At 62.7% G+C, this 54,322-nt stretch carries 41 protein-coding genes, 1 tRNA gene and 9 pseudogenes; 32 read left to right on the top strand and 19 right to left on the bottom strand.

All coding sequences use genetic code 11. The features are described from left to right. Positions 1-186, top strand: a 186-nt coding sequence (locus EOW66_RS20560) for a hypothetical protein (RefSeq protein WP_206363754.1), incomplete at its 5' end; no start/stop codon positions are given. 21 nt (positions 187-207) lie between these two features. On the opposite strand, the gene EOW66_RS19315 is transcribed toward EOW66_RS20560, so the two are convergent. Then, the gene (locus EOW66_RS19315; protein ID WP_128157935.1) at positions 208-522 is read right to left on the bottom strand and encodes a type II toxin-antitoxin system RelE/ParE family toxin; all 315 of its coding nucleotides are present in this window, start codon (positions 520-522) and stop codon (positions 208-210) included. Continuing rightward, positions 519-785, bottom strand: coding sequence for a hypothetical protein (locus EOW66_RS19310; protein ID WP_239017647.1), 267 nt, complete (start codon positions 783-785; stop codon positions 519-521). Before EOW66_RS19310 ends, EOW66_RS19315 begins: the two co-directional genes overlap by 4 nt. Before the next feature lie 449 nt (positions 786-1,234). Here EOW66_RS19310 and EOW66_RS19300 point away from each other — a divergent pair. The 4 genes and pseudogenes from EOW66_RS19300 to EOW66_RS19285 form a co-directional block, all read left to right on the top strand. Then, positions 1,235-1,459 (top strand): annotated as a pseudogene (locus tag EOW66_RS19300) (transposase); the annotation flags it as partial. Positions 1,460-1,517: 58 nt separating this feature from the next. Then, positions 1,518-2,386: pseudogene (locus EOW66_RS19295) on the top strand (IS3 family transposase); the annotation flags it as partial. A gap of 65 nt (positions 2,387-2,451) precedes the next feature. After that, positions 2,452-3,209 (top strand): IS5 family transposase gene (locus tag EOW66_RS19290; protein WP_128157933.1). Its coding sequence is split into 2 segments (ribosomal slippage): positions 2,452-2,773 and positions 2,773-3,209, totalling 759 coding nucleotides; the frame shifts between segments, so codons are not numbered across the junction. 272 nt (positions 3,210-3,481) lie between these two features. Next, on the top strand, positions 3,482-4,120 hold the full coding sequence (locus tag EOW66_RS19285; RefSeq protein ID WP_164881202.1) for a hypothetical protein: 639 nt from the start codon (positions 3,482-3,484) through the stop codon (positions 4,118-4,120). A gap of 44 nt (positions 4,121-4,164) precedes the next feature. On the opposite strand, the gene EOW66_RS20755 is transcribed toward EOW66_RS19285, so the two are convergent. Next, entirely contained in the window at positions 4,165-4,341 is a 177-nt protein-coding gene (locus EOW66_RS20755; protein ID WP_239017646.1) for an integrase core domain-containing protein, read from the bottom strand. Continuing rightward, complete coding sequence (locus tag EOW66_RS20750; protein WP_239017645.1) at positions 4,326-5,324, bottom strand: DDE-type integrase/transposase/recombinase; 999 nt, start codon at positions 5,322-5,324, stop codon at positions 4,326-4,328. Before EOW66_RS20750 ends, EOW66_RS20755 begins: the two co-directional genes overlap by 16 nt. Positions 5,325-5,411: 87 nt before the next feature. On the opposite strand from EOW66_RS20750, the pseudogene EOW66_RS19270 reads away from it, so the two are divergent. Together EOW66_RS19270 and EOW66_RS19265 are read left to right on the top strand one after the other, a co-directional pair. Next, positions 5,412-5,836 (top strand): annotated as a pseudogene (locus EOW66_RS19270) (transposase); the annotation flags it as partial. Between the two features lie 760 nt (positions 5,837-6,596). Continuing rightward, positions 6,597-7,625, top strand: coding sequence for an IS110 family transposase (locus EOW66_RS19265; RefSeq protein ID WP_128157919.1), 1,029 nt, complete (start codon positions 6,597-6,599; stop codon positions 7,623-7,625). 261 nt (positions 7,626-7,886) lie between these two features. On the opposite strand, the pseudogene EOW66_RS19260 reads toward EOW66_RS19265, so the two are convergent. From EOW66_RS19260 to EOW66_RS19240, 5 genes and pseudogenes are all read right to left on the bottom strand, one after another. Beyond that, a pseudogene (locus EOW66_RS19260) lies at positions 7,887-8,924 on the bottom strand (IS5 family transposase); the annotation flags it as partial. 120 nt (positions 8,925-9,044) lie between these two features. Continuing rightward, the gene (locus EOW66_RS19255) at positions 9,045-10,430 is read right to left on the bottom strand and encodes an NAD(P)/FAD-dependent oxidoreductase (RefSeq protein WP_128157931.1); all 1,386 of its coding nucleotides are present in this window, start codon (positions 10,428-10,430) and stop codon (positions 9,045-9,047) included. 449 nt (positions 10,431-10,879) lie between these two features. Further along, a pseudogene (locus EOW66_RS19250) lies at positions 10,880-12,084 on the bottom strand (IS5 family transposase). A 99-nt stretch (positions 12,085-12,183) separates the two neighbouring features. Next, the gene (locus EOW66_RS19245) at positions 12,184-14,247 is read right to left on the bottom strand and encodes a GumC family protein (RefSeq protein WP_239017644.1); all 2,064 of its coding nucleotides are present in this window, start codon (positions 14,245-14,247) and stop codon (positions 12,184-12,186) included. Between the two features lie 127 nt (positions 14,248-14,374). Beyond that, positions 14,375-15,166, bottom strand: a complete 792-nt coding sequence (locus EOW66_RS19240) for a metallophosphoesterase (protein WP_239017643.1) — start codon at positions 15,164-15,166, stop codon at positions 14,375-14,377. 379 nt (positions 15,167-15,545) lie between these two features. On the opposite strand from EOW66_RS19240, the gene EOW66_RS19235 reads away from it, so the two are divergent. The 4 genes from EOW66_RS19235 to EOW66_RS19220 all read left to right on the top strand — a co-directional run bounded on the left by EOW66_RS19235 (position 15,546) and on the right by EOW66_RS19220 (position 20,529). Next, positions 15,546-16,253 carry a sugar transferase gene (locus tag EOW66_RS19235; RefSeq protein ID WP_128157929.1) on the top strand — a complete coding sequence of 236 codons (708 nt, stop codon included), beginning with the start codon at positions 15,546-15,548 and terminating at the stop codon, positions 16,251-16,253. Between the two features lie 127 nt (positions 16,254-16,380). Next, positions 16,381-18,492, top strand: a complete 2,112-nt coding sequence (locus EOW66_RS19230; protein ID WP_128157928.1) for a YjbH domain-containing protein — start codon at positions 16,381-16,383, stop codon at positions 18,490-18,492. Continuing rightward, entirely contained in the window at positions 18,489-19,136 is a 648-nt protein-coding gene (locus tag EOW66_RS19225) for a YjbF family lipoprotein (protein WP_128157927.1), read from the top strand. Before EOW66_RS19230 ends, EOW66_RS19225 begins: the two co-directional genes overlap by 4 nt. Positions 19,137-19,155: 19 nt before the next feature. Continuing rightward, positions 19,156-20,529 (top strand): polysaccharide biosynthesis/export family protein, encoded by a 1,374-nt coding sequence (locus EOW66_RS19220; protein WP_206363752.1) that lies wholly within the window; start codon positions 19,156-19,158, stop codon positions 20,527-20,529. Positions 20,530-20,597: 68 nt separating this feature from the next. On the opposite strand, the gene EOW66_RS19215 is transcribed toward EOW66_RS19220, so the two are convergent. Both EOW66_RS19215 and EOW66_RS19210 read right to left on the bottom strand, forming a co-directional pair. Then, the gene (locus EOW66_RS19215; RefSeq protein ID WP_113902154.1) at positions 20,598-20,828 is read right to left on the bottom strand and encodes a hypothetical protein; all 231 of its coding nucleotides are present in this window, start codon (positions 20,826-20,828) and stop codon (positions 20,598-20,600) included. Positions 20,829-21,024: 196 nt separating this feature from the next. Next, a pseudogene (locus tag EOW66_RS19210) lies at positions 21,025-22,001 on the bottom strand (IS5 family transposase). Between EOW66_RS19210 and EOW66_RS20865 the strand changes: the two are divergent. From EOW66_RS20865 to EOW66_RS19165, 8 genes and pseudogenes are all read left to right on the top strand, one after another. Further along, a complete protein-coding gene (locus EOW66_RS20865) occupies positions 21,982-22,233 on the top strand; it encodes a sugar transferase (protein ID WP_128157926.1) in 252 nt (83 codons plus the stop codon). The pseudogene EOW66_RS19210 and the gene EOW66_RS20865 overlap by 20 nt on opposite strands. Positions 22,234-22,614: 381 nt before the next feature. Next, positions 22,615-23,106 (top strand): annotated as a pseudogene (locus EOW66_RS19195) (IS5 family transposase); the annotation flags it as partial. A gap of 160 nt (positions 23,107-23,266) precedes the next feature. Continuing rightward, entirely contained in the window at positions 23,267-24,871 is a 1,605-nt protein-coding gene (locus tag EOW66_RS19190) for an aldolase catalytic domain-containing protein (RefSeq protein ID WP_128157924.1), read from the top strand. A 1-nt stretch (position 24,872) separates the two neighbouring features. Further along, complete coding sequence (locus EOW66_RS19185) at positions 24,873-25,565, top strand: acylneuraminate cytidylyltransferase family protein (protein ID WP_128157923.1); 693 nt, start codon at positions 24,873-24,875, stop codon at positions 25,563-25,565. Continuing rightward, entirely contained in the window at positions 25,562-26,245 is a 684-nt protein-coding gene (locus EOW66_RS19180) for an HAD family hydrolase (RefSeq protein ID WP_128157922.1), read from the top strand. The genes EOW66_RS19185 and EOW66_RS19180 overlap by 4 nt, the downstream gene beginning before the upstream one ends. Beyond that, entirely contained in the window at positions 26,245-27,255 is a 1,011-nt protein-coding gene (locus EOW66_RS19175; protein ID WP_128157921.1) for a hypothetical protein, read from the top strand. The genes EOW66_RS19180 and EOW66_RS19175 overlap by 1 nt, the downstream gene beginning before the upstream one ends. Beyond that, the gene (locus tag EOW66_RS19170; RefSeq protein WP_164881201.1) at positions 27,252-28,700 is read left to right on the top strand and encodes an oligosaccharide flippase family protein; all 1,449 of its coding nucleotides are present in this window, start codon (positions 27,252-27,254) and stop codon (positions 28,698-28,700) included. The genes EOW66_RS19175 and EOW66_RS19170 overlap by 4 nt, the downstream gene beginning before the upstream one ends. A 272-nt stretch (positions 28,701-28,972) precedes the next feature. Then, a complete protein-coding gene (locus EOW66_RS19165; protein WP_128157919.1) occupies positions 28,973-30,001 on the top strand; it encodes an IS110 family transposase in 1,029 nt (342 codons plus the stop codon). Between the two features lie 261 nt (positions 30,002-30,262). Here EOW66_RS19165 and EOW66_RS19160 read toward each other — a convergent pair. Beyond that, positions 30,263-31,300: pseudogene (locus EOW66_RS19160) on the bottom strand (IS5 family transposase); the annotation flags it as partial. Between the two features lie 390 nt (positions 31,301-31,690). On the opposite strand from EOW66_RS19160, the gene EOW66_RS19155 reads away from it, so the two are divergent. Both EOW66_RS19155 and EOW66_RS19150 read left to right on the top strand, forming a co-directional pair. Next, positions 31,691-32,893, top strand: coding sequence for a hypothetical protein (locus EOW66_RS19155; protein WP_128157918.1), 1,203 nt, complete (start codon positions 31,691-31,693; stop codon positions 32,891-32,893). A gap of 38 nt (positions 32,894-32,931) precedes the next feature. Next, positions 32,932-34,023 (top strand): glycosyltransferase, encoded by a 1,092-nt coding sequence (locus EOW66_RS19150; protein ID WP_128157917.1) that lies wholly within the window; start codon positions 32,932-32,934, stop codon positions 34,021-34,023. 46 nt (positions 34,024-34,069) lie between these two features. Here the strand turns inward: EOW66_RS19150 and EOW66_RS19145 are convergent, their stop codons facing one another. After that, positions 34,070-34,675: an integrase core domain-containing protein gene (locus EOW66_RS19145; RefSeq protein WP_206363751.1), complete on the bottom strand. Its 606-nt coding sequence runs from the start codon at positions 34,673-34,675 to the stop codon at positions 34,070-34,072. 44 nt (positions 34,676-34,719) lie between these two features. On the opposite strand from EOW66_RS19145, the pseudogene EOW66_RS19140 reads away from it, so the two are divergent. The 3 genes and pseudogenes from EOW66_RS19140 to EOW66_RS19130 form a co-directional block, all read left to right on the top strand. Next, positions 34,720-35,016, top strand: a pseudogene (locus EOW66_RS19140) (helix-turn-helix domain-containing protein); the annotation flags it as partial. A 96-nt stretch (positions 35,017-35,112) separates the two neighbouring features. Beyond that, positions 35,113-36,312: an IS256 family transposase gene (locus EOW66_RS19135; RefSeq protein WP_128157916.1), complete on the top strand. Its 1,200-nt coding sequence runs from the start codon at positions 35,113-35,115 to the stop codon at positions 36,310-36,312. After that, a complete protein-coding gene (locus EOW66_RS19130; RefSeq protein ID WP_275402056.1) occupies positions 36,219-36,650 on the top strand; it encodes an ATP-binding protein in 432 nt (143 codons plus the stop codon). Before EOW66_RS19135 ends, EOW66_RS19130 begins: the two co-directional genes overlap by 94 nt. Before the next feature lie 373 nt (positions 36,651-37,023). Here the strand turns inward: EOW66_RS19130 and EOW66_RS19125 are convergent, their stop codons facing one another. Together EOW66_RS19125 and EOW66_RS19120 are read right to left on the bottom strand one after the other, a co-directional pair. Beyond that, entirely contained in the window at positions 37,024-37,248 is a 225-nt protein-coding gene (locus EOW66_RS19125; protein ID WP_128157915.1) for a hypothetical protein, read from the bottom strand. A gap of 123 nt (positions 37,249-37,371) precedes the next feature. Beyond that, positions 37,372-37,791, bottom strand: coding sequence for a hypothetical protein (locus EOW66_RS19120; RefSeq protein WP_128157914.1), 420 nt, complete (start codon positions 37,789-37,791; stop codon positions 37,372-37,374). A 196-nt stretch (positions 37,792-37,987) separates the two neighbouring features. On the opposite strand from EOW66_RS19120, the gene EOW66_RS19115 reads away from it, so the two are divergent. The 3 genes from EOW66_RS19115 to EOW66_RS19105 all read left to right on the top strand — a co-directional run bounded on the left by EOW66_RS19115 (position 37,988) and on the right by EOW66_RS19105 (position 40,562). After that, the gene (locus tag EOW66_RS19115) at positions 37,988-38,320 is read left to right on the top strand and encodes a hypothetical protein (protein ID WP_113900819.1); all 333 of its coding nucleotides are present in this window, start codon (positions 37,988-37,990) and stop codon (positions 38,318-38,320) included. Positions 38,321-38,385: 65 nt separating this feature from the next. Continuing rightward, positions 38,386-40,239, top strand: coding sequence for a hypothetical protein (locus EOW66_RS19110; protein WP_128157913.1), 1,854 nt, complete (start codon positions 38,386-38,388; stop codon positions 40,237-40,239). 80 nt (positions 40,240-40,319) lie between these two features. Then, positions 40,320-40,562 (top strand): hypothetical protein, encoded by a 243-nt coding sequence (locus EOW66_RS19105; RefSeq protein ID WP_128157912.1) that lies wholly within the window; start codon positions 40,320-40,322, stop codon positions 40,560-40,562. A gap of 15 nt (positions 40,563-40,577) precedes the next feature. On the opposite strand, the gene EOW66_RS19100 is transcribed toward EOW66_RS19105, so the two are convergent. The 3 genes from EOW66_RS19100 to EOW66_RS19090 are packed head-to-tail and all read right to left on the bottom strand — an operon-like array spanning position 40,578 to position 47,020. Then, entirely contained in the window at positions 40,578-42,752 is a 2,175-nt protein-coding gene (locus tag EOW66_RS19100; RefSeq protein WP_128157911.1) for a DEAD/DEAH box helicase, read from the bottom strand. 10 nt (positions 42,753-42,762) lie between these two features. Then, positions 42,763-44,082 carry an ATP-binding protein gene (locus EOW66_RS19095; RefSeq protein ID WP_113900822.1) on the bottom strand — a complete coding sequence of 440 codons (1,320 nt, stop codon included), beginning with the start codon at positions 44,080-44,082 and terminating at the stop codon, positions 42,763-42,765. Beyond that, a complete protein-coding gene (locus tag EOW66_RS19090) occupies positions 44,069-47,020 on the bottom strand; it encodes a TerB N-terminal domain-containing protein (RefSeq protein WP_239017640.1) in 2,952 nt (983 codons plus the stop codon). The genes EOW66_RS19095 and EOW66_RS19090 overlap by 14 nt, the downstream gene beginning before the upstream one ends. An 849-nt stretch (positions 47,021-47,869) precedes the next feature. Here EOW66_RS19090 and EOW66_RS19080 point away from each other — a divergent pair. The 5 genes from EOW66_RS19080 (at position 47,870) to EOW66_RS19060 (ending at position 54,242) form a co-directional block, all read left to right on the top strand. After that, positions 47,870-48,409, top strand: a complete 540-nt coding sequence (locus EOW66_RS19080) for a hypothetical protein (RefSeq protein WP_128157909.1) — start codon at positions 47,870-47,872, stop codon at positions 48,407-48,409. Between the two features lie 138 nt (positions 48,410-48,547). Beyond that, positions 48,548-49,486, top strand: a complete 939-nt coding sequence (locus tag EOW66_RS19075) for a GIY-YIG nuclease family protein (protein WP_239017639.1) — start codon at positions 48,548-48,550, stop codon at positions 49,484-49,486. Between the two features lie 77 nt (positions 49,487-49,563). Next, positions 49,564-51,723 (top strand): AAA family ATPase, encoded by a 2,160-nt coding sequence (locus EOW66_RS19070; RefSeq protein WP_164881200.1) that lies wholly within the window; start codon positions 49,564-49,566, stop codon positions 51,721-51,723. A gap of 517 nt (positions 51,724-52,240) precedes the next feature. Continuing rightward, positions 52,241-52,435, top strand: a complete 195-nt coding sequence (locus EOW66_RS19065) for a hypothetical protein (RefSeq protein WP_128157907.1) — start codon at positions 52,241-52,243, stop codon at positions 52,433-52,435. Positions 52,436-52,472: 37 nt separating this feature from the next. Then, positions 52,473-54,242 carry a recombinase family protein gene (locus EOW66_RS19060; RefSeq protein ID WP_128157936.1) on the top strand — a complete coding sequence of 590 codons (1,770 nt, stop codon included), beginning with the start codon at positions 52,473-52,475 and terminating at the stop codon, positions 54,240-54,242. On the opposite strand, the gene EOW66_RS19055 is transcribed toward EOW66_RS19060, so the two are convergent. Next, positions 54,199-54,275: transfer RNA gene (locus EOW66_RS19055), tRNA-Met, on the bottom strand. The two genes, EOW66_RS19060 and EOW66_RS19055, sit on opposite strands and share 44 nt — an antisense overlap. Positions 54,276-54,322 lie beyond the last annotated feature (47 nt).

The following is a 54,322-nucleotide window of genomic DNA, read 5'->3' as shown; positions in this document are numbered from 1 at the left end:
CTTGACCTCATTGGGGACTTGGCTGGAATTCTCGATCTCGGCGCGCTTGACATGACAAAGCCCCCGCATTTGGCGAGGGCTGTTGGCTCTATCGAGTCTGATTTGTTGGTTGCGGGGGCAGGATTTGCGAACTGTTTCGCAATGTCCAGGGCCATCATTCCGCCCTGCCCTGCAATAGCAGCCTGAGGCGTAGCACACAACGCTCGCTCAGATGCGCGGCTTGCTCCGCCGAACCCAATCCGCTCCGCCGTAGCTCACAGCATATATAAGGACCTCACACAGATCATCATCGACTGCAAACACAACAACACCCTTCCGCCCCGCCGGGATTGCACGAAGTCCTGGCGCAATCTCGTCGCGCCGGCTCCCCTTATGCGGGGTCAGCGAGAGGCCGCGGATGGTTTGCTCGATTTCATCAAGTTTCGCTGCGGCACTGGCCGCTCCGGCATAGTCAGAGATCCATTCGGCAATCCAATCGAGGTCGTCAGCCACCGATGGGTGAAAACGGATGTAGTGGCTCACCGCCGCCCCGAGGCCAGCCGCGCGCGTGCTCGGGCGAAGGCCTCATCGCCATCAACGAAGGCATCGCGTGGCGTCTGCAGCCTGCTTCGGACCTCGTCGGCGAAAGCGCCCAGCGCGACCTCGCGCTCCTGCTCGTCCTGGATCATCTGCTCTAGCGCTGCCGCGACCAGAGCGGATTGCGAGGCGAAGACACCAGCGCCCACCTTTTCGGTGAGGAAACGGTGGTGGCGGTTCGTGAAGCTCAGCGTGGTTTTGACGGTCATAGGAACCTCCAAGGTATGACCTTATCATACTCCAATGTTTATAGAATTCAATGCCTCCGCTTAAAGCAGTGGTGCGCCCACCGGGTTCTCGAGCGCGGATCGCTCGACAGAAGTCTTCTTCTTCCTGTTAACGAGTTCGATTTTAAAGTCGTCGAGCTCTTTGAAATCGACTGCCATATCGTCCGGCGATGGCTGCGGTATGCCTCTGCCTGCGGCCATATCATGGCCAGACCGTTCCGACGCCCATTTCATCGCAAAGAAAATAGTCCGATAGTCGTCGTTTGTGCCCAACCCGTCACATGCGGCAACAACTGCTGACTGGATCAAATCCCGTCGTCCTCTGTGCCGGCCCCTGAGCGCCGGGTAGGTTCGCATGGCACTGGACCTAGGTCGTGTTGACAAAAGGGATTCCCCTCGGGCGTAAGGCATGATTCAAGCTGGCATCTGCGATGGAGACCAGCTTGGCACGAGACCTTATGTCGGACGAGGAATGGGCGTTCTTTGAGCGCTTCATCCTCGCCGTCCGCGCCCCGAACGGACGCAAAGCCACCAACCACCGCCTCGTCCTTGATGGGATTTTCTGGATTGCCCGAACCGGGGCTCCTTGGCGGGACCTACCTGGCGAGTTCGGAAAATGGTCAAGCGTTTACCGACAGTTCAGGCGCTGTGACCTGCCCCCCGGAAGTTCCCTCAATCTGATGTAGAGTCTGCCCAACCTGAAGGAGCAGACGAATGCGAAAGAGCCGTTTCACCGAGGCGCAGATTATCGGGATGATCAAAGAGCAGGAGGCCGGTTTGCCGACCTCGGAGCTTTGCCGGAAGCACGGTTTGAGCCCTGCGACGTTCTACAAGCTGAAGGCCAAGTATGGCGGGATGGACCTTTCGGACGCCAATCGGCTCAAGCAGCTCGAGGCCGAGAACGCAAAGCTGAAGCGCCTCGTGGCCGATGTCATGCTGGACAATGTCGTGCTGAAGGATCTGCTGGGAAAGCCTTGACGACGCCGATGCAACGGCGGGACGCAGTGCTGCGGGCGATGAAGGATCATCCGATCTCTCAGCGCCGGGCCTGCGTTCTGATCGGTGTCGATCCGAAGACGGTGCGGCGAAAGAGGCCGCCCGACAACCCGGAAATCCGTGAGGCGATGCACGAGATCGTCGAGAAGCGCCGTCGCTTCGGCTATCGGCGCGTTGGCATCCTGCTCGAGCGCAAGGGTATGGTCATGAACGAAAAGAAGCTCTACCGGATTTACCGGGAAGAAGGCCTGTCGGTGCGACGCCGTCGTGGTCGCAAACGGGCACGTGGCAGCCGCACACCAATGCCGGTGCCGCTGCGGCCAAACCAGCGGTGGTCGCTGGACTTTCTGTCGGACACGTTCGGGGCTTGCCGAAAGTTCCGCATCCTGGCCGTGAACGACGACTGCTGCCGCGAAAACCTCGCCCTGATTGCCGACACCAGCATCTCCGGCGCACGGGTCGTACGCGAATTGGACGCCTTGGTCCGGATCTATGGAAAACCCGCCTGCATAGTTTCTGACAATGGCACCGAGTTCACCAGCAAGGCCATCCTGAAATGGGCCAACGTCAACAAGGTGGAGTGGCACTAGGGTCAGGACCCATTGATTCTGACCTTGTTCGATGATTCAGGAGGGCCCAGGAGGCCCTTCTGATGAGCAATCTTTTCTGGCTGACTGACGCGCAGATGGCGCGGCTTGAGCCGTTCTTTCCCAAAAGCCATGGCCGTCCCCGCGTCGATGATCGCCGCGTCTTGAGCGGCATAATCTTCATCAATCGCAATGGCTTGCGCTGGTGCGATGCTCCCCGCGAATACGGCCCGCCAAAGACGCTCTACAACCGCTGGAAGCGCTGGAGCCGGATGGGTGTGTTCACCCGTATCATGGCTGGCCTGGCGACCGAGGCCGCCGATGAGAAGACGATCATGATTGATGCAACCTACCTGAAAGCCCATCGCACGGCCTCCAGCCTGCGGGTAAAAAAGGGGGGCGTGGCAGGCTGATTGGGCGCACGAAGGGCGGCATGAACACAAAGCTTCATGCTGTAGCCGATGCGCAGGGCCGCCCGATCCGCATGTTCGTCACCGCTGGCCCCGTCAGCGATTACACTGGTGCAGCTGCCATGCTGAGCAGCCTGCCGCAGGCAGAGTGGATGCTGGCCGACCGGGGCTATGATGCCGACTGGTTCAGAGATGCGTTGAAAGACAAGGGGATAAAGGCATGCATCCCCGGCCGGAAGGGCAGGAAGAAAGCCATCAGGCACGATAAACGTCGCTACAAGCGCCGCAACCGTATCGAGATCATGTTCGGCAGGCTCAAAGACTGGCGGCGGGTTGCGACAAGATACGACAGGTGCCCCATCGTCTTCCTATCGGCCATAGCCCTCGCCGCAACCGTCCTCTTCTGGCTCTAAAGTTAATGAGTCTGGAGCCTAGGAGCGCCGCTGCGGACGCTAGCAGGGGGTGGATATCCAAATGGGCTACGGCCCCGTGCGGGCCTATGGAAGGCGAAACGCGGTAAGGAGCCAACGCCATACTCGCGCAAACACCGAGACCCATTTCTCACAGGATTACCATAGCGAGGCCGAAATTTTGACGAACACTCACATCAGTGGATGTGGAGAGCCAAACGAATCCAACGCAAGCGCGCGGCGGCTATGCGACGCATTAAAATGAGGAAATTTCTATGAGAATAAAAAATCTCGTCCTTCTCACATCTTCTTTACTAATTTCAAACCAAGCTGTCGCTCAAGAAATTAAGCTGAACATGAAGGAGTTGGCCTGTTCAGAGACACTTATCGACAATGCAGCTATCATGTTCCGCGTGGAACCCGATATGAGTATTAAGAAAGCAATCGAGATTGGCGGCCCGGCTTACAAAGACAATAAGGTAGAATTTGAGAAGGCGTTGAAGACCGCTTACTCCGAGGGCCTAAGTTCAGATGATCGAAATACGCGCAAGATCATAGAAAGCCTCTACAGCGAAAGATCAAGATTGCAATGTCTGACGGAAGGACATGAAGTCTTGCCGAGGGATGAGGTTGAGTTCTGTGATCTGACAGGAATAGTTGCCAATAATATCGCGATTCAACGTCAGGTCCCGACAATGGGGTTTTCCGATGTAATCGAGCAGAGACGGAAAATAGTCTCAATAGGATTTAACAAAGAGGTCGACGACATGTATATTAGAATTGCTAAAGATGCCTTTAGCATCCTAAAGCCAAACCTAGAAGTCGATGCGTGGTCATACATCGGCAGACTCTATGGAGACGTTAAGAGACTTGAATGCCTTGATGAGGCTATGAACGCCAAAGATGATCACTAGGTCGTGTTGACAAAAGTGTAATGACCCGGCTGAATCTGCTCAGGTTAAGCCGCTAATCTGAATGCCTCGGCCGGCGTGCGCATGGCAAGGGCCTGATGCGGGCGTCGGGTGTTGTAGAAGCTGATCCAGTCTTCAATGACGCGGGTCGCGTGCTGGGTGCTTTCGAAGCGGTGGCGGTGAACGCACTGCTCCTTGAGCGTGCGGATCAGGCGCTCGACCATGCCGTTCTGCTGCGGGCAGTGCGGGGTGATGAACTCTTGGCGAAGGCCGTAGCTGCGTACGAGGGCGATGAAGTGCCGGCTAGTGAAGAATGAGCCATCGAGGCGCCATCGGTTCGAGCCCGATGGCGAATGCCGTTGTCCGACCTCAGGAGGAACTCCCGGTCGACGCGGCCGAGCGTGCCGAACCTGGCGATCAGGGCATGTTCCAGAGCGGCGCTGGCCGCAGTGGCCTTGCCTGAGCGCGACAGGTGCCAGCCCAGCAGTTCGCCCGTGTGGCAATCGATCACTAGTGCCAGGGAGGCCCATCCGTCCTTGCCGGTCCAGACGCGTGCCAGATCCGTCGACCAGCGCTCGTTCGGTGCTGTGGCGACTGAGGGCACAGCCTGAATGCGGGGGCGCATACCGATGGCACGCTTGCGGACCTGCCAGCCCTTGAGCTGGAAGATCCGCTGCACCGTATTATTGTTGAACCCGAGCAGCCAGGCCACCGTGCGATAGCCGAAGGACGGCTCCGCCTCGATCATCGCCTTGATCGGCCCGGCAAAGCGCGGATCGACCTTCGGTGCCGCCTTGACCGGCGTGTAGTAGACCGTTCGCCGCGGCACGCCGAACCAGGCGCAGAGCTTGGCGATAGATACCGTGACGCCATCGGCCAGAAGGCCCTGCTGGATGCTCTGGATCATTTGTCGTCCGCCGCATCCAGCAGGGCCTGCACTTTTTTCGTGGCGGATTTCCAACATGGCCTCGCCGTAGGCTTCCTGGAGCTCCTTGAGCTGCCTCTCGTATTGCTCGCGAATGTCGAGCGGGTTGGCGCGCAGGGAATTCTCCATGCCCCGCTTCGCGTCCTCGACCCAGCCCTCGATCTCGGAAGGCGTCAGGTCGAACGACCGGCTGGCTTCGGCCACTGTCGTCTTGCCCTGAATGAGTTCGATCACCAGTGCCGTCTTACGCTTTGCTGTCCACCGTTTGATGCTGTCGTCCACCGTCATACTCATTGCCACGTTCTCCACTGTAGCATGAGCAGGAATTCAGTGGGTCGATACATGGCGCACACACCAGTCCAGCAGGGTGCCGGCAAGAACAGCCGCCGGGTGATCTCGGCCTTCATAGCCACAGCCTTCCTCCAGCTCGACCGTGCGGCGGGGAAGGCCCAGTGGCGGCTCATGGCGGGCCAGATGCGCGACAAGCTCCCGAAGTTGGCCACGCTCATGGACCCCGCCGAGGAGGACGTCCTGGCCGACATGACCTTCCCGGCCCGGCATCGCACTAGGCTACACAGCCCGCCGATCGAGCGCCTGAAGGGCGAGATCAAGCAACGAGCGGACGTCGTCGGCATCTTTCCGGACAAGGCATCGATCCGGCGTCTCGTCGGCGCGATCCTGATGGAGCAGACCGAGGGATGGACGGTCCAGCGCTCCAGATACATGACGCTGGAAACGCTCGCGCCCATCCGCGATGATCTAACGTCAGCTGGCCTGCAACGCAGACCGACTGACCAGTTCGGCCTGCTTGAAAGCGCGAGGACCACGGTGAGCTACGCCACCTCTTGGAACATCATCATCTTATCCTATCTACGTGTTTACGAGACCAGCAGCAGCTCAGCGCGCAGGAAAGCCGCCTTGGCAGCTACGGCCAGGAAGCGGCTCAGCGTGCCCAACGGCATGATCGCCGACGGAGTCCGCTTCCGGGAGGTTCAACAAGTCTGAATACAGTTGCCGGAAAACACAGGACGGCTCAGAAAAGAGAGCCAGGGCGCCCCACAAGTGGGGCGTACCCTGGCTCATGATCCAGCCCATTTTCCCGAAGGCCGGCGCTTTTCTTCGTGAGTGGCGCTCAAGGAGCCGGATCAAACGCTGTTGGCGCTCAGTGCCTCGATCGTGAAACTGAGCTTGTTGTGGACAAAAAACCCACAGCAACCGTTCAAACAAGAAGATATAGCTTAACTATATGCGTCGTTTTTCGAAGTTCTTTACCAAGAGGCAGTAAATTACCTGCCCGACATCTCTTCCACTACGGATTTCCCGTAGGATTCTCTGCCTGCCTGATTTAATTACACTAGCGTTGTGTCTCCGAAAGGGCAAGTTTCATGATTTAGAATTTTTTGCCTTCTTTCAATTCGGTGACTTCGATCGCAGCTCCGGTCGAAAATCTCATATGTCGATTGAAGAACTAAAACGGCATTGATGATGTAACCACCCCCCGACGGCATCGATATGCCAAGGTGGGTCTGCGACGATTCACAAAGGAGGGCGGTCATGTCGGAGCTTACCACTGTCGGACACGATCTGGCGAAGAATGTGTTTCAGGCGCACGGGGCAGATGCCTCGGGTCGCACCGTGCTGCGCAAGAAGCTGAGGTGGGATCAGGTGCTGGCTTTCTTCAGCCAGCTGCGGCCTTGCTTGGTGACAATGGAAGCCTGCGGCGGCGCGCACTTCTGGGGCCGCGAGATTGGCAAACTGGGCCACGAGGTCCGCCTCATCCCGCCCGCTTACGTCAAGCCGCTCGTTAAGCGCCAGAAGAACGACGCTGCCGATGCTGAGGCGATCTGCGAAGCGGCCATGCGCCCGACGATGCGTTTCGTGCCCGTGAAGAGTGAGGAGACCCAAGGAGCCGCTCTGGTCTTTCGCATCCGCGAGCTGCTGATCCGACAGCGCACGCAGGCGATCAATGCCCTCCGCGGCCATCTGACCGAGTTCGGCCAGATAGCACCCAAGGGGGCCGCGAATGCCAGCCGCCTCGTCGCCATCTTCGAGGCTCCGTTGAACGGCTTGCCGGAGCAGGCCGTGACGACTTTGCGCGTGCTCGTCGAAGTCATCAGGGGCTTCGACACCCAGATTGCGAAGCTCGATGCCGAGATCCGTCATCGGGCCGTGGAGAACGAACTGGCTCGACGGCTCATGACAATCCCGGGCATAGGCCCGTTGATTGCCACGGCCCTCGACACGCTGGCCCCGCCACCGGAGACATTCCGGCGGGCACGCGACTTCGCCGCTTGGCTCGGCTTGGTGCCGCGTCAACATTCGACGGGCGGCAAGCAGCGGCTTGGGGCGACGACGAAGATGGGAGAACGGTCGCTGCGGCGTTTGCTGATCCTCGGCGCCAACAGCGTCATCATCAAGCGGCATGTCCACGCCTTGGCAAAGCCCGGCACCTGGCTGGCTGGGATGTTATCTCACAAGCCTCCGATGCTGGTCCGCGTGGCTCTCGCCAACAAGATGGCGCGCATCGTCTGGGCGCTGATGATGAAGGGCGAAGCATACCGGGCTCCGACCGTGGCGGCGTAAGCCGCGCAACGGTCGTGAGACGGGATCAAGAGAACCAGCCTGCAACAAAGTGCCACCGAGCACGCGGCGTTGATTTGGGACCTGATCCGCGAACACCATACGGGCCCGCGGCATATCGAGGTCGCATCAAGAGGCCGGATATATGTCAGCACCCGACACCGCGCCAGAAAGTGCTTCATAAACCCTCTTGCGCAAGGGGCGGTTATATATGTTGCAGAACTGCGGCTTGTGGCGCAGCTGCCCCTTACTCCAGTGGCGTCATGCCACGCGAACGATCTCGGCGGCTCCGAGGGCGTTGAAGCGATTGATGAGTGCGACGCTGATTTGGATTTCGGCGGTTTGGCGGTCGGGGTCTCTTGCAGCGATCCGCTCGCCGAAGGACTTGAGGCAGCGCATCTTCGCCTCGATCCGGCTTCGGACGTGGTATCCGGTCCAGCGCTTCCAGAACGCCCGGCCATAGTGTCGGGTCGCCCGCAGGGTTTCGTTCCTGGCCATCGCGGCCGGGCAGTCCCCCTTCCATAACCGACCATTCTTGCGGATCGGAATGATCGGCACCGCGTCGCGCTCGAGGATGACGGTGTGGCAGCGGCGCGTGTCATAGGCGCCATCGGCTGTCACGGTGCTGATGTCTTCGCCCTCCGGGATCTGACCCAGCAGGTCAGGCAGGACAGGACTGTCGCCGTCTCTGCTGGGGGTGAACTCCACCGCCCGGATGTCGGACGTGGCGGTATCCATGGCCAGATGAACCTTGCGCCATTGGCGGCGGCCCTGCACGCCGTGCTTGCGGGCCTGCCACTCATTCGATGGGCTTACGCGGCGGCACTGCAGCCACGGTCCCATCTCATTCGCCGAGTCACTTGATGCCCTTCGCCATGGGCCTCGGACCAGTGGCGGCGCCATGGCTCAGTGTCCACCAGCAGGTTCAGCGGCCCGGCAGCGCGGCGATACGGGATCTGGACCTCGAGGGTCTTCTGCCGCGTGGAGTAGCCTGGAACCGGCCAATCCAGCCCGGCCAGGCGCAGCAGGTTCGCCACTATCCCGTTCGCCAGTGGGCTCGGACCAATGGCGCCTCACTGGCTCACTCGGCCTGAGCGGCAGCTTGAAAAGAACCTTGATCGACAAGCAAAACTGGATTGCCGCATTCGAGAAGACCGGTGGGCGCCCCGCGCGGCCCTCATGCGGCGCGTGCCAGGCCATCTCCTTGTCCACCCAGATCAGCAACGACCCACGCCTCTTGAGGGCATCGTTGTAGGCGGACCAGTTCGTCGTGCGATAACGGGCAGGCTTGGGTTCGCTCATGCCCCCCATCTAACCGCATGGATTCGTGATGTGAATCCTTCACAACGGGAGTTCTACAACAACGCCGGGGCGGTCACATCATCAAGCCCGATTCATTGCGCTCTGCAATTCCGAGGTGAGTCATTTATGCCAGGCGGTCACCTTCATCTCCGCCGATGCCGACAAAGACTTTGCTGGCATTAGCGGGGCCATCGCCTCCGGCGGTGCCTTCTGGCGCGGGCCTCGAAACCGCCCCCGGTCAAGCCAAATCTTTGGTTGCCGCGAGTTCAGCAAATCCACCGCCCACATCAGGGTACCGCGCCAAACGCCATGCAGCTGTACCAGATGCGACCGATATAGAAGGACATGAGCCATGTGAGCGATCCGCCCACGGATGCCCGCGCTCCGGAAAAAGCTGAACGTCCCGAGCGAACCGAATTCGCCATAGCCGCCGACCGATACCAGCGCATCAGGCTCGCGGAATCGGAACGGCGGCACCTCGTCGCCGTCGATCAGCGCGGGCAGATGCCGGCAGAGATAGCAGGCTTGTTGATAGGCCACCTGCGCCGTGGGCGCGAGCGGAAGCCGGCCACTCCCCGGCGTCAGGCTGGCGCAATCGCCAAGCGCGAAGATCTCCGGGGCGTCGAGGCTGCGCAGCCTGTCGCTCACCACGACCTGCCCCCCCCCACCGCACGTCACCTTGAGTGTACCGAGCACATCGGGCGCCCGCATCCCCACCGCCCAAATGCCGATGTCGGGTTCGATAATCCGTCCGTCGGCGAGATGGAGGCCAAGATCGCTCGCCCTTTCCACCCTTGCATCGGTCAATACTGTCACGCCAAGCTCCTCTAACCGAGCGTGGCTTTCACGCGCGATCCGCTCGGGGAGGGGCCGAAGGATGCGCGGCCCGCCCTCGAGCAGCGTGACCCTCACCCGACCGGCGATGCCATCGGCACCGCAATATTCCGCCAGATCGGCGAGCTGCGCGAGCTCGGCCGCCAGCTCCACTCCCGTCGCTCCGCCCCCCACGATACCGATGGAGAGGAGGCCGCGATGAGCCGCGGCATCGAGAACCCGCAACCTCATCTCGTGGTTGAAGGCCATCGCCTGAGCACGGGAATCAATGGTGCGGCAATGTTCTGCCACGCCGGGCGTGCGGAACCCATCTGCGAGGCTGCCGAGCGCAAGGACCAGCGTGTCATAGTCCAGCACTCGCGCGCCCACGACCTCGCCCAGCGTGCCGTCAACGAGCGGCGCGATCTGCACCTGACGCGCGCGCCGGTCGATCCCGATGACCGAGCCCGGCACGAAGACGAAGCCGCGCTCCCGGGCCTGTGCGACGTAGGAGGTCTGTGGCGGGAGGACGGCGCAGGTGCCCGCAGCGATCCTGTGCAACATCGGCTTCCAGACATGGGCGGGCTCACGGTCAATCAGCGTGACCCGGAACCGCGATGCCAACCGGCTGGCAACATGGAGCCCCGCGACCCCACCCCCAAGGATGGCAATACGATGGCCTTGCGTGTTCACAAAATAGTTCCGGCCAAGAGGCTATCCCGGCCGAATGCAGTGCCGATAGCGGCTGCTTGCCTTTGGGGAAGCAAGAAGCCAGCGCAGAAAGCTCTGCCAGACTGAGATCAGTTCTACGCCACGCCCGCCGTGGCAAGGGCAAAGATACAGCCGATATGCGCGATGTCAACTCATGTGGACTATTACCTTCCCAATGCCTTAGGTGTTTGATCCCACGGCTTGATGGTGCGATCTTTTCTCAGGAATGGAAGGAAGCATTATGGGCCAGGCCCATCACGGGATTTTTCACCATCTGCAACTAGAGTCGGCCCTAGGTTTGATCCAATCCACCGGATACCGGGACTAAACATCTAGCAGGGCGCTGAAATAGTCGGCCGGCGAGAAGGGTCTTCGGTTTTCGCAAATTTTTGCGGCTGCGTGTCCTTCCTCAGGTCCACCGCTCTTCGGCCTCAAGCGGCGAGCAGCCGGGGCAGCCCTTCCAGGTTGTTGGCGGCCATCGTCAGGATGAACCGCGACTGCACGCATTCGAGGCCGCGATACATCGTCTGTGCCGTCCCTCCGACCGTCTTGGCCCAGCCGAACGCCTCTTCGATCCGCTTTCGATGTTTCAGTGACAGGCGTAGCCGTCGTGGCGGGTGGTGCGGCGGTCGATGGCGGAGTGCCGGGCCTTTTGCGCGACATGAGGTGTGACACAGGCCTCGCGCAGATCGCTGGCGAATTCGGCCGCGTCATCCCCCTTGTCGGCGCCCAACGTCAGGCGCCGGGTCGAGTCCGGCGAATGGCGGTGAGTCATGTCGAGTGCAGCTTGCCGTTCTGCATGGCCATCGGCCAAGGGCTCAGCTCGCCCTGCACGATCAGCCGGACCGGTTCTCCATCACGGCATGGCCGATGAAGCACAGTATTGCACCGGTGCCGGGAGATTTCTTGTAAAGCCGCACTTCGGGATCGGTGATCGAGGCATGCGTGGCGTTCGAGCGTTTCTCGCCGCGAAAGTCGACCTCGGCATTGCGGTTCTGGCGGGGGCTGCGGGGCATCGGATCGGGCTCTGCTTCGGTCGCGGGCGGCTCGGGGGCGAGGCTTTGCGCCGGCGGCGTGCCGGGATCCTCGTCGCCCGGATCGTCATCGAGACCATCGGTCTCGGGCGGCTCGGCCTTCGGCTGGAAGCTCTGCATCGGCGGTGAGCCATGGGGCCGCCACTGATCCGAGGCCCATGGCGAACGCCTTCACCAGCGTGCCATCGACCGAGAAATGCTCATCCGACAAGAGCGGCGCCACCTCGCGATGCGCCATGATCTTGCGCGACATCTCGGTGCTCATCAGCCGGTCGCGGTTCTTCGTGAACACCGTCGGAACCCAGACCTGATCGTCGATCCCGAGTCTGACGAACCAGCAGGTTGTAATCCATCTGTTCCATCAGATGGAGTTCCGAGCGGATCGAGAACAGGATCTGCAGAAGACGGGCCCGGACCAGCCGTTCCGGCGCGATCGAGGGGCGGCCGAAGCGGACGTAAAGCCCTTCGAAATCAGCGTCGAGGCTGGTGAGGGCGTCGTTGACCACCTGCCGGATCTTGCGCAGTGGGTGCCTGGCCGGGATCCGGTCTTCCAGGTCGGCATAGCTGAAAAGCGAACCGCTCGTCTCGTCCGTGCCCCGCATCGTGATCCCGCTATCGCCGTGGCGAGAGGTGAATCATGTTCTGCATCCGAGGTCGAGGCCGACTATTTCAGCGCCCTGCTAATGGAGTGACCACTCCCTTCAACCGTTGTAATACTTAGAGCCGTAGGTGGAATAGGCACCATAGCCGCCATAAGTGCCGCCATAGCCGTAACGCTTCATCTGCGCTCCGTCGATCTGGCTGAGCACCAGCCCTGCGACCTTCAGTTGAACGGTCTCGAACATCTGCAAGGCCTCCCGCACCTGCCCATGACTGGTGGCGTTCCACTTCACCGAAAACACGACGGCATCCGCCTCCTGCGCGATGATACGCGCGTCAGGCACGACGAGAACAGGCGGTGTGTCGATGATGATGTAGTCGTAGAGCGAACGCATTTTAGTGATGAACTCGTGCCAGGCGTCCGACATGAAGACGTCAGCAGCGTTGATCGCGGAGCGTTCCCCCATAATCACCGAAATTCCCAGCTCGGCCGGACGCAGGATCGCCTCTTCCAGCTCCGCCTCGCCTGACAGGACAGAGACCAGCCCCTTGCCCGTCTGCGCCTGCGACATGAAATACTGCCCAAGCGTGTTACGGCGGATATCGCCTTCGATCAGGAGGACCGACTTGCCGATACCCACGAGATTCATTGCAAGCGCAAGCGAGTTCGTCGTCTTGCCCTCGCCCGGCACAGAGGAGGTCGAGACGATCACCTGCGGCGGATGATCGACATTCGAGAGCAGGACCGAGGTGCGCAGGTTGCGCACCGCCTCCACTGCCGCGGAAGACGTTTTGCTTGCCAGATAGGACAGGATTTCCGAGCGATCCGCGCCGGGGATGACCGGGATCTGCCCCATCACCACCACACCGGTTTCTTCCTCAAGCTGGCGCGCCGTCCGGAAGCCACTGCTCAGCGCCTCGCGTGCAATCACGAGCCCGACCCCGACAAGAAAGCCGAGCGCAACACACATCGCGACGATCAGGCTCTTACGCGGGGCGGTAGGAACCGAGGGGATGACGGCCATCGACAGCACGCGGCTGTCCGCTTGCTGGATGCCCTGCTGCGCTGAGGTCTCCTTCAGACGGCCCAGGAAGTACTCATAGAGCGTGCGGCTCGCCTCGGCCTCACGGGCGAGCTGCTGCAGCTGGATCATGTCGTCGCCCTGCGTCGCAATTTGCCGGCTCATCGTTTCCAGGGACCGCTCCAACGCGGCACGTTGATCGCTCGCGCGGGCCGCGTCAAGTTCGGCGCGGGCCAGAACTTGGGCGAAACGCGTGTCGAATTCCCCGCTGCCCGGCTCCTGTCGCGTCAGTACAACGTCCTGCGCAGCGGCAAGCTTCGCCTCGGGCGTGTCGGCGGCCCTCAACTGCGCCACCCGCGCCTGCGCCGCGGCCTCCTGCGCCTTGCCCTGCTCGATTCGCTCGCGGATATCCTTCAGCTGCACCTCGAGCGAAGTCAGCATTTCGGGCGAGACGAGCGTGGTCGCCGAATTGAAGGATTTCACCTTCTCTTCGGCCACCTCGAGATCGCTTTTCAGTTCGGCGACACGATTCGTCAGCCAGGCCGTCGCCTGCTCCGTGGCATCGAACTTCACCTCGATCTGGTTGAGGATATAGCGCTTGGCGATCGCGTCGGCGATCATCGCAGCCTTTTGCGGATCTTCCGACTGAACGGCGATCTCGAAAACATAGCTCGAGGTGACATTGCGCACCGAGAGATGGTCGAGCAGCGCATCCACCACTTTTGCCTTCGAGGTTTCGGTCTGGATCTGCGCCCCGAACAGCCCCTTGAGACGCGCCAGCAGAGACGGCGTGCGAAGCGCGGCATTGAACTCCGGATCAGCGGTGAGGTTCATCTCCTCCACGACCTTTTCCGCCAGGCCGCGCGATTTGAGCACCTCGACCTCGGTATTCAGCTCGGCGGAATCACCGGTAATTCCGCTCATCACGCCCTGCAAATCAACAACTTGGTTCTTGCGCGTATCGAGCACCACCATGGATTGGGCAGTATAAATCGGCGTCGCGAGGCCATAGGCATAGATCAGGCCAAGACTGATCATCAGCACGGTCACAGCGGCAATCACCCGCCAGCCCGCGCGTAGAGACTGAAACAATTGCGCCAGATCGATTGTGTCATCAGTGCCATCGGCTCGCACATCAGCCATGGTAATCCTGTTCATATTCACTCGCAGAGGCCATCAGGTTTGGACCAAAATTCGCCACACGCCGCCGGGATGAAAGCGGCGTATACGGATCGACTTGTGAAGCCCACCGCCGCAGATTGCAACTGCATCAGGGAAATTCGCTCAAAAATTGAACACCCCCGCCTGAAATGAGTGCCACGCTCAGGGCGCCGCCTGCGAAAGCGCCGGTGTCGACGGAGATCACCCCATCCGCGGCCACCGGCACCGAAACGATGCGGTGGCCGCGGACCACCCAGATTCCGTCGGTTCGCCTACGGCGCCCGAAATCTGGGCAGCCCCAGGTCAGCACCTCGCCGCTTTGCTGGGCCATCGGCCGCCAGGGGTCCGCACCGGCATGGGTCACCGCGACATTGCCGCTGACCACGAGCCGCGGCAGGCTTTGCAGCCAGAGCTCCAGCTCCAACCCGAGCGCGATGCGCAGACGATCACGCATGGCTAGGCACTCAGCATGTGAGGGCGCGGCACCGGGCGTGAGGATGCCGAAGCTTGCCATGGTCTGCAGGCCTCCATTGCGCAGCCAATGTGCCAAGGCATGCTCGATGTCGGCGTCGGAGGCATCGAGAAAACGTAGGAGCATCTCCTCGTGATTTCCCATGATGACAGTGATGTCGCCGCGCCGCGCATGAGCAAGGCGCAACACCTCCGCGCTGGCCTCCCCTCGGTCGATCAGGTCTCCGACACAGATCAGCCGTGCCCCGGGCGCCTCCTGCCGGAGCCGGGCGAGCAGACGCTCAAACAGCACGATCTCGCCATGCACGTCGCCGATTACCGCAAGTGTCGTCTCGGGGCGCAGCGGCGGAAAGGCGGGCATCTGCTGGTGAGCGCGCCGCAGGGCGGAGTGCGGCTTCATCAACCCAAGATGTCTCAAAATTTTTCGCATGCCCTTTCATAGCACTCCCAATATCCGGTCTTCCGGCGAATCAAAGCCACAATCCATTACGTCTCCGGAGAGTGCAATTGGCGGGAACGCATTTCTGCACTCGCCTCGAAGTAAGGAACAGCCGCCGCCGGCGGCGTTAACCATTGCGAGCGCCCATTCTCTGTGCGATCACCGCTTCGAAGACGATTATTCCGCCTGCGGCTGCCAAGTTGCGCGGGGACAAGTGTTATGAAATGTTCAAGAGAGACATGTATCGTCCGTTCACGAGCCCGATCAGCCCTGCCTGGGGAGAGGCTGCTTAGATGCAGCGACACGAGTGGTGGCGGTGCCTATCCGAACTAAATTTTGCAGATTGTCTGCCCGCTGAGGAACTTTGTTTATGGCCATTCATGACACTTTCGCGACAGAAGAAGCGGCTGAAATCCTGCATACAGAGATCGCAAGCGCCCCAGAAAAGGATAATCGTCAGCATGCGCTCTATGCTACCTCAGGCAAGCGCATTCTCGATCTCCTGATAAGCATGCTGCTTCTGCCGGCCCTTCTTCCCCTGATGCTGGCGATCTGGCTCATAATTCGCAGCGATGGCAGCGCCGCAATCTTCACCCAGCCGCGCGTCGGGCGCGACGGCCGGATCTATGCCTGCCATAAGTTCCGCAGCATGGTGCCGAATGCCGAGCGCGTGCTTGAGGAGATGTGCGCTTGCGATCCAAAGGTCGCCGAGGAATGGAGCAAATTCCAGAAGCTCTCGAACGACCCGCGAATCACCACGATTGGCCGGATCCTGCGCAAGACCAGCCTCGACGAGCTGCCGCAGATTCTCAATGTGCTCAAGGGAGACATGAGCCTCGTCGGGCCGCGTCCCTTTCTGCCCGCGCAGCGCGACATCTATGATCGTGCAGGCGGACGCGCCTATTACTCCCTGCGGCCGGGAGTGACCGGACTGTGGCAGGTCTTCAGTCGCCACGACACCACTTTCGCCTCTCGCGTGCGTTTTGATGAGGCTTATGGCGCCAATCTCTCAATGCTGGCGGACCTGAGCCTGATCTTGCGCACCGCAAAGGTCATTTTTCTGCGCACCGGCGCCTGAACCTGCCCGCGGCGAGGCAGAAGACAGCGAGCCCGAAGAAATCGGGCAGACTCGCAATCGGTTCTCGCACATGCTAACCAAGCACGAAAGATGCCGTTGAAACTACTGTTCAGATTGCCTCCCCCGAATGCCTGAAACTGTCAAATCGCATCTGCGGTACATGTGCTTCCTTTGTTGTTGGACCGCTGCGGCGATTGCGCTGAGCGCGGGTGCACAGGCAGACGGAATCTCGAGCTATGGCACCCCTGGGCTGATCGACATGCCCAGCGCCACCGCCACCCGGGATGGCACGTTGAGCTGGACCACCTCTCTGCTGCCGGATCACACGCGCAACTCGCTTCATTTCCAGATCACGCCACGGCTTTCGGGGGTGTTCCGCTATTCGATCCTGCGGGGCTACGATCAAAACGAGGACCGCTTCGACCGCAGCTTCGATGTGCATTATCTTATGCGCGAGGAAAGCGCCCAATTTCCGGCCCTTGCCATCGGCCTGCGCGATTTTGGCGGCACCGGCCTGTTCGCAAGCGAATATCTCGTCGCCTCCAAGCACTTTCTCGACAGCCGCCTCACGGTGAGCGGCGGGATCGGCTGGGGGCGGCTCGGTTCTTTTGGCCGCTTCTCGAACCCGCTTGGCGTGATCGACGACCGTTTCGATACGCGTCCCGGGCCGATTCGGGACATTAATGAGACTGGCCGTGTCTCATTCAATCACTTCTTCAGGGGCGACGCGGCGCTCTTCGGCGGCATCGAATACCAGGCCAGCGAGCGGCTGCGCCTTGCAGTGGAATACTCCTCTGATGCCTACACGGAAGAAGTGAAGCGCATGGGCTTCGAACATCGCACGCCGCTCAATTTCGGTCTCGATTACCGCGCCACGAAGAACCTGACCTTCAAAGCTTTCGTCATCGGTGGCGCGCAGGCCGGCTTCGGCTTAACCTATGTAATCGACCCGCGCGCACCGCAATTCCCCGGCGGGATCGAGCGCAACACCCCCGCCCTCATGCCACAGGCCGACATCGTAGCGCTCGGCTGGAAGGCCGGCGACATCGACAGCAGCCGGTCCCGGCTGTCCCGGGCGCTGAAGGTGCAGGGGCTCGATCTGGAAAGTTATGCCGAGAGCGACACCACTGCACGCGTGGTGCTTGCCAACCCGACCTATCCCAACATCGCCGAGGCCCTGGGGCGCGCCGCGCGGGTGATGGCCAACACCCTGCCCGCAGCGCTTTCCACCTTCGAGATCACCCTTGCGGTCGAGGGCATGCCGACCTCGAGCAGCACCTTCCGCCGCGCCGACCTGCACACGCTCGAGACCGCCTGGGACGGTAGCTGGCAAAGCTTCGTGCGCGCCGACATCGCGGATGCGCCGACCCGGCTTGCCCCCGACGCCGGCAGCTATCCCCGGCTAAACTGGGCGCTCACCCCCTATTACAGCACCGAGTTCTTCGACCCGGACAACCCTCTGCGCATCGACTTCGGCGCGCAGGCCAGCCTGCATTACACCTTGGCCCCGGGCGTATCGCTGACCGCGGTCGTGCGTCAGAAGGCCTTTGGCACGCTCGACCAATCGACCCGCCTGTCGGATTCCGTGCTGCCGCACGTCCGCTCGGACGCGGCGCTCTATGACAAGTTTTCCGGACCGCGCATCTCGATCCTTACCGCCGATTACCTGTTTCGCCCGGCCTCAGCGCTCTACGGCCGACTTTCGGCCGGCTATTTCGAAGCGATGTTCGCTGGGGTTTCGGGTGAGCTGCTCTGGTATCCGCAAGGCAGCCGCCTCGCCCTCGGGGCCGAACTCAATTACCTCGGCCAGCGCGATCCCGAGAGCCGGCTCGGCCTGACCGATTACCGCGTGGCAAGCGGTCACCTCTCGGCCTATTACGACTTCGGCCAAGGCTACCGCGGCGAAATCGACGCCGGGCGCTACCTCGCCAAAGATTGGGGCGCCACGATCTCGTTCGATCGCGAGTTCGACAACGGCTTCCGGGTCGGCGCCTTCTTCACCCTCACCGACGTGTCCTTCGACGACTTCGGCGAAGGGTCCTTCGACAAGGGCATCCGGCTGTCGATCCCGATTTCCTGGCTCTCCGGCGAACCGGGCCGCGGCGCGCTGTCGCAGACCGTCCGGCCGATCCAGCGTGACGGCGGCGCCCGCGTCGAGATCGCGAACCGGCTCTATGAGCAGGTGCGCGGCACGAACGAGAGCGAGATGCAAAACCAGTGGGGCAAGTTCTGGCGATGAGACCAATCTTCCTCGCCCTCACCGCGGTGCTGCTGGCCGGATGCTCCTCGGATCCGCAGCTCAATGCGCGGTACCGTAACCTGCTGCCGGCCGGCCGCTCGGCAGAGCGCCCTGCCGTCCCCGAGTTCCTTGCCGCCCGGCAGGCCAGCGCCCCGAGCCTCGCTGGCGCAGTCGAAAGCCGGCCCGAAACGATCGGCATCTTCCTGCGCCAGCGCCGTGCAAATGCTGCCGGCGTCAGCACCTGGATCAGTGCCGACGGCGCGCAGCTCCTGCTGCAGGACGGCATCTTGGTTGGCACCCGCGGGTTTGGGGCCGATGTGATGGCCTCGGACGTGTCCGAGAGCGCGGCACTGATCCACAGCCTCCGCAGCGGCACCACGACCCGGGTGATGACCCTGCTCGACGGCGACGACCACGCCGTCAGCCGGGCGCTGCGATGCATCATCGCACCCTACGGCACTGATACCGTGCCGCTGCAGGATCGCGCGGTCGCCACCCGCACCATGACCGAAACCTGCCGCAATGGCGACATCCAGTTCTCGAACTATTACTGGGTCGTTCCCGGCAGCGGCGAAATCCTGCAGTCCAGCCAATGGGCTGGAGAGTTGACGCAAAAGATCTCCCTGCGCGTCTACGCGCGATGACAGCCCGGCCGACGGAGGAATGACCGTGAGAAGACTGACGATTGCCCTGCTTTCCAGCGTGGTAGCCTTGCCGCTCACCGCGTGCGGCGTGGTCTATCACACCACTTCGGTCTCGCAGGGGATCAGCTCGGAAGGCAAGGTGCGGGTGCTGCCGCTCACTGCGGAATCGGTGCTGGTGGCGAACCGCGCGCCCTATCAGCCGCGCCAGTTGCCGGCTTATTTCAACCAGAGCGCCGGGATGTCGGGCACGATGTCTGGGCCGGTCACAGCCCCGGCCGGCGCCTTCGAACAGATCGCGCGCACCGACCAGGTCGACACCCGCCTTCCGCCGCCCCTGCCGCCCGCGAGCTACAAGATCGGCGTCGGCGACGTCGTGCTGCTTGCGACGCCGAAAAGCGGTTCGACCGTTGAGCAGCTCACCGGGATTCTCGCCGCGCAAAGCGCACGTCAGGGCTACACCGTGCAGGACGACGGCTCGATCTCGATCCCGAATGTCGGGCGCGTCGTGATTGCCGACCAGACCGTCGACGATGCCGAGGCGACGCTGTTCCAGAAGTTCCTCGACAAGCAGATCGACCCCACCTTCTCGCTCGAGATCGCCGAGTTCCACTCAAAAAGGGTCGCCGTGGGCGGGGATGTCGCCGCCCCCACCGTGGTGCCGATCACTCTCAACCCGCTCACTCTCGACGAGGCGCTGGCCGCCGCGGGCGGGGCGCGCACGGCGGACACCAACACCGCCGTGGTGCGGCTCTATCGCGCTGGCAAACTCTATCAGATCCCGCTGAAAACGCTCTACGACGGCAACGCCCGGATCCAGCTTGCCCCTGACGACAGCATCTTCGTCGACAGCGCCTATCAGCTCGACAAGGCCGCGTCCTATTTCGAGGAGCAGATCAAGCTCGCCAACTTCAAGCAGCTCGAGCGCACGAGCCGGCTGCAAGCACTCGAGACGGAAATTACCCTCCGCCGCGCCGAGCTCGACGAGAAGCGACAGACCTTCAATGCCCGCCTGCAGCTCGAGTCCGAGGCGCGCGACTACGCCTATCTGACGGGCGAAGTGGCCAAACAGTCGCGCTTCCCGCTGCCCTATGACCGCAAGGCGTCACTCGCCGATGCGATCTACGGCTCGGGCGGTGGCCTTGTGACCGCAAAATCGGACCCCAAGCACATCTACGTGCTGCGCGGCTCCGCCGATCCAATGGAATACGACTCCATCACCGCTTGGCACCTCGACGCACGCAATGCCGCCTCGCTGCTTCTGGCCACCCGCTTCGAGTTGCACGCGAATGACGTGATCTTCGTTGCGACCCAGCCGGTGGCGCATTGGGGAAATGTGGTCAACGCGATTACCCCCTCGCTCATCGTGTCGAGCGCGAACGCGGCCGCGAACTGACCCGGAACATTCCAATGGAAACGGCGCCCGAGGGGCGCCGTTTCCTGCTCTTTTCCTGCTCTTTCGCCTCAGTTCGTGGTCGAGGGCGTCGACGTGGTCGAGTTCGTCCCGCCATTTCCGGCGATAATCAGGATCCCCAAAACGCCCAAGGCAGGGGTAAGCTCTTTCAGATTCTGCTCCATGCCTTCGGGCAAAGACCCACCCGGCAATACCGTATTCGGCGCGGGATCGGCACTCACGAAGGCAGGCACTACGGCAAAGAACAGGCTCAGGGTCGTCGCAGTCAGAATGCGGGTCATAGCGGCCCCTTTCAATGAATGTATATCTTATCATTATAACAAATATTGGCGGAATGTCCACAAAAAGAGTGCTCTGTTCCCCAAGCTTGGACCGCCGGATTTTGGAGTTTTCCGGCTCTGATCACAATGGCGGACTGGCTGGGCATTGTTGCGTTACTCATTGCTGGATCGAGATTTCCCCTTTATCCCATTGAGATCATGCGATGCGCTCGATCCCGGCGGTGCCGAGAGCATTGAAGCGGTTCATGAGAGCAATGCGGATGTGGATTTCGGCGGTCTGGCGATCGGGGTCTCTTGATGCGATGCGCTCCCCGAAGGTGAGGAGGGAATAGTAAACGATCCGGGGGATCGTTTACCCCGACGCAAGAGGCATTTCATCTTTGCCTCGATCCTGCTTCGGACATGATATCCGGGCCATCGCTTCCAGTTGGCCCTCCCCAAGCGTCTGGTCGCCCGCAGGATATCATTGGGCGCCCTGGCCGCCGGACCATCCTCTTTCCAGAGGCGACCGTTCTTGCGGATAGGGACGATAGCGATAGCCCCTCGTTCGAGGATGGCGGTGTGGCAGCGGCGGGTGTCGTAGCCACCATCGCCGGCCACCGTCCCGATCTGTTCATCCCCGGGGATCTGCGCCAGCAGGTCGGGAAGCATCGGGCTGTCGCCCTCGTTGCCCGGCGTAAACTCGACCGCCCGGATGTCACCGGAGCCTGCATCCATCGCCAGATGAACCTTCCTGTATTGACGCCTGCGGTGGGGGCCATGCTTCCTGGCCAGCCACTCGCCATCGCCCAGGAACTTGATCCCCGTGCTGCCCACCAGCAGGTTCAAAGGGCCTGCAGACCGGCGGAACGGAATCTGCACCGTAATGCTCTTCTGCCGACGGCTCAGGGTGGAGAAGTCCGGGACCGGCCAATCGAGTTCGGCCATCTCCAGAATGCGGGCAACCAGCCCAGTTGTCTGGCGCAGGGGCAAGCCGAACAGGACTTTCATCATCAGACAGAACTGTATGACCGCGTCCGTGAACACCAGCGGGTGACCTTCGCGACCATCTTTCGGCGCAAGCCACACCTTGTCCTTGTCCAGCCAGATCAGCAGAGAGCCGCGTTTCTTCAGCCCTGCGTTATAGGCTTTCCAGTTCGTCGTGCGGTAGCGGATGGGGCCCGACTTGCTCATGCACAACTTCCTAAACCCTAGGATTCTCAATGTGAATCCGTCTCGTCAGGCAGTTGCGCAACAATGCCGGCCGGGGGTCACCGGGCTGTGGCAGGTGATGAGCCGCCACGACACCACCTTCGACTCGCGCGTGCGTTTCGACGAGGCCTACGGGCGGAACCTTTCCGCATCGGGCGACCTCTCGCTGATCTTGCGCACCCCGAAAGCCATGCTCCTGCGCACGGGGGCGTGACGGCATGGCTCCCGGCTGTTGCATCTGCCCCCCGCAGGCAGAGCGCAACAGGCATGTTCAACTGCCAACAAGAGTGCGATCCTTGACGGAAGAACCGTCCCTCTTCCGCCACGAGACTGCAGCCCCAACGCATCATCTCCCTTGGCAGTCCCGGCCTCGCGCTCGTTTTCGCCGGCGCAACTGCGATCTCGGCGCGAGCGGACGGCATTTCGAACTACGGGACGCTGGGTTTGATTGGCATGCCCAGTGCGACGGCGACGGGTAACGGGCTTCAGATCTGGACCACCCCGCACCTGCGGGAGCACACGCGGAACTCGCTGCATTTCCAGATCACGCCGCGCCTATCCGGCGTGTTTCAGGATCCGCAAGGAGACCCGATCTATGAGCAACTTGTTCTGGCTGACCGAAGCGCAGATGGTGGGCCTTCGCCCCTTCTGTCCCAAGAGCGATGGCCGCCCATGCGTGGATGATCTGCGGGTTCTGAGCGGCTTTATCTTCATCAATCGCAATGGTTTGCGGTGGTGCGACGCACCGAGGGTATATGGGCCAGCGAAGACCCTCTACAGTCTCTGGAAGTGCTGGAGTGATAACTGGGTCTTCGCTCGGATCCTGGCGGGGCTGGCCGCCGAGAGCGCTGATCCCAAGGCAAACATGGTCGACGCGACTTATCTGTAGGCGCATCGCACAGCTTGTAGCCTGCGTGCAAAAAAGGGGGGGCGCGGTCGCCAGATCTGTCGAACTAAAGGCAGCATGAACACAAATCTGCACACGGTCAACGATACGAAGGGCAGACCTATTCGGTTCTTCATGTCGGCAGGACAGGTCAGTGATTATCCTGGCGCGGCGGCGCTTCTCGAAAGCCTGCTGCGGGCCGCTTGATCACCCGAGAGAGAAGACCTGCCCCCCCCTTCACATCAACGATATTTTTGTCTAGAGTTTTCCACAATCGCAGTGTGCGTTCATTTCAAAGGGGTGACTCTGGATTGTCCCAAGCGCTTCACCCTATAAATTTAGACATTGGACAGTGGATCTCATGAGACCAATCCTGCTTGACTGCACCTTTCGAGACGGCGGTTATTACAACGCTTGGGACTTCCCGGAAGACATTGTCCAGAAGTACTTTCAGGCCATGCGAGCTGCAAAGGTCGACATCGTCGAGGTCGGTTTTCGGTTCCTGAAGAACAATGGCTTCAAGGGGCCCTGCGCCTATGCAACCGACGACTGGATTCGCCAGAGCGCTCCGCCATCCGATCTCACCATCGGCGTCATGGTGAATGGGGCAGACCTGCTGACTGATCTCGGCCTCCTCCCCTCGCTCGAGTTGCTGTTCCCCGAGCGCGCCGAAACAACGCCCGTCTCGCTTGTCCGTATCGCCTGCCATCTGCGCGAAATCGAGGAAATCCTGCCGGCGACGACGTGGCTCAGCGCGCGCGGCTACCGGGTCGGCCTGAACCTCATGCAGATTTCCGACCGAACCGAGGAAGAAATCCTCTGGTATGCCGAGCAGGCCGGCGCATATCCGATCGAGGCGCTCTATTTCGCCGACAGCATGGGGGGGATGCGCCCCGAACAGGCCGCGAGCATCGTCACGCTAATGCGGCAGAAGTGGGGGGGGCCGATCGGCATCCACACCCATGACAACATGGGGCTGGCTCTGGAAAACACGATGCGCGCCTTTGACGCCGGGGCCACTTGGCTCGACGCCACGGTCACCGGCATGGGGCGCGGCCCCGGCAATGCGCGCACCGAGGAGTTGGCGATCGAACTCGATGCGCTGCGCGGCGGCGGGGCCAGCTTCGTGCCGATGATGGAGCTGATCAACAGCTATTTCGGCCCGATGAAGGCGCAGCACGGCTGGGGCAGCAACTCCTATTACTTCCTCTCGGGCAAATACAACATCCACCCGACCTACATTCAGGAAATGCTGGGCGATCCGCGCTACAACGAGGAGGACATCCTCGCGGTCATCGACCACCTGCGCCAGGGGGACGCGCAGAAATACAGCGCGGAGCGGCTGCATGGCGCGCGCGATTTCTACCACGCCCCGGCGTGCGGCAGCTGGGCCCCGAAACAGCTGATGGAGGGGCGCGAGGTACTGATCCTCGGTTCCGGCCCCGGCGTGCGGCACTATCGCAAGGCGCTCGAAGCCTATGTGAGCAAGCACAAGCCTGTCGTGCTCGCGCTCAACACCCAATCGGGCATCGCGCCCGAGATGATCGACCTCCGCCTCGCCTCGCATCCGGTCCGGATGCTGGCCGACTGGGAAGTCTTGCTCAACCTGCCGCAGCCATTGGTGACGCCGTTTGCCGCGCTGCCGGACGACCTGCGCGAGGCACTCTCCGGCAAGGAGGTGCTGGACTTCGGTATGGAGATCAGCCCCGACGGCTTTGTCTTCGACGAAACCTCCTGCAAGAGCCCGACCTTCCTCGTGCTGGCCTATGCGCTCGCGCTCGCCAACAGCGGCAAGGCCCGGCGCATCCTGATGGCGGGGTTCGACGGCTATGTCGCCGACGATCCGCGCACCGCCGAGACGGATGACATCCTCTCCGCCTACAAGGCCGACGAGGGCCTGCCGCTTTTGGCGATCACGCCGACCCGGCACAAGATCACGACCGCGTCGATCTACGGGAGATTCTGATATGTCGTCCGTTTCTGTTTTCCTGCCGTGCCGCAAGGGCTCCGAGCGGATCCCGCGCAAGAACATCAAGCCCTTCGCCGGGATCGAGCACGGGCTGATCGAAATCAAGCTGCGTCAACTTCTTGGCGCCGAACGTGTCGAAGCGGTGCATCTCTCCACGAACGACGACGAAATCCTCGACTTCGCGGCGACGTTGGGGGCAGGCAAGATCATCCCGCACAAGCGTTGCGAGAAATTGTCGTCCAGTTCGACGAGCACCGACGATCTGGTGGCCCATGCGCTCGGGCTTGTCGGGCGCGACCGGCATATTCTCTGGACCCATGTCACCTCACCCTTCGTCGGAGCGGCCCTCTACGACGAGATGATCGAGACTTATTTCGCCAAACAGCGCGACGGGTATGACTCCCTGATGTCGACCAATGTGATCCATGGATTCCTGTGGAACGAGGATGGTCCAGTAAACTACGACCGAGCCAAAGAAAAATGGCCTCGCACGCAAACCTTGGCCCTAATCCACGAGATCAACAGTGCGGCCTTCATCGCACCGTCCTCGGTCTACAGCGAACAGGCCGACCGGATCGGCCTGAACCCGTTCAAGTTCGGCATGGACAAGGTCGTAGGCATGGACATCGACTGGCCGGAAGATTTCGCACTCGGCGAGCAGATGATCTCGGCCGGGCTGGCGACGCTGTGACGGTTCCGGACACTTTTCTCTTCGACTGCGACGGGGTCGTGTTCGACTCCAATCGCGTCAAGACGGAGGCCTTCCGGGAGGCAACTTTACCCTTTGGCGCAGCGGCAGCCGAGGCGATGGTCACCTATCATACCGCCAACGGCGGTGTGTCGCGTTACCTCAAGTTCCGCCATTTCCTGAAGGACATCCTGAAGACCGAAGTCACCGATGCGGCGCTCGATAGCCTGCTCTCGGCCTATGCCGGGGCCGTGCGCGAAGGGCTTGCCACCTGTGCCGTCACCCCGGGCCTTGACGCGTTGCGGGCGCACGTCCCCGACAGCCGGTGGTGTATCGTCTCGGGGGGGGATCAGGCGGAGCTGCGCGAGGTGTTCGCGGCGCGCGGCCTCGATAGGCTGTTCGATGTCGGCATCTTCGGCAGCCCCGACAGCAAGGAAGTGATCCTCGAACGGTTGGTTTCAGGGGGAGTCGTTCCCGAGCGCGCGGTCTTCATCGGCGACAGTCGGTATGACCACGTTGCTGCTGAAAAATTCGGCATCCCCTTCGTTTTCGCCTCGAATTGGAGCGAGTTCGCCGACTGGCCGAGTTATACCAAGGCACATGGCCTTCCGGTGATCGAAAATGCGTCCCAACTCGTGGACCTCTTCGCACTGGAGACCCGCCCCCGGAGCGCGATGCCCTGATGCCCGAAACAATTGTTCTGGACGCGAACGGACCGACGGTCGCCTTTCCAAGAAACTTTCTTCACATCAAGCTTCTCGCCGACAATTACCCGCAGGTGGATCACATCCTGTTCCGCGAGGAGTTCATGCGCGCTCAGTTGCTGCGCAGCTTTCCCGCCGAGAAGCTGATCCCGATTGGACGTGAGATCCGCCCCGGGCAGGGCCAGTGGAACCTTCCCCGGATCTTTGCCACCAATCGCCGTTACACGCGCGAGAAGATCGCCCAGATCGCGGCCCTGACCCCGGCGCGCATCATCCTCTTCCTCGAGAACGAACCGCTGGAACTGGCGCTGATCGACCATTTCGGGATCGAACGTTTCGAGCTCTGGGAAGAGGGGGTCATGCATTACGTCGACATGAACAACCTCTACCTGTTCCGGCTGCGGCGGATGGTGCAGATCGCCTGCGGGTTCTATCCCGGGCACCCTTTCCTGCTGCGGCTGCCGCGCGACAGGATCACGGTGCGCGACCGCTTCGACAAATGCAACCTGCAGATGCGCATCCCCGAAGGCCGCAACCTGCCACGCGAGGCCATTGCCTTCGTCGCCAACGTTCTGGTGGCCGATGGCCACATCACTCGCGGCAATTACATCAAGGCGCTGGGCAAACTGGTCGAGATGGCGCCGGTGCCGGTGGTCTATCTGCCGCATCCGCGCGAGGGAGCGGAAGAGATTGCCGCCATCGGCGCAGCGCTCAGCGGCCCGAAGTTCAGCATCGAAAAGCCCGAGGGCGGCTCGCTGCAGCATTGCGTGGACACCGACTATAGGCTTTATCTCTCGCCCTTCTCCACCACCCTGCTAGATCTGCAGAAATTCTCGAAAAGTTACTGGATTCCGCAGCATTTTGCCCTGGGCTCCTATGATCGGGCGCTGCGCTCGACTGATCGCTTTCCGGTCAAGGCGTTGCCTGAAGAGGCGTTGGCGGCCTGTCTTTCCAGCGCGGCTCCGGTCGAGGCCGGAGCCGCGCCGTGAGCGGCCTAGCGCAACGCGCCGCGCATGGCGCGGCCTGGGTCGCGCTTGGCAATGTCGTCAAGGCGCTTGTCCAGTTCATTCCGATCGCGGCCCTGACCCGGATCATCGCGCCGGACGCCTTCGGCGTTTTCACCATCGTGATGGTCGTCATCTATGTCGCCGAGCTGATTTCCTTCGGCGGGGTCGGCCCGTCGATCGTGCAGCACCGGGTGCTGAAACCCGTCACCGTCGGCGCCGCGATCTGGATCGCGGCCGGCGTCAGCGTGATCGTCGCAGTCGTGATCATCGCCTCCCGCGGGGCTTTCGCCGATTTCATGCATATGCCGGGCCTAGCTGCGCCTTTGCTCTTCGTCGCCCTGGGCTTCCCGGTCAACGGGCTCAGCGTGGTGGGGGCACGCCTGCTGCAGCGCGATATCAACGTGCGCCTGCTGACCCTGATCGACATCGGCTCCTATATCGTGGGGTATTACCTTGTCGGCATCCCGATGGCCTGGCTGGGATATGGGATCTGGTCGCTCGTGGCAGCCTTTCTCACCCAATCGGTGCTGCGCGCCGCGAGCCTCGCCTTTTCGGTCCGCCGCGAGCTGACGCTGATCACCGACCGCCCGTCGCTGATCGAGATGGCGCGCTCCAGCCTCCCGCTGATGAGCGCCAACCTGCTCCTTGAGCTGCAGTTCAATCTCGACCGGCTGATCGTCGGCCGCGTGCTGGGCGCCTCTCCGGTGGGGTTCTACGGGCGCGCCTCCGATCTCATCGTGCGTGGCAACCGATTGTTCGACCAGATCCTGACGCGGGTGTTTTTTCCCGCCTTTTCCCGCAAGCAGGACGACAAGGAGCGTCTGCGCGAACTTCTGCCGCTCATCAGCGCCGCGATGCTGCTGCTGATGGCGCCGTTCAGCCTGTTCATGTTCGGCTTCGCTCCCGAGATCATCCGCATCGCCTTTGGCCCGGGCTGGAGCCAGGCAGAGACCCCCTTCGCACTCCTGTCGCTGATGCTGACCTTCACGGTCATCGCGCGGCTGCAGATGATGCTGATTCAGGGCATGGGCCTGTATGGCCTCGCGCTCTGGATCGAACTGGGGGCGGCGGTCGTCGTGTTCACCGGCGCGATGCTGGGCAGCCGCCAGGGGCTTGCCGGCGTCGCCGTTGCGATGCTGGTCGCATTTCTGTCGAAGGCCGTGGTGACGCAGGTCGTCACCGCAAGACTTCTGCAAATTCCAATGCGGGCGCTGGCAAAGGCACTGGCGCAGGCCTTGCCGATGATCGTGATCGCCGCGGTCGCGCTTTGGGGCGCGGAACAGCTTGCCGCTCTGTTCGCCCCCCCCGTGGCGCGGGTGGCCGTTGGCCTTGCGGTTTTTCTGGCCATCTGTGTCGCGGTCGCCCTGCCGACCCGGGGGGCGACCCTTCTCCCGCTGATGACCCTCAAGAGGATCGTCAGGGGATAAAGGGGCAAGCCTTGCGGCACCGCGCCGTCCCGAGAAATTGCGCCGGTCGGAGGCTAAAGCTCGTCTGCACGCGCCGTGATGACCGCAAGCCCGATCACCTCGAGCCCGGCCGGCCAGCTCTCGGCAAAGGTGCAGCCGGTCACGCCCGCCAAGGCCTCGAGAACCGGTGCGTGACAGTTTTCGCAATTGCAGCGGCATTGATGATGTAACCACCCCCCGACGGCATCGATATGCCAAGGTGGGTCTGCGACGATTCACAAAGGAGGGCGGTCATGTCGGAGCTTACCACTGTCGGACACGATCTGGCGAAGAATGTGTTTCAGGCGCACGGGGCAGATGCCTCGGGTCGCACCGTGCTGCGCAAGAAGCTGAGGTGGGATCAGGTGCTGGCTTTCTTCAGCCAGCTGCGGCCTTGCTTGGTGACAATGGAAGCCTGCGGCGGCGCGCACTTCTGGGGCCGCGAGATTGGCAAACTGGGCCACGAGGTCCGCCTCATCCCGCCCGCTTACGTCAAGCCGCTCGTTAAGCGCCAGAAGAACGACGCTGCCGATGCTGAGGCGATCTGCGAAGCGGCCATGCGCCCGACGATGCGTTTCGTGCCCGTGAAGAGTGAGGAGACCCAAGGAGCCGCTCTGGTCTTTCGCATCCGCGAGCTGCTGATCCGACAGCGCACGCAGGCGATCAATGCCCTCCGCGGCCATCTGACCGAGTTCGGCCAGATAGCACCCAAGGGGGCCGCGAATGCCAGCCGCCTCGTCGCCATCTTCGAGGCTCCGTTGAACGGCTTGCCGGAGCAGGCCGTGACGACTTTGCGCGTGCTCGTCGAAGTCATCAGGGGCTTCGACACCCAGATTGCGAAGCTCGATGCCGAGATCCGTCATCGGGCCGTGGAGAACGAACTGGCTCGACGGCTCATGACAATCCCGGGCATAGGCCCGTTGATTGCCACGGCCCTCGACACGCTGGCCCCGCCACCGGAGACATTCCGGCGGGCACGCGACTTCGCCGCTTGGCTCGGCTTGGTGCCGCGTCAACATTCGACGGGCGGCAAGCAGCGGCTTGGGGCGACGACGAAGATGGGAGAACGGTCGCTGCGGCGTTTGCTGATCCTCGGCGCCAACAGCGTCATCATCAAGCGGCATGTCCACGCCTTGGCAAAGCCCGGCACCTGGCTGGCTGGGATGTTATCTCACAAGCCTCCGATGCTGGTCCGCGTGGCTCTCGCCAACAAGATGGCGCGCATCGTCTGGGCGCTGATGATGAAGGGCGAAGCATACCGGGCTCCGACCGTGGCGGCGTAAGCCGCGCAACGGTCGTGAGACGGGATCAAGAGAACCAGCCTGCAACAAAGTGCCACCGAGCACGCGGCGTTGATTTGGGACCTGATCCGCGAACACCATACGGGCCCGCGGCATATCGAGGTCGCATCAAGAGGCCGGATATATGTCAGCACCCGACACCGCGCCAGAAAGTGCTTCATAAACCCTCTTGCGCAAGGGGCGGTTATATATGTTGCAGAACTGCGGCTTGTGGCGCAGCTGCCCCTTACTCCAGTGGCGTCATGCCACGCGAACGATCTCGGCGGCTCCGAGGGCGTTGAAGCGATTGATGAGTGCGACGCTGATTTGGATTTCGGCGGTTTGGCGGTCGGGGTCTCTTGCAGCGATCCGCTCGCCGAAGGACTTGAGGCAGCGCATCTTCGCCTCGATCCGGCTTCGGACGTGGTATCCGGTCCAGCGCTTCCAGAACGCCCGGCCATAGTGTCGGGTCGCCCGCAGGGTTTCGTTCCTGGCCATCGCGGCCGGGCAGTCCCCCTTCCATAACCGACCATTCTTGCGGATCGGAATGATCGGCACCGCGTCGCGCTCGAGGATGACGGTGTGGCAGCGGCGCGTGTCATAGGCGCCATCGGCTGTCACGGTGCTGATGTCTTCGCCCTCCGGGATCTGACCCAGCAGGTCAGGCAGGACAGGACTGTCGCCGTCTCTGCTGGGGGTGAACTCCACCGCCCGGATGTCGGACGTGGCGGTATCCATGGCCAGATGAACCTTGCGCCATTGGCGGCGGCCCTGCACGCCGTGCTTGCGGGCCTGCCACTCATTCGATGGGCTTACGCGGCGGCACTGCAGCCACGGTCCCATCTCATTCGCCGAGTCACTTGATGCCCTTCGCCATGGGCCTCGGACCAGTGGCGGCGCCATGGCTCAGTGTCCACCAGCAGGTTCAGCGGCCCGGCAGCGCGGCGATACGGGATCTGGACCTCGAGGGTCTTCTGCCGCGTGGAGTAGCCTGGAACCGGCCAATCCAGCCCGGCCAGGCGCAGCAGGTTCGCCACTATCCCGTTCGCCAGTGGGCTCGGACCAATGGCGCCTCACTGGCTCACTCGGCCTGAGCGGCAGCTTGAAAAGAACCTTGATCGACAAGCAAAACTGGATTGCCGCATTCGAGAAGACCGGTGGGCGCCCCGCGCGGCCCTCATGCGGCGCGTGCCAGGCCATCTCCTTGTCCACCCAGATCAGCAACGACCCACGCCTCTTGAGGGCATCGTTGTAGGCGGACCAGTTCGTCGTGCGATAACGGGCAGGCTTGGGTTCGCTCATGCCCCCCATCTAACCGCATGGATTCGTGATGTGAATCCTTCACAACGGGAGTTCTACAACAACGCCGTTCATGGCACTCTCCTGGTTGCAAGTCTTGACGGCCGGAGAATGAAAGGAAATCATAAAAAATATTTGACCCGTGCGCGCGCACCTTCGTTTGAACAACCTACCTCCAACTGCGATGCCCCCGCCGAATGAGCGAGCTGCGATTAAATGATGCGTTCCCCCCAATCTTGGTGCATACCCTCTCAAGGTCAAGTTGATAGTCTTGGGGTCATTGTTTGCGGTTTCGCGTAAGTGGTGTTTACTGCCTATCTACCGGATAACTCAGAGGTCGTTTTCTTGCAGCACACCTGGTTACAGATTAACAAGACAAGGTTCACGCGCCGCATGAACAGCCTGTTCCTCGTCGCCTTTCCAAAGGCGGGATGGATCCTTGGCGGCATCCCCTTCTACGTCTCACTGTTCTGGGGAATGGGACTGAGTTTCACTGGGGCGATGCGGTGTCTGGCTCAGCCGCGAAACCTTGGTCACGCTCTCTTGCTCGCCACAGGGGTATGGATCACACTTCTTTTTGTTTTCAACCTGACAGTGACCAGTTTTAGCGATCCTGTCGCCCGAGCAAGAACCCTGTTTCTCTGGGCCAGCATGATGACGATATTCATGTGGGCATGCAAACCACTCACCGAAAGTGGGGTTTTGCTTGCCGAAAAGGGAATCCGAAACGCCTATCTATTCGTGGTTGCCTATGGCTACCTGCAATTGCTGCTCGGCCCGGAGACGGTAAACATCAACCATTTGACGTCGACCGGTTCGGGCGGAATTGAAGATATCTTGGCGAAAAACAACGTGCTCCACGAAATCGGGGTCGACAAGGTCTTCTCGACTTACCAGAACGGCAACCTTTTGGGCGTTGCGCTCATCATGATGCTCCCGATCGCCCTCCGGCAGATCCACAGCGGCGCGCTTCGTTTCGCTCTATTCGCCGCCACGTCCGGAATCGTAGTGACCACGGGCAGCGCCGCCGCAATGATGGGCATGGCCGCCCTGATCGGCTTCACCTCCCTCGACTGGCTCAGGCACGGCAAAGTCAACGTGACCTACATGATCATTGGGATCGTCATCATTCCTGCAGCCATCTTCTTTTTCTTAAGCCTGGAGCCGATCCAGGCGATTCTCCAGGCTCGGTTGATGGGTCGCGACATTTCCGGAAATATCCGCTGGCTCAAAGTGGCCATGTGGGTCGGCGACGTCAGCAGCAGCATTTCGGCAGCTCTATTCGGGAGACTGCAGCCCGAGGCCGCAGTTTTCGAGGTGACGCCCATCGCCATCGCCCAGTATTTCGGACTACCCGCCGCAGCAATGTATTACGGAACGCTTCTCGTGGTTGCACGCATGACCCATTGGTCATCGCACAAGCTGCCGATCATAATCTACCTAGCTGCCTCAGTCGGCGACGGCGGGTACTGGCTGACCCCCAGCCCATTCCTGTTCGGACTCGTCGTGCACCTGAGCGTTTCTCGTGATGCACTGGCACTGAAACGTCATGCAACGATTGTAAGATCGCAAGGGGAACAGCTTCAAACGGTGTGACTGCGTTGCCTTGCATGTCCTATTGACGGAACGCCAATATGAAAATTCTGCACATTTGCGAGACTGCAACGGGTGGCGTCGCCAGCTACTTGAACATGCTCGGAGGGATCGAGGACGGGGTCGAGAATGTATTTCTCGTCCCGTCCTGCCATGCGGATGCGATGGCCCCCGGCCTGAGGCTGCGGCTCTTTCCGTCGACCGGTCGCAACCCGCGTTCGCTGTTCAGCTTCCTGCGCGCCGCGCAGCAGACGATCCGTGACGAGACCCCTGATATTTTCTTCTTCCACTCGACCTTCGCGCTGCTCGGTCTCGGAGCCATGCGCCTGTCTGCGGCCCGTCGGAAGAAGGCGATTTACTGCCCCCATGGCTGGGCCTACGCCCGCTACCCGGCGGCGTCCTCTAAAGCGCGCCTCGTCAAGAGTATCGAGGGACGGCTGTGCGGGCTCGCCGATGTGGTGATCAACATCTCGCAAAGTGATCTCACCCTTGCGCAGCGGCTCGAGTATCGCGGCGATCAGCGCCTGGTGGAGAACGCCGTCATCGAGCGCCGGGCCAGCGCGCGCGATGACCTGTTCGCCTCCGAACCGGAGGCCCTACACCTGCTTTTCGTCGGCCGACATGACCAGCAGAAAGGTCTCGACCTGCTGTTCGAAGCTTTCGGCGAGGCTAGTCAGCAACGCACCAACCTACGACTGCACGTTCTGGGCAAGACCGTCCGCCGCGACGGAACGCCCATCCCCCTGCCCCAAAACACCTTCGCCGCCGGTTGGATAGGTCCCGCGGAGATCGATGACTGGTATAGCTCGGCCGATGCGATCGTGGTTCCCTCGCGCTGGGAAGGCTTCGGCCTTGTCGTCCCGGAAGCGTTCCGAAACGGAACGCCCGCCCTCGTCAGCGATCGCGGCGCCTTGCCCGATCTGATCCGGGAAGGCGTGACGGGCCATGTCTTCGCCCTTGGCGACGAGAGCCTTCTTCACCGTCTGAGGGAGCTGGATAGATCCGATCTCCGCGCGATGCGCCCCGCATGCCGTGCCACCTACGACGCGCGTTTTTCCGTCACCCGGTTCGTTCGGGAAATCCTGAACATATACAGATCTCTAGGGTCAGTTGGTGGCGGGGGGCGTTTATGACGTGACCGGGCGATATTGTGAAATAATCCAGCGGAACCCGCTCAGGTTAAGCCGCTAATTTGAATGCCTCGGCCGGCGTGCGCATGGCAAGGGCCTGATGAGGGCGGCTGTTGTTGTAGAAGCCGATCCGGTCGCCAATGACGCGGGTCGCGTGCTGGATGCTCTCGGAGCGATAGCGATGAACGCATTGCTCCTTGAGCGTGCGGATGACCCGCTCGACCATGCCGTTCTGCTGCGGGCAGTGCGGGGTGATGAACTCCTGCTTCAGGCCATAGCTGCGGACGAGGGCCGTGAAGTGGCGGCTGGTGAAGACCAGGCCGTTGTCCGACCTCAGCAGGAATTCCCGATCTACCTTGCCCAAGGTGCCGAACCTGGCGATCAGAGCGTGCTCTAGGGCCGCGCTGGCCGTGGTGGCCTTGCCGGAGCGCGACAGATGCCAGCCCAGGAGCTCGCGTGTGTGGCAGTCGATCACCAGCGCAAGCGACGCCCAGCCGTCCTTTCCGGCCCAGACCCGCGCCAGATCCGTCGACCAGCGCTCGTTCGGCGCGGGGGCGACGGAAGGCACGGCTTCGATGCGTGAGAACGGCGGTGCGAAGTTCGTCCATGGAAGCGTCGGCATGAAGCTGCTGCGGGCGGCGTAAAAGTCGTCCACTTTTCCCTGTCTGCGGTTGCAGGGAGGGCGTGGGGATTTACAGCGTGGAGCTATATCTGAGAGTTCGTCAGGCTTGTGCGGAAGGCATGAGCCAGCGGGAAGCGGCACGGGTATTCAACGTTTCGCGGGACACGGTTCGGAAGATGATGTCGTTTTCTGTTCCGCCGGGCTACCGTCGGACGATCGAGGTCCGGCGCCCGAAGCTCGATCCGTTTATCCTGATCATCGAGGGTTGGTTGGAAGCGGACCGGAGCATGCCGCGCAAGCAACGGCATACGGCGAAGCGGGTATTTGACCGGCTTCGCGAGGAATGTGGCTTCACCGGCGGCTACACGATGCTGTCCCTGAGCGTGGTGTAGGTTCTTGGTGAGGTGGTCACCGGCGATGTTCCGGTAGGGTCTGGTTGCTGACACCAACCTGAACCGGAGATTTCACCGATGACCACCGAGATGATGAACCTGCGCGACCTCGTCGAGAAGACCCCTGACGCCGATCTGCTGCGCGAGATGATCGGCTTTGCCGCGGAGCGGCTGATGGAACTGGAGGTCGGCGCTGCGACGGGCGCAGCCTATGGCGAGAAGGACCCCGCGCGACGAGCGCAACGCAATGGGTATCGCGATCGGGACTGGGAGACCCGCGCGGGGACGGTTGAACTGCGCATCCCGAAGCTCAGGAAGGGCAGCTACTTCCCGGGCTTTCTCGAACCGCGGCGGATGGCCGAGAAGGCGCTGACGGCGGTCATTCAGGAGGCCTATGTTCAAGGCATCTCCACGCGATCCGTCGACGATCTGGTCAAGGCGATGGGCATGTCGGGGATCTCGAAGAGCCAGGTCAGCCGTCTGTGCGAGGAGATCGACGGCAAGGTGAAGGCCTTCCTCACCCGGCCGCTCGAGGGCGACTGGCCCTATCTCTGGATCGATGCCACCTACCTTAAGGTCCGGCGCGGCGGGCGGATCGTCTCAGTCGCCGTCATCATCGCCATCGGGGTCAACACCGACGGTCGGCGCGAGGTTCTGGGCCTGGAAATAGGCACTTCCGAGGCCGAACCGATCTGGACCGAGTTCCTGCGCAAGCTGACACGCCGGGGGCTGCGCGGGGTCAAGCTGGTGATCTCGGACGCACATGAGGGCATCAAGGCTGCGGTTTCCAAGGTTCTCTGCGCCACCTGGCAACGCTGCCGCGTCCACTTCCAGCGCAATGCCCTCGCCCATGCCGGGAAGAGCGGGCGGCGTGTCGTCTCGGCCTTCATCGCCACCGCCTTCGCTCAGGAAACCGCCGAAGCCGCCAGCACCCAGTGGCGCGCCGTGGCCGATCAGATCAGGCCCAAGGTGCCCAAGCTCGCCATGCTGATGGACGACGCCGAGCACGATGTGCTGGCCTACATGTCCTTTCCCAAAGAACACCGGGCCAAGCTGCACTCGACCAACCCGATCGAGCGGCTGAACGGCGAGATCAAGCGGCGCACCGACGTCGTAGGCATCTTCCCGAACGACGAAGCTATCGTCCGACTGGTGGGCGCTTTGCTGCTGGAACAAAACGACGAATGGGCCGTCCAGCGTGCCCGCTACATGACGCTGGAAACTATCGCGCCGATGGGCGAAAATACCGCCATCAGCCTGCCCGCAGCGGCATCCTGATCAAGCAGGCCCGCGCCGAACATCACGGTGACGATCAGCGCCAGCTACACCACTCCATGGGACAGCATCGTTACAAGCTTCTCATCATCGACGAACTCGGCTTTGTTCCCTTGTCGAAGACGGGTGCCGAATTGCTGTTCGAGCTGATCTCGCAGCGCTATGAACGCGGATCGACCCTGATCACCAGCAATCTGCCCTTCGATGAATGGACTGAAACATTCGGCTCCGAGCGTCTAACCGGCGCGCTGCTCGACCGATTGACCCACCACGTCAGCATCCTCGAGATGAACGGCGAAAGTTACCGCCTCGCCCACAGCACAGCCCGCAAGCGGCGTTAATCCCGATCCAGATATCTGAAGACGATTGGCGCTGAAGCGCCAGTGCGCCATGGCACGCGCCAGCTACGTGGGAAGCGCGCGCGCCATGGCGCACACCCTCACCAACTGGCCTGGTTTTGCTCCGCCGCCATGGCCGCCTTTTGCGCCGCCGTTGACAAGCCCGGTGGTCTTGGAAGTGATCATCAGAAAATCCTGTCTGGAAGAGATATCAGGCACTTGCAGGTCTGGCAATAAACGCGTTACGCGGGGCGGGTCTCACCGAGCCGGCTCGACCTCATGGATTGCCATGGTGAAGAACAGCGGTGCGCACCCCTTCGCGCCATTGACGGCGTAGGCGACGAGTTCATGGTTCACCGTGCTCCGTTGGCCGCAGCTAATCCGGAGAACCGCCCAGATCCGCGCCGATCAGGTAGCAGACAGCGGCGAGGGGCTCGCCCGAGGGCGCGAAGGTCCAGTCCGCCTTCGGCCAGCCGGACATGTAGGCGATCTTCAGATCCGACCGCAGAAATGCCGGAAGATCCGATCGGGCAATCGCCGGAGAGGCTTTTTCATGATCCGGCCCCGGCAAGTCGACCATACCTTCCACACCGGTCAGCACCAGGTTTCACGCAGTCCGATCAAAAACCAGCCCCCCACACGCGTCCGGAACATCCGGTGTGCCGCAATCCAGCATCGGCCCGGTGACCCCCATGTCGATCTGCCCTTCCGGGATCTTCGTTCGTTACACCGGGCTTTGTTTCGCGAACATCCCGGCAACCGGCTTCCGGTCATTGCCGAAGCCGAGATGCAGCGGCTTGGCCTCGTCCAGATCCTCGCGTACGACCTTGCCGTCCCGGATCTCGACCTTCCCATCGTCATAGGCGACCGCATAGGACAGCGCGAAACCGTAATTCCCGGAAAGCGTCTGGCGCAATGTCGGCCAATCCGAGCCCAGAGGCGGCAGATGCGCCAGTTCCAGAATCTTCGCCTGGGTCTTGCCAACCACTTCAGCTTCACTGACGACGGAGGCCTTCGCCGGGGGCTTCTCGATCGATGCCAGAATGCTGCCGTTCTGGTCCACGTAGTCGAACCGATAGACATTCGCCAGGATCCGCCGGCTGCTCCCCGGCGCCTTGCGGAAATCACCGACCAGCAACAGCACACCGGACAGTCCGAGATCGCGACTCTCACCCTGCCCATCCCACTCCACTCATCGGAAAGCGCTTCTCCTAATGAGATTCGCAGGAAACCGTTTTGGATTTTCTTCGACCTCGGCAAATCTTCCCTGATCAAGGCTCCTCGTACCCCCCGGGCAAAACCCCGTGACCAAAGGATGCCGCCCAGAGGAAGGACGCACCATGGCACGGCCACGCAAGGCAGATTCGGAGAAAGCCAAGCCGCGCGAGATCCACGTCGCGGACGCCGTCTGGTCGGCGATCCGCACTGAAGCCGCCGCGGCGGATCTCTCGGTTTCCCAATATCTGATCCGATGCCGGGACAGCAGCCCTCGTCCTTGCAACCCCACTCACCTCATTCACCTCATCGAAGAACTGCAAAAGACCCACCGGGCGCTCGAGCGGGTCGCCGATGGCCTGTCCGGGGCGAACAAGGTGAATGTCCTCACGGCCCATCTGCCGCTGATCTCTATTGAGCGGCGGCTGGCACAGATTCTGGCGGACGCAACGCCGTGATCCTCGGCTGGTCCCCTCATAGCGGCGCCAGCGCGCGCAGCTCCCCGGATGCCGTCATCCGCTACATGCTGGAGAGAGAGGTCGGCAAGACGCTCGGCGCCTGGCACGTCCAGGTGAGCCGCGACCCCATCCCCGAACTTCTGGCGGGGCGACCGGAGTTGACACTGGCCGGCCTGAAGGCCTTGCCCGGCAAACACCGGTACAGCGTTGCGACTCTGTCCTTCGCCCGGGAAGACGTTCTCGTCTCAGCCTTCAACGCCGGTGCGGCCGAGGCCCGGGCGCAGATCCGCCAGACCCTCGGACTGTTCCTTGAGGTGGCCTATGCCGGATTGCCGGAAGCCGCGCGCCTGGAGCCGCTCATCGGAACCCACACGCATACCGGCCGGCTCGAAGTGAATATCCTGTTGCCTAGGGCGGTCTGGACGGCACAGGGCCAAATCCGCGCCTATAACCCGCACCCGCCGGGGAAGGTCAGCCAGCGTCTGTGGGACAATTTCCGCGATGTGCTGAACCGTCGTTTCGGCTGGGCCGATCCCCTAGACCGCGCTCATCGCCGAATGACATCTCAGCCGAACTGGCTGCTGAAGCAGCAAAGCGAGGCCCTCCGCAACGACATCCCCCCGCCCTGGGATTTCCGAAAAGAAATCGCGGCCATGGCGGAATGCTTGGTCGAGTGGGAAGGGATCTCCGACCGCGATCAGCTGATCAACCGGATGCAATCCGAACTGGCGAACCACGGCCTCATCATCCAGCGCATAACTGCGGACAGCATCACCTTCCGCGACCTTGACAACGGCGCTCGCTGGCGGATGAGTGGGTTTCTGTTTTCGGATGCCTTCTCTCCGGAGAATCCACTGATCGATCTGCCCGGACCGGAGTTCGACGAAATCCGGGACAGGCAGATGCGCGCCGCGCCGAAGAGGCTCGCCGACGCCATGCGGCGCCGGGCGAAATTCAACGCCAGTCGATATGGCTATCCTGAACCGGCCCCGGCCGCCCCGCTCGCCCTGCTCCGCATGGCCAGTCGCCCACTTCCCCTCAGCCACCCCGATCATTCAGGAGCTCTCCTTGACCGCCCCTCTCAGCCCCATGGAGCTTCGGCTCACCCGACAGATCGAGCAAATGCTCCAACACCAGAGCACGCGCATCCACGACCTGGAAGCGCGCCTCGCCGTGTTGGAGCAAGAACGGGAGGCGATGCGCTCCATGCTCGGCTTCTTCGACACGCTGTCCACGCCCAGAGCCTCTTCGACGCCCTGAAGCATCAGCTTTCCCACATCCTGGGCAGGCTACGGACCTATCAGGCCGAATGGTCGCTCGCACAAAGTCTTGCCGAGCAGCCCATCGACCGCTGGCACCAGATTGCAAGCCGATTGGAAACTCTGAATGAACGAACACGCTCCCCCGATGTCCTGGCCCGAACTTCTGAACGAATTGCGCAAGCTGACGGCCTTGATCGCCCCCTTGCAGGCGCTTCTCGCACAGGAGGAAGCCCCGAAAATCTCGGCCAGGATCAATCTTTTTCTGCTGGAGATCATCCGTATCGCCGACCAGATGGAACGCGCAGTCCGCGCATTGGAGGACGAGCAGGAAACCCGGGATCTCGTGCGCCAACTGGCGAAGGCGAGCGACCGCCAGCAGGCGGAAATCTCCCTCATGAAAAACGGGATCACGCAGATCCTTGCCCTGCTGGGGGAACCCCTTCGGGAAGGGCCGTCCGCACAAGGGCGGACCTGATCCGGATTGCCCGACGCCAGGCTTCCGACCGGGGCGCAGCGGCGACACACCTGGCCTTCGTTATCCAGGATGGGCAGGAATGGCTGCGTTTCACCATCGGCGAAAAGACCCTCCTGACAGACGGCGAAACCGTCCACGATCCGGCGGCGCCAGCTTTTGAAGAATTGGGGCCAGAGCTCTGATGAGCTACCCCCGAAAATAGGACCGTGACGGAAGCTACGATCTGACGCCTGCAGCTTTCCGAGAGCGAGGAGATCAGAACATGTCAAAAGCAAAAACCAAGATGCGGGCTTCAAGGCTCGCGCAGCCCAAGTCAGAGGCTGATGCTGTCAAACAGCGCCTTCAATGGATTGCGGCGGGCCTGGTTCAGATGCTCGCGGCCGGCCTCGAGATGATGGTCGTCCTCGCAACCTTCACCGAGGCGCTGTCTGCACCGCAGATCAGATGCACCTTCTTTGCTTGCCTAGGGCGACGTACGGCCAGTGATCTGTCCGGAAAACGCTGAAATCTGCTCCGACGCTCAGTTCAGAACATGCAGGCGCCCACAGATTTCAGGCAAGGCCTCCGCCTGCAGACGAGAAGACAAAGCGTCCTCGCGCAGCAGATCTTCCGTCAGATAGCGGTGGAATTTTTCAAACATGAGGTTGGGACGGCCGGCAAACAGATCGACCGCACCTCCCGACGCCAGTCGATCAAGGCTTTCGGCAAGCGGCAGATCTGCTTTGGCGCTGGCGATTTCGAGAAACCCGTCGTGTTCCTGCACCTCGTGGCCGAAGCTTTGCAGTGCCAATGCCAGGGTGGTGTTCTTCACGGTCCCGCAGCCGGTCGCGATGAAGAAGGTGCTCTCGCCGGTCTGCACCACCGGTGAGGTCGCGAAGCCGAGAGCATGGTAATTTCGGCGGGCCTCTGCGAGCAGTTCGAGCGCAGGACGGTCCATATAGCCGGGATCGCGGTCCCCCTCGAAGATCTCGCGCATCTTCGAGATGACCCGATCATGGATCACTCCGGGGGAGCCTCCGAACAGGGGCGGCACGCCCGCTTGCGACGGCGTTACGGTGATCGCCCTGTTCACGGTGTCGACCTCCTGCACGGTCCAGCGCCTGCCCGAGAAGATCAGCATCATCCCCCGGGACAGAACGTTCTCGAGAGGGATGGAGCCCAGATCCCTCCCCCCCGCGATCAGCCGGTATTCCTCGGGCGTCGGGAAGACGGCGTAGAACCCATAATGCCCGACCAGCTTTTCACCGACCTCCCCCAGCAGCAGAAGGCCATTCTGCGCCTGCTCGATCAGCCGGGCGTCAGACGTGCCGATCGCGCGCAAGACCTCGAGGAAGAGCGGCGCGGAAACCTGCCGAAACGGCCCGTCCTGACAAAGCTGGCGGTAAAGCTGCGCCGCTGTTGCACCGCCCCGGCCCGCGATGACCGACAAGACTTGATGCACAAGCGTGGACAGGTGCAAGGCGTCCGGCCGTGGCGGTTCACACCAGCCTTCGAGCAATAACTCGATCATCGCGACCGCACGCACCAGCCCCAGACGAAGCCGGTCGGCCAGGCTGCTGTCCGCAGCCAGTCGCGTTTCGATCGAATATTGCCGCAAGATCGCCGGCTGCCCCGCGCGTCGCCCCGAACGCCCAAGTCGTTGCCGCAAGGACGCCACGCTGAAAGGGGCGCCGATCTGGGCGACACAGGTGACATCGCCGATGTCGATTCCAAGTTCCAGTGTCGAGGTGCAGACAGCGGTGGTCGGCTTGCCAGCGTCCTTGAGCCGGCGTTCCACAAAGTCCCGGTGCTCGCGCGACAGGTTGGCGTGATGGGGGTAAAACTCCTGCGGCAGCTGGGCGGTTTCGCAAAGTTCCCGCAGCCGGTCGGCGTAGATCTCGACCTGCTGCCGGGCCCCGGCAAAGACCAGATTGTTGCTGCCGCGCAGGTGCCTGAAAAGATGCTCGGCCACCGCATCCGTAGCAGAAGGGCCGGCGTCGTTCTGGTTGCCGGAGACATAGCCGCGCAGCTGCAGGCGCAACTCGGCCTCCCCTCCGGTCGCCTTGACGAGATGCACCGCCTCCGGATCGTCCGCGCGCAGATAGGCCCGGGCAAGCGCCATGTCCCCCAGTGTTGCCGAAAGGCCGATCCGGCGGATCGGATGCCCCGTCGAGCGCTCGAGCCGCGCCAGCAGCGACCGCACCTGGACGCCACGCTCGCTGTCGAGGATGGAATGCAACTCGTCGAGCACGACCGCCCGCGTGGCACCGAAAAGCCGTGGGATTTCCAGCCCGCGCCGCACGAACAGCGCTTCGAGAGACTCTGGCGTGATCAGCAGGATGCCGTGCGGCGCCCTGAGTGCGCGTGCCTTCACCGAGGCCGTCACATCACCGTGCCACGGGGTCACCGGCAGGCCGGTCTCCTGGCAGATGTCGTCGAGCCGCCGCGCCTGGTCGGTGATCAGCGCCTTGAGCGGCCCAATGTAGAGCAGGTCGAACCCGCCCTGTTCGGCCGAAGCCTGCAGAACCTGCGAGATCAGCGGCAGGAAGGCCGCCTCGGTCTTGCCACCTGCCGTCGATGCCGCGACGATGACATCGTCGGAGGTGCCGCAAACCGCGTGAATTGCGCGCGCCTGAACATCGCGCAATTCCTTCCATCCCTGTGCCCGGACCCATTTCTGGACCGGCCGGGCAAGCTTTTCGAAGGCGCTGCTCACCCCCGTCATCCTACAGGCGGAAGCTGGTCAGCTCGTCGTCGCCGCCGCCGTCGGGCAAAGGTGCGGCCCCGGTGACGTCGTCCACATCACTCATGTCGTCCCCCTGATCGGCACGGACGTCAATCTGCTCGATCAGGTCGGGCCAGGCGACGCCGGGATTTTGCTGCAACACGGCCAGAAGGTTGACAAAGGCCGTGACGGTGTTGCGCGGGGTGCGGAAATAGGCCTCGCCGATCCGTTCGGAGCAATGCGCCATGAAGGCCTCGAGCGCCGCATCCGGGAGCATCGCATCCTCCTCCTGCATCACCGCGCGGATGTTGTGCAGAAGCACGAAGAGATCCTCGGGCGTCAGGCTGGCAAGCCGCACCACCGGCCCCGAAAGATCGACAAGCCCGTCGCGAGCGAAGGTGTTTTCCGCCAGCCGCGATTGCAGTGCCTCATAGCTGTAAAGCCCGCGCCGCGTGTTCATCAGGAACTCCGGCGTGCCCCCCATCAGGAAGCCGAGGTTCTCGGCGCTGCCCTGCAACACGTCGTTGAGGATCCGCAGGATCTGTTCGTAATTGGCGTTGCGAGCCTGTGCCGAGGTCAGCTTGAACAGGTTCACCATCTCGTCAAGACCGACGAGAAGCCCCTTGTAGCCCGCCGCGCGCACGAAGGCGGACATCAGCTTCAGCTGATCGTAGACGCCAGCATCGTCGACGATCGTGCGCACGCCAAGTGCCTTGCGGGCATCGGTGCGGGTGGCGAACTCGCCGCGCAGCCAGCGCAGGGCGGCAGATTTCAGCTCGTCATCGCCGCTCTCGTGGCCCTCCCAGTAGCGGCGGATTACCTCGGCGAAATCGAACCCTCCGGTCAGTTCCTCGAAATGTGCCAGCCTCTCGCGGATGACGGCGCCGGTGGGCATATCCCGGTCTTCGGCGTCACGATGTGCCTGCGAAACGAAGCGCTCGACAACGCTGGCAAGCGCCCCGCCGTCGGCCTTGGTGCGGGTCGAGAGATTGCGCGCCATCTCGGCGTAAAGCCCCCGCGCCTGGCCGCCGGTGGCGTGCAGACGGCGATCGGGCGCCAGATCGGCGAACATCACCACCAGCCCCTTTTCCAGCGCCACAAGCCGGATCAGGTTCATGAAGAAGGTCTTGCCCGACCCGTATTCGCCGATCACGAACCGGATCGAGGAACCGCCATCGGCGATCCGCTCCATGTCCCTGACCAGTTCCTCGATCTCGCGCACACGCCCGACCTGGATATGGCGCAACCCCTGCTTGGGCACGACGCCCGCGCGCAGGGCCTGAACAATCGCGTCGCGCTCGCGCGGCTTAAGCGTGGACATGGCGTCCCTCCTTTGCAAATTCCGCCGTCACTGCCGCGGCGATCTCCGGGGCCACATCGTAGCCGTCATAGTCGTCTAGCAGCGCTTCGTCGTAGATCCCGAAAGCCCATTCGTTGATCGCCTCCAGCGCCCCGGCCGGCAGGAACCCGTGGCGTTTGCAGGCGGCCTCGAAAGCCTCGGCCGTCAGATGTGTCTCTCCGGCAATCTCGCGGACCAGAGCCGTCGTCGCCGCGTCCAGCCCCTGCAGTCGCACCGACTCTTCGGGGTGAACGGGGGCTGTTTCCGGCTCGGCCTCCTCCGCCCCAAAAATTGCGCCAAGGACCGATGACACCCGTGCCGTTTCCGCCCGGGTCGCCGCGATCAGTGCCGGATCAAGTTTGTGCGCCAGGCCACGCACTGCCGTCGGGATCGCCTCCCCCGGAACGTCGGCGGTCGCCGGTTTCACCCGGACCGGATCATCGAGAACATCGCCTGCGTGAATGTCGGAATAGACCAGCCCCGGATCGAGCCCGAGCGCCTTGTAGAGTTTCTCGATCCTCGCGACCTCTTCGGACTGAATGAGGCCATCGGCATGCGCCGCCGCGACCAGCGCCGCGCGCAAAGCCACATGCACGTCCGGCCCGGTCTCCTTGAGCTTGCGCCGCAAGAGTGCCAGATCGGAGGGCACCGCCAGAAGCCAGTCCATATTGGCCGCAAGACGCAGACGCTCGGCCGCACTGATGTCGGCGGCCCGTTCGATCCGGTCTCGCAGCGCCCGCCGTTCGGCGTCGGAAATAACCCCATCCGCCTGCACGACGAAAACGCCAAGCGCAAGTTCAAGAAGGGCCGCCCGATACGCAGCAGAGACATCCTCGAGATTTTCGATCGGAGCCTCGAGAGCATAGATCACCAGTGGCTCGTCGATCTTGGGCGAGCGCAACGCGAAGCGCGGATCGGGGGCCAGGCCAAACCCGATCCGGGCCAGCGTGTCGGCGGCCCCGGTCAGGAGCGACTTGGTCAGTTTTTCCGGCAGCGTCCCCCCGATCCGGGCGATGACCTCCGCCGCGGGAACGAGCGCCCCTTCGGCGACCTGCGACGCTGCCCAGTCCTTCAACCGATCCAGCGCATCGGACGGAAAAAGCGGACGCAGCTCCGCCGGAAGCAAGGCCTGCGCCTCGATGCTTCCCCGTCCATCCGGAATGCGCCCCAGATATCGGCTGAAGCGTTCAAGCGCCTCGGTGACCTCGTCCGCGACTTCCTGCGCGATCTCGAGCGGTTTGCGCAGGCCGGAAATGTCCGGCACCGGCCTGCCGCCGAGGTTCGGCTTCAGATCTGCATGAAACTCCTGCGAGGCCGCCTGATACCGCCCACTCAGCATCTTGCGGGGTTTCGCGACCTTGAGCCCATTCGGAAAGCGCCGTTCGAACCGAAGTCGGAACAGAGCCCGAAATTCTTCCTGACACCGCGTCGCGGGGGTACGCAGATAGTGCTCTGGATGGCAGATCAGCCAGCTCAGCACCCAATCCCAGCTCAGCGGCTCGTCCTGCGCGATCTTGCTGCCGATCGCAACCTTGAGGCCGAAAGGGACTTCCCACCCGCGGAAGTCGAGAACCGGCTCTGACGCGGCGGGATCCTGCAAATCCAGTTGCGCGATCCCGATGAATTCCCCGAGGTAGCGCCGTGCCGACCCGTTATTGTCATAGAGCGCCGCAAGCCTTCGGACCTCGTCAAGGATCTTGCGTTTCTCTTCCTCCTCCGGCAGGTCGACGCAAAATCGTCGCTCCAGCCCGTAGAAATAAAGGAACATGTAGCCGGGATTGTAACTGGCATCGCGGCGACCATCGGCGAGCCAATCCAGGTAGGTCGCACGACAGATCGGCGACAGATCGGAATAGCTCGGCCAATAGGGCAGCTGCGTCCCTCTCGGATCTCTCTCCAAGCGTGCGACCGGCAAGGCCGGGTCGATATAGGGGCGGCTTTTCGTAGAATACCCCTCTCTGTCAATTCGGGGCGGCGGACCAACATAGACCATCCCGCCGATATGGCGCCCGACGATAACCGCGCTTTCGCCTTTGGGGACCCAGCTCGTCAGAGCTTTGGCTGGAGCGAGCTGATTTTCCAGCCTCTGCCGGCCTTCCTGCAGCTTTCGAGCTGCCCGGCCCTCCTCCTCCAGCTCTTTCTGACGCGCCATCTTTCTGGCACTCTCGGCAAGCCGATACCGCTCTGCGCGCTCTTGTTGAGCGCGCAGGGCTTCACGATCCCGAAGGCGGAGGTCGCTTTCCGCCATTTCCTGAAGCGGTGGTTCCTTTGGCACCGGCATGGTTGACGGCAATACAGCGGCTTCCCCCGCGTCGATCTGCGCGCATCTGGTCTGTGCAACCTCGGGCAGGACCGGATCCTCCCGCGTGAGCGAGAGGGGCGGCGGCGCAGGCGGCCCGGGGCTTCGGTCTGGTGCTGGAAAGGCTACGTCATGTCTTTGCGGCAAAAGGCCATTGGACGCGAAACAGGCCTCTGTTTCGGAGATCGCAGCAGGCACCGCGGCCGGATTGGCTGCGCTCCGCTCCACCACTGGCGAAGCCGGGTCTTCAGCAACGGGGCGGTCTTGCCGGACCGCCTCACTCTCGATCCGCTCTCGCCCGCCCCGCGCAGCCTCAGCTGCGGCAGGCGCGACTGAATCGCCCCGCCTGAACAGAGGAGGCGGCGCAGCGCGCGATCCGGCGGTATGCTCTTGCTGCCGAGCGAACGCTTCCACCGCACCCAGCTCTTCCCGGGCACGAGACCGCCCACGCCGTCGGTTTTCCTGTACCCAGACCAGGACCAGGGGAACACCAAACGCAAAAAGCATCTGCCCCATCGCCGGCAGATCTTTCAACACCGTCGCGATCAAGGCCACGCCGAGGACGAAGTAAACCGCATAGAAAAGCGTCATGCGAATGAGCTTTACGAGAAACGCAAGCATTTCGGCCCTCAAATACCAGCCTCTATGCCTTGCACCTTGGGCGAAATTTTCAGGGCAAGCAATCTTGGATATGCGAAACAGACGACCTGGCCTTTCCCCAATCCCGGGGCATTTTCAGGGCAATTTAAGCCACTTTCAGCCCCAAGTGGTTGCGGTCGCTCCGACTGAAACCGACCACTGCGAGTGGCTCTCCGCCATGGGGCATGGAGCCACGGGTGATTTCAGAAAGCAATCCATCGACCAATGCCGACCTTGGCGGAGAGCCGACTTCCCATGCGAACGCGGTCGACGCACTCACTTCTCCTGCCGCAAAAATCCCCGTCCTAACGATTTTACCAAGTCGAAGGGGCCCACCCCTCTCGCCCCCCCCGACGCGCGAACGCGCCTTCCAAGACGCGACCAGCCGTCTCTCAACTACAGGAGCCCACCTGGTTCTCCGAAAAGTCGGTGCGGAATCCTTGTCATTCACCAAGCGCTCAGTCTTGCGGATCTGGAGCACAACAGTCCATAGCCCCCGAAAACTGATCTGCACACCTAGTCAGCTGGACTGGTCCTTCCGCTCGGTTTCTACCACTCTCAGCCCATACTCAATCAACTGACGGATCGCCTCGTTTTCAGAGGAAATCCTGTTTGCGAACCGATAATCAGCTATCCGCTCGGCTTGCTGCTCTGTCAGGTTCACAAGTTTCTTGAAGGGATAAGCGGTCTTTTTTGACATGGTATTGCACTATACCACGGATGGGCCATTGACAATATGAAGATATAACGCATATGCTTTATATGCAGATCGAGGCGGTGCTACCAACACCCCCCCGATCCTAACCCTGACTGATCGTATGGAGATCACCCATGGCTGTTCATATGCCTATCACGCCCCTGGGCGCTTCGGAAGCGTGCGACCGTTTCTCGCACAGCCTCATCTCTCGCGCGTTCACGCAGCTGAACGCGGCCGTGGCATTGTACATCGAGTGCGAGCGCGACCTCGAGCATGCGGATTGCTTCGACCCGGCATTCCTGTCCTGGAGCGCGGACGCGGAGGAGGCCCGGGCTCGGGTGCTGGGCCTCGCCGCGACGATCACGGCACAGCCGGTGATGCGGGCGTCAGACAAGCCGCTCAAGCGCAGCGCCATGCTGACGCGCCTGCTGATCGAGAGCGACAGCGCCGCGACGTTCACCTCCCTGCTCCGCCTTCCCGGCAGCCATGCGGAGCTGTTCTCCTGCTGCGACGCCGGCGCGGTCGGAGCACGGGTGCGGCAGATGCTGGAGACTCATCAAGTGCAGCTCGAGGCCCTGGCCGACCTCGACGAGTTCGACGATCTCGGGACGCATTGGCCTGATGATCCCGCTGCCGAGATGCCGGAACCGCTGACCGTCGCCTGCGCGCTCTGATCCAGTCACCCTGACGCATCCAGGCCCTGCCCGCGCTTTCCGCGCCGGGCTCGGCCCGCTTGCCCAATCCCTGTCCGCGTCCCGCCCCAGCACCTGCCATGGCTGCGGCCGGATGCGGCTTGCCCGGAGGTATCCGCCATGAACACTCATCCGCACGTCTCCCCCGACACCCCTCACGAGCGCCCCGTTCCGATCGGCATGCCGATCCACGAGCACTGGCACGCCGCGGCCGCAGCGAAGGGCTTCGAAATCACCTGCCGGGTCGACGACCGCTATCACCTGATGCTGCGCTGCGAGGCCTGCGGGCAGGAGCATCGCAGCAAGCTCCATGTCCTGATGACGAGCCAGCCACTCTGCCCGCATTGCATGGACGCGCGCTGGCGGGCGGACGCGGAAGCGGCAGGCCTCGTCTGGCTCGGGCGTGACCCGGAGGACCGCCATTACGGCTTTTACCAGGCGCCCTGCGGGCACGGGCTCCGGCGTCAGTTCGAGCTGGTCAAGCGGATCGCCGCGGGGGAGTGCGCGCATCGCTGCGAACGATGCCAGAACGAGAAGGAAGAGGCCGAGGCGAAGGCACGGGGCTGGTCCCTGATCGGCCCCGCCCCGGGTCGCGGCCCGAACTACCGGGTCTATCGTCACAGCTGCGGCCACGAGCAGGCGATCGCACGCGCGAACATGCAGTCCGGGCGTTTCAACTGCGCCAGCTGCGGCGAAGGCTGGTCCACGGCGCCGAGCTTCATCTACTGCATGTGCTTCGCGCTTCCGGGACTGGCACCGCTCGTCAAGCTCGGTTTTTCCCGGAACCCGGACAGCCGACTGCACTGGCAGCTGAAGCGAAGCCCGGATCTTTCCGGACACATCCTCCGCAGCGTCCCGATCCGCAACGGCCACACCGCACAATCCCTGGAGAAGAAGATGCATGCCGCGCTCAGGCGCAACCATCGGGACAGCGTCATACCGCCAGAGCGGTACCGTCCCTGGCTGCGCGTGAAGTCGGAGATCTACGCGGCAGGGCTGCAGCCCGTGATCCTGAAGCTGCTGGACGACCTCGACACCGGCCTTCGCGCCACCGACTGATCCCGCCCCTGCCCCCCCTTTTTTCCGGAATGAACCGGCGTCAGCCGGTTCTCTTTCCATGCCATGGAGGCAACGACATGCCGAAGATCTCCAACACACATCCCCTTTGGGCGCCCTATGCGTGCAGCCTTCTGCGCCGCCTGCGCCAGGCCGAAGCCGAGAGCAGCTTCGATCCCGATATCGACGCGGAGGGCGAACGGATCAGACCGGTGCTCGGCGGCAAGACACCTTCCGCCGCCGGCCTGCTGGGCGAGCTCGAGCACAGCCAGCACCAGGACTCGCGCGACATTGAAGACATGCGGGCCGCCGGTATCGATGGCTATGCCATGGATGATCGCGGCTCGGATCGGCCAAAGGTTGTCATTGCTCCGGACAAAATCCTCATGACGTTGCGTCTGGCGGCGACTTTCGGCAGCCAGGAGCGGTTCGGATCCGCGCTGGATCAACGCGCCTGCACTGTCATCACAGGTTTCGAGCCCATCCAGCTCTCCGGCGCGGCCACCGCGATCGGCCGTCTTTTCCTGCCGGACGGCTGGACATCGCAAACGCGCCCCCCGCGCCACAGGGACTCCGCTGTGCTCCAGCTGCTGCGCCCGACGGAGACCGGCAGCAACAAGATCACCGAGCACGCGATCGCGAAGATCGAACACGAGATCCTCGCAGCTTTGGCGCGGCCGCATCCGCTGATGATCCTGCTTCCTGATACGGCATCGCTTCCGGCCAATCTCCGGCGCGTACTGCCGCCTGCCCTGCAGTTGCCCCCCATTGACCGGGAGATCATGCTCCGGCTGCTCGGGCAAACGCATTCCGCTACCGGTAAGGTTGATCGCACGCTGATCACTCCGCTTTTGCCGGAGAACGACGCCCTCGCGACCATGGATATGCCGAGCCTGATGTCCGCCTTGCGCGAGCCGAACGCGCCGGCTGCGGCCCGCAAGCTGGCGGCGCTTCTGGCGCCGATGGCCAATCCATCTTCCGACATGACGCTCGCCGAGATCGGCGGGGACAGCCCGGCGCACCGGGCCGCGGCCGATCTCGTGGCCGACCTGACCGCATGGCGGCAGGGCACCGCCCGCTGGAGAGAGCTGTCGCACGCGCTCCTGCTCTCGGGCGAGCCCGGGACCGGCAAGAGCGTGCTGGCCCGGGCCATCGCGACGAGTGCCGGCGTGCCCATCGTCGAGGCGTCCTTCGGCATCTGGCAATCGCATGGCCATCTCGGCGACATGCTGCGCGAGATGCGCCGCAGCTTTGCCGAGGCCATCCAGCGGCGTCCCTGCGTGCTCTTCATCGACGAGATCGATGCGGTCGGATCGCGCGACAGCGCGGACCGGCACGCGACCACGTACAGAGCCCAGGTCATCAATCAGTTCCTTGCCGAGATCGATCAGCTCAATCGCGCCGAGGGCGTGCTCCTGGTGGGCGCCACCAACCATCCCGAGGCATTGGACCCCGCAATCCTGCGCCCCGGCCGCTTCGATCTGCACGGCGTGCTCGGCCGGCCGTCCCTGCAGCAGATCCGGCACATGCTGCGGCGTGCGCTCCCGGAGGCCGGCGAGGCCGATCTGCAGGCCCTGGCCCGAGAGGTCGCGGGCGAGACGCCGGCTGCGATCGACACTTGGCTCCGCGCCGCCCGGTCGGCGGCACGGCGCGCGGCACGGTGCTGTGATGCCGCCTGGATCCGGGCCAGCCTTCCCGCCCGGGATCCGCAGACGCAGGCGCGCGACCACCGCATCGCGCTCCACGAATGCGGCCACGCGATCGCCGCCACACGGCTGGGCGCCGCTCCCGTTCACCGCATCCAGCTGTCGGCCGATGGCGGCGCGACCATCCGGCCCCATCTGATCCTGGAAGGCACCGTCGCCGAGTTCGAGGCCGAGATGACAATCCTGCTGTCAGGCCGCGCGGCCGAACGGCTCGTCCTTGGCACCGTCAGCGCGGGGGCGGGCGGCAGCGAGGGCAGCGACCTCCATCTCGCCACCCGGCTGCAGCTGCAGGTCGACCGCGAGGCGGGCCTCGGCGTGAATGGCGGCGCATGGCTCGGCCCCGCGGACATGCGGCGACTGTCGCCGGAAGAGCGCAACCGCGTGCGGGTCAGGCTCGACGTCTTCGAGCGGCGCGCCCGTCAGCTTCTCGAGCCGCAACGGGACCGCCTGGAGAAGATGGCGGATCATCTTCTGCACCACCGCGAACTGAATGAAGAGGAGCTGAAGCCCTGGCTCGCCGACCTTGGCCCCTGATCGCGCGGCCCGCCCCCTGCCGCCAATCCGGCGCGTCAGGGCCCGGGGGTGCCATAAAGGAATTCGCAAAAATGGTTGGCGCGGCCCCCGATTGCCCGCCGACACCCCAACCGAGCAACCGCCACCGGGATTTGCGCCATTCGATTTCGCAAAACACCCCGCTGGCGCCGCCATTCCCCCGCCACGGGGACCAGAGCCTGCCTGCCACACGTTCTTCCTGCGCCGCAGCGCAATTCCACAGAATTCGCCCTTGGCAGAACTTTCCCGCGGCACCTTTTCGTGGCCCCCCGTCCTGCGGCGATGCGGCAAGCGCCCCCTCCCCTTCTGGAGAGAGAATCTTCCGTATTTTCAACGTGGTTTTCCACATCCGCGTGCCGGACCAAGGCAGCTTCGCCCTCCGCGCCCCGCTTCCCCGCGGTATGATGATGCCAGAAGCGGCGAGGGCCTTCCCCGCACAGGATCATCATCAGCGAGCGCCCCGGACCAGCCTCCGGCGGCGCGGGGAGAGCCTTTGCCGATGGCACGGGACCGGAGAAGACATGCTCAGGAACAGGACACCGCGCAGGCGGCGGCCCTCCCAGCCGCACATCCGGTCGGCACCCGCATTCCCGGAGATCAGAACGACGCACAGCGCCTGGAGCTGTTCCACCACTTCCTGCGCGCGCTCGCCCGAGAGGCCGCGCGCCGCGACCATGCCGCCGATCCCGACTGATCCCGACTGATCCCTTCCGCCTCGAAGGAGACACCCGATGACGAAGCCCAGACTGCGCGTGGCGATCTATGCCCGCTTCTCGACCGACAAGCAGCGCGATGCCTCGATCGAGGACCAGATCGACTCCTGCCGCGATCTCGCCGCGCGCGAAGGCTGGGAGATCGTTGGAACCTACCAAGACCGGGCGATCTCGGGCGCCAGCATGTTTCGCCCCGGAATCGAGGTGCTGCAGCGCGATGCCAAGGCGGGGAAGTTCGACATCGTCCTGGCCGAAGCGCTCGATCGGCTGTCGCGCAAGCTCGCCGACATCGCGAAGTTCCATGAGCGGATGGAGCATGCCGGGCTAGAGATCCACACCCTGACAGAAGGCAAGGTCGATGCCATGCTGATCGGGATGAAGGGGACGATGAACCAGATCCAGCTGCGCGACATCGGCATCAAGACGCATCGCGGCCAGAAAGGCAGGGTCAAGGACGGCAAGCTCGCCGGCGGCAATGCCTACGGCTATGACGTCCTGCCCGCGGTCACCGTGAACGGCAAATCGGAACACGGCGACCGCGCGATCAACCGCGCCGAGGCGGAGGTAGTGCGCCGGATTTTCACCGACTACGCGCAGGGCATGTCGGCGGGCAAAATCGCCGAGGCGTTGAACAATGCGCGCATCCCAGGCCCGCGCGGCGGCTGGTGGGGAACATCCTCGATCCTCGGCAACCGCGAGCGCGGCACGGGCATCCTGAACAACGAACTCTACCGTGGCAATCTGGTCTGGAACCGTCTGCATTACAGCAAGGATCCGGACACCGGCAAACGGAACTCGCGCCTGAACCCGGAGGACCGGTTGACCGAGGTGGAGGTCCCGCATCTGCGGATCGTCACTGACGAGATTTGGAATGCGGTGAAGGCCCGCCAGGGTGCGATGAAGACGAAGAACACCAATGTGCCGATCTGGGACCGGCGGCGTCCGAAGTTCCTGTTCTCGGGCCTGATGACCTGCGGTTGCTGCGGCGGTGGGTTCTCGAAGGTGTCCAAGGATGGCTTCGGCTGCTCGGCCGCCCGCAAGAAGGGTGCGGCGGCCTGCACCAATATGGCAGTCATCAAACAGGCCGACCTCGAGGCCCGCGTTCTTGGCGCGCTCGAACACCATCTGATGGACGAGGAAGCGGTCCGGATTTTCTGCGAGGAATATGCCGCCGAGCGGAACCGGCTGCAGGCTACGCGCGAGGCCGGCCGCGCGGAACTGGAACGGGAACTGAAGCAGGTGTCCGCCGACCACAAAAAGCTTGTGGATGCGATCATCGCCGGCGTTCCCGCCGAACAGGTGAAGGACCGGATGATCGAACTGGACAGCCGCCGGAAGGATCTGGAGCGCCAGCTTTCGGCCTCCCCCGCACTGGACCCGATCCGCATCCATCCCGGCATGGCGCGGACCTACCGCGCCCGGATCGGCCAGTTGATCGCGGGCCTGTCGGATGCCGAGCGGATGGACAAGGCCAAGGAAGCTTTGCGGGCGCTGATCGAGAAGGTCGAACTGGTGCCCGTTTCAGCCGAGGAAAGCGAGACTGGCCGGCCCGGCCTTGCGATCCACCTGCATGGCGCGCTGGCGAGCCTGCTGCGTCTGGCTTGTGGGCTGCCGGTGCATGAGGCTGTCGGCGCAGCGGCCCAAACGCAAAAAGCCCCGCGGAAAGCGGGGCGTAGTGTTGCAATCAATGGACAATCCGCAGATGCGGACCTTCAAACCATTGATATTACTGAGGAATTAGTTTTGGTTGCGGGGGCAGGATTTGAACCTGCGACCTTCAGGTTATGAGCCTGACGAGCTACCGGGCTGCTCCACCCCGCGACCGGGAGCGACTTTGGTGTCGCCTGAGGTCTTGCCCCGAGGGCTTT

Source organism: Paenirhodobacter huangdaonensis (assembly GCF_004022465.1).
In the GTDB taxonomy this organism is placed as follows: Bacteria; Pseudomonadota; Alphaproteobacteria; order Rhodobacterales; family Rhodobacteraceae; genus Rhodobacter; species Rhodobacter huangdaonensis.
The sequence above is the reverse complement of the archived record's forward strand: the minus strand, read 5'-3'. Positions and strand labels throughout refer to the sequence as shown.

Coding starts and splice junctions, on each gene's coding strand:
- EOW66_RS19310 (WP_239017647.1), bottom strand. CDS start 785: ATGACCGTCAAAACCACGCTGAGCTTCACGAACCGCCACCACCGTTTC.
- EOW66_RS19285 (WP_164881202.1), top strand. CDS start 3,482: ATGAGAATAAAAAATCTCGTCCTTCTCACATCTTCTTTACTAATTTCA.
- EOW66_RS20755 (WP_239017646.1), bottom strand. CDS start 4,341: ATGGTCGAGCGCCTGATCCGCACGCTCAAGGAGCAGTGCGTTCACCGC.
- EOW66_RS19265 (WP_128157919.1), top strand. CDS start 6,597: ATGTCGGAGCTTACCACTGTCGGACACGATCTGGCGAAGAATGTGTTT.
- EOW66_RS19245 (WP_239017644.1), bottom strand. CDS start 14,247: ATGGCTGATGTGCGAGCCGATGGCACTGATGACACAATCGATCTGGCG.
- EOW66_RS19240 (WP_239017643.1), bottom strand. CDS start 15,166: ATGCGAAAAATTTTGAGACATCTTGGGTTGATGAAGCCGCACTCCGCC.
- EOW66_RS19235 (WP_128157929.1), top strand. CDS start 15,546: ATGGCCATTCATGACACTTTCGCGACAGAAGAAGCGGCTGAAATCCTG.
- EOW66_RS19230 (WP_128157928.1), top strand. CDS start 16,381: ATGCCTGAAACTGTCAAATCGCATCTGCGGTACATGTGCTTCCTTTGT.
- EOW66_RS19225 (WP_128157927.1), top strand. CDS start 18,489: ATGAGACCAATCTTCCTCGCCCTCACCGCGGTGCTGCTGGCCGGATGC.
- EOW66_RS19220 (WP_206363752.1), top strand. CDS start 19,156: ATGACCGTGAGAAGACTGACGATTGCCCTGCTTTCCAGCGTGGTAGCC.
- EOW66_RS19215 (WP_113902154.1), bottom strand. CDS start 20,828: ATGACCCGCATTCTGACTGCGACGACCCTGAGCCTGTTCTTTGCCGTA.
- EOW66_RS20865 (WP_128157926.1), top strand. CDS start 21,982: ATGGGGCCCGACTTGCTCATGCACAACTTCCTAAACCCTAGGATTCTC.
- EOW66_RS19190 (WP_128157924.1), top strand. CDS start 23,267: ATGAGACCAATCCTGCTTGACTGCACCTTTCGAGACGGCGGTTATTAC.
- EOW66_RS19185 (WP_128157923.1), top strand. CDS start 24,873: ATGTCGTCCGTTTCTGTTTTCCTGCCGTGCCGCAAGGGCTCCGAGCGG.
- EOW66_RS19175 (WP_128157921.1), top strand. CDS start 26,245: ATGCCCGAAACAATTGTTCTGGACGCGAACGGACCGACGGTCGCCTTT.
- EOW66_RS19165 (WP_128157919.1), top strand. CDS start 28,973: ATGTCGGAGCTTACCACTGTCGGACACGATCTGGCGAAGAATGTGTTT.
- EOW66_RS19155 (WP_128157918.1), top strand. CDS start 31,691: ATGAACAGCCTGTTCCTCGTCGCCTTTCCAAAGGCGGGATGGATCCTT.
- EOW66_RS19150 (WP_128157917.1), top strand. CDS start 32,932: ATGAAAATTCTGCACATTTGCGAGACTGCAACGGGTGGCGTCGCCAGC.
- EOW66_RS19135 (WP_128157916.1), top strand. CDS start 35,113: ATGACCACCGAGATGATGAACCTGCGCGACCTCGTCGAGAAGACCCCT.
- EOW66_RS19130 (WP_275402056.1), top strand. CDS start 36,219: ATGGGCCGTCCAGCGTGCCCGCTACATGACGCTGGAAACTATCGCGCC.
- EOW66_RS19115 (WP_113900819.1), top strand. CDS start 37,988: ATGGCACGGCCACGCAAGGCAGATTCGGAGAAAGCCAAGCCGCGCGAG.
- EOW66_RS19110 (WP_128157913.1), top strand. CDS start 38,386: ATGCTGGAGAGAGAGGTCGGCAAGACGCTCGGCGCCTGGCACGTCCAG.
- EOW66_RS19105 (WP_128157912.1), top strand. CDS start 40,320: ATGTCAAAAGCAAAAACCAAGATGCGGGCTTCAAGGCTCGCGCAGCCC.
- EOW66_RS19095 (WP_113900822.1), bottom strand. CDS start 44,082: ATGTCCACGCTTAAGCCGCGCGAGCGCGACGCGATTGTTCAGGCCCTG.
- EOW66_RS19090 (WP_239017640.1), bottom strand. CDS start 47,020: ATGCTTGCGTTTCTCGTAAAGCTCATTCGCATGACGCTTTTCTATGCG.
- EOW66_RS19080 (WP_128157909.1), top strand. CDS start 47,870: ATGGCTGTTCATATGCCTATCACGCCCCTGGGCGCTTCGGAAGCGTGC.
- EOW66_RS19075 (WP_239017639.1), top strand. CDS start 48,548: ATGAACACTCATCCGCACGTCTCCCCCGACACCCCTCACGAGCGCCCC.
- EOW66_RS19070 (WP_164881200.1), top strand. CDS start 49,564: ATGCCGAAGATCTCCAACACACATCCCCTTTGGGCGCCCTATGCGTGC.
- EOW66_RS19065 (WP_128157907.1), top strand. CDS start 52,241: ATGGCACGGGACCGGAGAAGACATGCTCAGGAACAGGACACCGCGCAG.
- EOW66_RS19060 (WP_128157936.1), top strand. CDS start 52,473: ATGACGAAGCCCAGACTGCGCGTGGCGATCTATGCCCGCTTCTCGACC.